The organism is Labedaea rhizosphaerae, from assembly GCF_004362825.1.
In the GTDB taxonomy this organism is placed as follows: Bacteria; Actinomycetota; Actinomycetes; order Mycobacteriales; family Pseudonocardiaceae; genus Labedaea; species Labedaea rhizosphaerae.
Genome location: NZ_SNXZ01000004.1, coordinates 334,972 through 392,233, shown reverse-complemented (window position 1 = coordinate 392,233; position 57,262 = coordinate 334,972). Strand labels below are relative to the sequence as shown.

Genomic DNA, 57,262 nt, shown 5'->3' with positions numbered 1-57,262 from the left:
GGGGATGGGAAAGATGGCTGTCAACGAGGTCACCACGACGATCGTCGGCCGGGTCGCGAGCGACATCACCGTGCGCACGAGCCCGCAGGGCAAGAACTGGGCGAGGTTCAGCGTCATCAGCCAGGAACGCCGCTTCGACAGCGAGAACAACGTCTGGGTCGACGGCGATCGCCTCTTCGTCTCGGTCAGTTGCTGGGGCTGGACCGCGGTCAACGCCCAGCGCTCCCTGAGCAAGGGCGATCCGGTGATGGTGATGGGCCGGATCGGCACCCACGAGTACGAGTCGGCGAGCGGGGAGAAACGGGTCTCGCTGGACCTGGCCGCCCGCGCGGTGGGTCCCGACCTGTCGGGCTGTTGGGCCGTCGTCACCCGCCCGAGCCGGGATCCAGTGGCGGAGCAACCGCTTCCGCTGTCCACTCCTGCGACGGAGCAGCCGCTTCCGCTGCCCGCTCCTGCGGCGGCGTGACCGCCCTGGCGGCAGCACACGTCCGCCGACGGCCGGCAGCGGCCCGAACAGCGACAACATTGACAACCGAGGGGAGGTGACACCCGCACGGGTGAGCCCGAAGGGTGGCGCGCCGCGCGCCCATGATCGTTCGATGGTCGCTCGTTCGGCGGTACCGTGCAGGCAGCGGACCGTCACAGCACCGGCGGGCGAGTAGCCGGCCGGTGGCTGTCGGCCGCGTTCGGTACCTCCGCGCTCAGTGCGTCTGGTCGGCTTCTCTACGATCGCAGCATGGCCGAGTTCATCTACACCATGAAGAAGGTGCGCAAGGCGCACGGGGACAAGGTCATCCTTGATGACGTCTACCTCAACTTCCTGCCGGGCGCGAAGATCGGTGTGGTCGGCCCCAACGGCGCTGGCAAGTCGAGCGTGCTCAAGATCATGGCGGGCCTCGACCAGCCGAGCAACGGTGAGGCGTTCCTCTCGCCCGGCTACACGGTGGGCATCCTGCAGCAGGAGCCGCCGCTGAACGAGGAGAAGACCGTCCTGGGCAACGTCCAGGAAGGTCTGGGCGAGATCAAGGAGAAGCTCGACCGGTTCAACGAGATCGCCGAGCAGCTGGCCACCGACTACTCCGACGAACTCATGGAGGAGATGGGCCGGCTGCAGGAGGACCTGGACCACGCCGACGCCTGGGACCTCGACGCCCAGCTCGAGCTGGCCATGGACGCGCTGCGCTGCCCGCCGCCGGACGCCGACGTGAAGCTGCTCTCCGGTGGTGAGCGTCGCCGCGTGGCCCTGTGCAAGCTGCTGCTGTCCAAGCCCGACCTGCTGCTGCTCGACGAGCCCACCAACCACCTGGACGCGGAGAGCGTGCTCTGGCTCGAGCAGCACCTGGCCAAGTACCAGGGCGCCGTCCTCGCCGTCACCCACGACCGGTACTTCCTGGACAACCTGGCCGACTGGATCCTCGAGCTCGACCGCGGCCGCGCGATCCCGTACGAGGGCAACTACTCCACCTACCTGGAGAAGAAGGCCGAGCGGCTCGCGGTCCAGGGCAAGAAGGACCAGAAGCTGCAGAAGCGGCTCAAGGACGAGCTCGAGTGGGTCCGGTCCGGCGCCAAGGCCCGTCAGGCCAAGGGCAAGGCGCGTCTGGCCCGCTACGAGGAGATGGCCGCCGAGGCGGAGAAGACCAGGAAGCTCGACTTCGAGGAGATCCAGATCCCGCCGGGCCCGCGCCTGGGCAACATCGTGGTCGACGTCTCGAACCTGCGTAAGGGCTTCGACGACCGCGTGCTGATCGACGGTCTGTCGTTCACGTTGCCGCGCAACGGCATCGTCGGCGTGATCGGACCGAACGGCGTCGGCAAGACGACGCTGTTCAAGACCATCGTCGGGCTCGAGAAGCCGGACGCGGGCGAGGTCAGGATCGGCGAAACCGTCAAGTTGTCCTATGTGGACCAGAACCGGTCCGGGATCGACCCGAGCAAGAACGTGTGGGAGGTGGTGTCGGAAGGCCTGGACTACATCCACGTCGGTCAGGTCGAGATGCCGTCCCGCGCGTACGTGAGCTCGTTCGGGTTCAAGGGCGCCGACCAGCAGAAGCCGGCGGGCGTGCTCTCCGGTGGTGAGCGCAACCGGCTGAACCTGGCGCTCACCCTCAAGATCGGTGGCAACCTGATCCTGCTGGACGAGCCGACCAACGACCTGGACGTCGAGACCCTCGGTTCGCTGGAGAACGCGCTCGAGCAGTTCCCCGGCTGTGCCGTCGTGATCTCCCACGACCGCTGGTTCCTCGACCGGGTGGCGACGCACATCCTGGCGTGGGAAGGCACCGAGGAGAACCCGGCCGCGTGGTTCTGGTTCGAGGGCAACTTCGAGGGCTACGAGAAGAACAAGGTCGAGCGCCTCGGCGACGAGGCCGCGCGGCCGCACCGCGTCACCTATCGCAAGCTGACTCGAGGCTAGGCGGCACACCGGTGCCGGTGAGCGGAGCCCACCCCGGACCCGGCGACCAGCGTCCGCTGGTCGCCGCGGCCGAGGCGATGCTCACCAAGGCACCGGAACTGGCCTTGGTCTTCGCCCGGCGAGCCCTCGCCATCGGCGACGCACCGCCGCCCCACGGCGACGCGGCCCACAGCTCGGCCGACGCAACCGCCTCGGGCCGTCGGCACGCTCCCGACCATGCCAGTGCGGCACGGCCGGGTGGCACCGATGCGTACGCGGCCGGGTCGGGTGGCCGTCGCCGGGCGCCCGAGCCACCGGTCGGCGTCGAGCAGAGCTATGGCGTTGCCGGGCTGCGTGGTTCGGAGCGTGGTTCGGAGCATGGTGCGGCGGACTCGCCGTACGGCGAGTCGCGGGTCGCCGGCTCGGGCGGTCGTCGCCGCGCGCCGGAACCCGACTCGGTTTACGGCTCGGTCGGGGTAAGTGACTCGGGGCCCGGCGTGGCCGGGTCTGGTGGTCGTCGTCGGGCGCCGGAGCCAGACTTCGGCGTTGCCGGTGGGGATGACCGGAGCCATGTCGGTGGCGAGCCGGGTTATGGCATTGCTGGATCGAGTGGCGCGGCCGACTCGCCGGAGCGCGACTTCGCCGGCGCCGACTCGGGTTACGGCTCGGTCGGGACAAGTGACTCGGGGCGCGGCGTGGCCGGGTCCGGTGGTCGTCGTCGGGCGCCGGAACCCGACTTCGGCGTTGCTGGCGGGGATGACCGGAGCCGTGTCGGTGGCGAGCCGGGTTATGGCGTTGCTGGATCGAGTGGCGCGGCCGACTCGCCGTATGGCGGATCGGGTGTGGCCGGGTCGGGTGGTCGTCGTCGGGCGGCGGAGCCGGACTTCGGCGTCGCTGAGTCCGCGGGTGCGGCCGGGTCCGGTGGTCGTCGTCGTGCTCCTGAGTCGGGCGGCGAGCCGGGCGGGCTCCAGCCCGTCCACGATCCGTTGCTGGCGGCCGCCCGGGCGGTGGAGGTCTCCGCTCTGATCAAACTCGGCCGCCACGCCGAGGCGGTGGCACCGGCGATCAGCGCGTTGACCGGCGGCGCGCTCACCGCGGGCGCCGCGGTCCGCGTGCGCACCGAACTGGCCGCGTGCGCGCGGCGAAGCGCCGCGCCACGGGTCGCGTTGGCGATCCTGCGACCGGTGCTGGATTCCGAGCAGGCGCCGAGCGTGCGTGCCGACGCGCTCGTCCAGTACGCGGGCTGCCTGGCCAGCCTCAACCGGCGCCGCGGCGTGGAAGGCATGCTGGCCGAGGCCGACCGGCTGCTGGCGGCCGACCAACGCCTGGACGCCGATGTCCGGCGCGTGCGGCGCGCTCTCGTCTGCGTCCGGACGGCCGCGCACCAGCGCTACTACGGCGACACCCGATCGGCCCTGGCCGCTGCCCGCGAGGGGCTGGCCCTGCTCGACCGCCTCAGCGACCCCAACGTCGACGGCGGTCTGGCCCGGCCGCGCCTGTTCGGCGAGATGATCTTCGCCCTGCTCGACACCGGCGACCGCAAGGCCGCCACCGATCTTGCGACCGCGCTGACCGCGGCCCCGGTCCGCGCCACCTCGGCGATGGCCGTCGGCATGGTCATGCTCGCCATCGCGACCCGCGTGCACCTGCCCGCCGGGCGCACCGCCGAAGGCCACGCCCTGCTCACCGAGGCCGTGCGGCTGGGCCGTCGCCACGAGGTGCACTCGCTGCTCGCCGAGGCCCTGACCACCCTCGCCGAAGTCGAGGAGCAGCAAGGCAAACTCGACGTGGCCCTGGAGTGCCTACGCGCCGCCCGCGCCGCCGAAACCACTCACCGCCAGGCGATCGAGCAGGCACGCACCCTGCTCGCCGACACCTTCGGCACCGGCGAAACCCTGCCCACCGAACCTCTCACCCCGAACCAGAAGGCCACCAAGCCCAGCTCACACCAACCCAGCCCGCACCAACCCAGCCCGGCCCCGGCGGCGCCGAACCCGCCAACGCCACAACGCGCACCGTCACGCGCCACCGCCCTACCCGCCCCGCGAGCGGCCGAGGACGAACAGCAGCACCCCACCTCCGGCACCGCCCCCTTCGGCTGGCGCGACTCCCATCTCGATCCACAACCAGCCCGCGCGCCCGAACCGAAGCCCGATCCCCACTCCGTCGCCCAGCCGGCACCACCGTCCGACCCGTTGCCCGGCTCGAGGTTCGAAGTGGACGCCGACCGGTCGTCAGGAGCGCCGTCGCGGCACGGCGGCTCGTCGCAGCCGTCGTCGCAGCCGCAGCACGGTCGATCGGCAGAGCCGGTGTCGGGGGAGCAGCGACCGCCAGGCCACTCCCCGGCAGAGGCACAGTTCGACCGGTGGCCAGGAGGCCGGTCGGAGTCGTTGTCCGGTGCGCAAGCCGAGCCGTTGTCGACCCAGCTGTCGGAGTCGGAGCACGGTCGATCGGCCGAGCCGGTGTCGGGGGAGCAGCGGCCGTCCGGCCACTCCACGGCGGAGCCACAGTTCGACCAGCGGCCAGAAGGCCGGTCGGAGTCGTTGTCCGGTGCCCAAACTGGGCCGTTGTCCACCCAGCCGGGGGAGCAGCGACCGTCCGGCCACTCCACGGCGGAGGCGCAGTTCGACCGGTGGCTCGGGGGGCGGTCTGAGTTGTTGTCCGGTGCACAAGCTGAGCCGTTGCCCGCCCCGCCGTCGGAGTCGCAGTACGGTCGATCGGCGGAGTCGCTGCCTGGGGAGCAGCAGGCGTCCGGCCGGCCGGTGGCGGAGGCGCAGCTCGACCAGTGGCTCGGAGCGCGGTCCGAGTTGTTGTCCGGTGCGCAAGTTGAGCCGTTGTCCACCCAGTCGTTGGAGTCGCAGCACGGTCGATCGGCCGAGTCGGTGCCGGGGGAGCAGCGGCCGTCCGGCCGCTCCACGGCAGAGGCGCAGTTCGACCAGTGGTCCGCAGGTCGGTCCGAGTCGTTGTCCGGTGCGCAAGCTGCGCCGTCGCCCACCCAGCCGTCCGAGGAGCAGCCGGACCGGTCTTCGCCGGAAGCGAAGACCTCCTACGCGGATCTGCGCAAATCGGCCATGGATCTCTTGCGGGCCTTGACCTCCGAGTCGCCGCGGCGGCCGTTCGCGGAGCAGGGCAGCGGCCCGGAGGCCACGATCCCCGTGCCGCCGGAACCGGACGACTACCCGACCGCACCCGAGCCCGACGACTACCCGACGCCGCCCGAGCCCAAGGAGCCGGAACGCACCGGCAAACGGCGGAAGCCGGACAACCCGGATGTTCCGCCCGTACCCGAGGGTCGTCGGCACCGAGCGGAGCCCGACACCGCGCCCCCACGGGGCGGACGCCGGCGCAAGCCCGAACCCGACGAGCTCGCCGGCCCGGGCAACCTCGACATGGGCACCCTCGGCAGCAGCGGCAGCGCGGTGTACGGGCCGCAACTACGCAGCGAGCCGATCGCGCCCCCGTCGCTGGCCTTGCCTGAGCCGCCGGAACCGCCACCCTCCCTGGAGCCCCGGGAGCCGTTGCCCTCGTTCGAGCGGGAATCGTCCGCTTCTTTCGAGCGCCGGGATCCGCTGCCCTCCTTCGAGCGGGAGCCATCGGCCTCTTTCGACCGTCGGGAGCCGTCAGCTACCTTCGAACAGCGGGAGTCGGCCTCCGCTGAACGGCGGGAGCCGTCGGCTTCCTTCGACCGAGCGGAACCAGCGCCGTCCTACGAGCGGCGGGAACCGCGGTCGGACGCGGGGCTGGCCGAACTGCTCGCCGAGGCGATGGTCGCCTACCAATCCGGCCAGGAGGCCGAGGAGCCCGCCAGCGGCCGCCACCGTCACTCGGGCGACCCCGTGGACGAGTCACCGGACGAGCCACTGGGCCGGTGGACCGCCGACGGCACACACGGGTGAACCCAGCCCCGGAACGATCACTGGACCGCCCCTCAACCGACTCGATTCAGACCTCGATTCAGAGCTGATTCAGGGCCCAAGCAGGGCGCATCCAGGGCGGATTCAGGGGTCGATCTGTGGCCAACCGGGCGCGGCGGCCGACGCGATGTGTGAAACCCTAGGCGCTTGTGGGAGCTCAGAGTCGAGTCCCACAAAGCGCCTAGCGTGGAGCCGCCTGACATGACCTCGACTGGAGTCCCGTCCCGCACCGACCGCGCCGACCAAGGCGATGGTCCGAACGGTCGGCCGGTCAGCCCCGAACAGATCCGAGATGACCTCGTCGACCGCGCCGCGCGGAACGCGCCCGATCTTGCCGACCTGATCCACCTCTACTACCGGTACATCCCGCCGGAGGAGGTCATCGGCGAGCAACCGGTCGACCTCGTCGGCGCCGTGCGCTCGCACCGCGCGCTCGCCGAGCGCCGCGTCCCCGGCCGCCCGGCCGTGCGGGTGCTCAACCCGACCGCGGCCGCCGACGGCTGGAGTACACAAGGGACAGTCGTCCAGATCGTCACCGACGACATGCCCTACCTGGTCGAGAGCGTCTCGGCGGAACTGGTGCGCAGCGGCGTCCAGGTCCAGCGCGTCGTGCACCCCATCGTCGTGGTGCGCCGGGACGTCACCGGCGGGCTGCGCGACGTGCTGCCCGGTGAGGACCCGGCCGACCCGCCCGCGGACGCCATCGCGGAGAGCTGGATGTCCATCGAGGTCGACCTGGTCACCGACCCGGACCGCGGCCGCGACATCGAGACCGGCCTGCACTCCGTGCTCACCGACGTCCGCGAGGTCGTCGAGGACACCGACAAGATGGCGACCCAGGCGCTGGGCCTGGCCGACTCGCTGGAGTCCGACCCGCCGCCGCTGCCCGAGGACCAGATCCAGGACGGCATCGCGCTGCTGCGCTGGCTGGCCAAGAACCACTTCACGTTCCTGGGCTACCGGTACTACGAACTCGTGGCCACGCCCGGCGACGAGGTGGAGGCCGACCACGCCCTGCGCGCCGCGCTGGCCAGCGGTCTCGGCGTGCTGCGCCAGGACAGCCTCGCCGCACGCAGCCTGACCGCGGGCCCCGATGCCACGAGCAGGGCGCTGTCGAAGAACCTGCTGGTGCTGACCGAGGCGAGCGCGCCGTCCACGGTGTACCGCTCGATCTACCCCTACTACGTCGGCATCAAGACCTTCGACAACGACGGCAACGTCACCGGTGAGCACCGCTTCCTCGGCGTCTTCACCACCAACGGCCTGCACGAGGACGTGCTGGACATCCCGGTCGTCGAGCGCCGGGTCCGCGAGGTCATCCACCGCGCCGGCTTCCCGCTGCAGTCCTACTCCGGGCAGCGGATGCTCGAGGTGATCCAGAACTGGCCGCGCACGGAGCTCTTCTCCACCGACACCGAAACCCTCTACGCCACGGTCACCGGCGTGCTCGCGCTGGCCGACCGGCGCCGGCTGCGCCTGTTCCTGCGCACCGACGCCTACGGCCGGTTCTTCTCGTGCCTGGTGTTCCTGCCGCGCGACCGCTACACCACGACGACCCGTCTGGCGATGCAGGAGGTGCTGCTCGACGAGCTCGGCGGCACCAGCCTCGAGTACTCGACGCGGGTCGGTGAGACGGCGCTCGCCCAGATCCACTTCACCGTCCACACCGACCCGAGCCGCCGGGTCGAGCCGGATGTGCCGCGCATCCAGGAGCGGCTCACCGAGGCCGTGCGTGGCTGGGACGACCGCATGGTCGAGGCCGTGCTCGCCGAGCGCAGCGACCCGGGCACCGCGATCGCGGCGACGGGCAGCGAGTCGGCGGTCGAGCTGGGCCAGCTCTTCGCCGCGGTGTTCCCGGAGTCCTACAAGGAGGACTTCACGGCGGCCGACGCGCTGCAGGACCTGCGCCGCATGCAGGACCTGCGCGCGGCCGGCGACATCGACATGAGCTTCTACGTGCCGCGGAACGCGGCGGCGGGGGAGCGGCGGTTCAAGATCTACCTCGCCGGTGAGGGCGTCTCGCTCTCGCACGTGCTGCCCGTCCTGCAGCACATGGGCGTCGAGGTGGTCGACGAGCGGCCCTACGAGCTGCGCCACGAGGGCGAGTCGCGCTGGTGGGTCTACGACTTCGGCCTGCGCCTGGACCCGGGCATCTTCGAGGGCCGCACGGCCGAGGAGATCGACACCCTGCGCATCCGGTTCCAGGAGGCGTTCGCCGCCACCTGGCGGGGTGAGGCCGAGTCCGACCGGTTCAACGCGCTCGTCGCGCGGGCCGGGCTGAGCTGGCGGCAGGCGATGGTGCTGCGGGCGTACGCGCGTTACCTGCGCCAGGCCGGCACGCCCTACAGCCAGGACTACATCGAGGACGCGGTGCTCGGCCACACCAAGGTCGCGGCCGCGCTGGTGCACCTGTTCGAGGTCGGCTTCGACCCGAGCGTGCCCGAGTCGAGCCGGCTGACCCAGACCCGGTCGCTGATCCAGGACATCACGGACATGATCGACGAGGTCACCAGCCTCGACGCCGACCGGATCCTGCGCAGCCTGCTCACGGTCATCCGGGCGACCTTGCGCACCAACTACTACGTGCGCGACGAGGACGGCACCGGCCGCAGCTACCTGGCGGTCAAGCTGGAGCCGCGGGAGATCCCGGACCTGCCCGAGCCGCGGCCGCGGTTCGAGATCTTCGTGTACTCGCCGCGGGTCGAGGGCGTGCACCTGCGGTTCGGCCCGGTCGCGCGCGGTGGGTTGCGCTGGTCCGACCGCCGCGAGGACTTCCGCACCGAGATCCTGGGTCTGGTCAAGGCGCAGGCGGTGAAGAACGCGGTGATCGTGCCGGTCGGCGCGAAGGGCGGGTTCGTCGTGAAGCGCCCGCCGGTGCCCACCGGCGACCCGAGCCTGGACCGCGAGGCGCAGCTGTCGGAGGGCATCGCCTGCTACCGGATGTTCATCTCCGGCCTGCTGGACCTCACCGACAACCTGTCGGCCGGCACCGTGGTCCCGGCGCCGGGTGTGGTCCGCTACGACGAGGACGACACCTACCTGGTGGTCGCCGCCGACAAGGGCACGGCGACGTTCTCCGACATCGCCAACGACGTGGCCAAGAGCTACGGCTTCTGGCTCGGCGACGCGTTCGCCTCCGGTGGTTCGGTGGGCTACGACCACAAGGCCATGGGCATCACCGCGCGCGGTGCGTGGGAGAGCGTGAAGCGCCACTTCCGCGAGCTCGGCGTGGACACCCAGGCGCAGGAGTTCACCGTCGTCGGGGTCGGCGACATGAGCGGTGACGTGTTCGGCAACGGGATGCTGCTGTCGGAACACATCCGGCTGGTCGCCGCGTTCGACCACCGGCACGTGTTCATCGACCCGGATCCGGTGGCGGCGCCGTCGTTCGCCGAGCGGCGCAGGCTCTTCGAGCTGCCGCGCTCCTCGTGGGACGACTACGACCGGTCGCTGATCAGCGAGGGCGGCGGGGTGTGGTCGCGTGCCGCGAAGTCCATCCCGGTCAGCGAGCAGGCGGCGCGCGCGCTGGGCATCGAGGGTGGCGCCTGCAAGCTGGCACCCGCCGACCTGATGAAGGCGATCCTGCTGGCACCGGTCGACCTGCTGTGGAACGGCGGCATCGGCACCTACGTCAAGGCCTCCACCGAGACGCACGCGGAGGTCGGCGACAAGGCCAACGACGCGCTGCGGGTCGACGGCAACGCGTTGCGGGTGAAGGTCGTCGGCGAGGGCGGCAACCTGGGCCTGACCCAGCTCGGCCGCATCGAGTTCGCGCGCATCGGCGGCAAGGTCAACACCGACGCGCTGGACAACTCGGCCGGGGTGGACTGCTCCGACCACGAGGTCAACATCAAGATCCTGCTCGACCACCTGGTCGTGGAGGGGCAGCTGGCCGAGGAGCAGCGCAACGAGCTGCTGGTGGAGATGACCGACGAGGTCGCCGACCTGGTGCTCGCGGACAACTACGACCAGAACGCCGTGCTCGGCGTCAGCCGGGCGCACGCGGGGCCCATGCTCTCGGTGCACGCCCGCCTGGTGGACTGGCTGGAGAAGAACGCGAAGCTCGACCGCAAGCTGGAGGGCTTGCCGTCGCGCAAGGCGTTCCGCGACATGGACAAGGCGGGCGACGGCCTGACCTCACCGGAGCTGTGCACGTTGCTCGCACACGTCAAGCTCTCGCTCAAGGAAGAGGTCCTGGCCAGCGAGCTGCCCGAGGCGGACGTCTTCGCCCGCAGGCTGCCGGAGTACTTCCCGACGCAGCTGCGTGAGCGTTTCGCCGACGCCATCCCGGCGCACCCGCTCAACCGGCAGATCATCGCCACGCTGCTGGTCAACGAGGTCGTCGACGGCGCGGGCATCTCGTACGCGTTCCGCCTCGCCGAGGAGATGAACGCGACCGCGACCGACGCGGTGCGCGCGTACATGGTGGCCACCAGGGTGTTCGACCTGACCGCGCTCTGGCAGGAGATCCGCGCGCTGGACAACGTGGTGCCCACCGAGGTCAGCGACGCGATGGTGCTGGAGACGCGGCGGTTGCTCGACCGGGCCGCCCGCTGGCTGCTGTCCAACCGCCCCCAGCCGCTGGCCGTGGGCGCGGACATCAACCGGTTCTCCAAGGTGGTCCGGGAGCTCGCGCCGGACGTGCCGTCGATGCTGCGCGGACAGGGCCGCGACGAGGCCGCGGAGGACACCGAGCGCTACGTCTCGGCGGGGGTGCCCGCCGCGCTGGCGGCGCGGGTGGCCACGCTGCTCGACGCCTACGGCCTGCTCGACGTCATCGAGGTGGCCGAGCTCGCCGAGCAGCAGGCGGGCGGGTACGCGGTGGAGCGCAGCGCGCGGGAGACCGCGGAGCTGTACTACGCGCTGTCCGACCACCTGAACGTCGACCAGATGCTCACCTCGGTCAGCGCGCTGGAGCGTGGGAACCGCTGGCACGCCCTGGCCCGGCTGGCCCTGCGCGACGACCTGTACTCGTCGTTGCGGGCGATCACGCTGGACGTGTTGCGCCAGACCGATCCCGACGAGAGCGCCGAGGACAAGATCACCATCTGGGAGAAGGCCAACGAGTTCCGGCTGAGCCGGGCCCGGGTCGCCCTGGACGAGCTCCGTTCGTCCGGTCGCCTCGACCTGGCCACGCTCTCGGTGGCCGCAAGGCAGATCAGGAGCATGGTCCGGTAGTTCGAGCGAACCGGGGTTTCGGGCAATGGGGTCGCACCACCTGGTGCGGCCCCCTTGCTTTGTCGAGGCCGGCACGGAGGGCATGTCGTTCGCCGCGATCTACCGCCGGTAACCTACTTTCGGTAGGCTACCTGGCGGTAGGTTCGCCGCACGTCTGGAGCGCCATGACCAGCCAGCTGTCCACCGATGTCGTCGCGACGCTCGCCGAGCCGGTGACCCTGCCGTGCGGGGCCGTGTTGCCCAACCGGCTGGCCAAGGCGGCGATGAGCGAGCAGCTCGGCGACCGGCGCAACCGGGTCAGCGGCGACCTCGTCCGGCTCTACGAGACGTGGGCCCAGGGTGGTAGCGGGCTGCTGGTCACCGGCAACGTGATGGTCGACCCGACCGCGCTGGGCGAGCCGCGCAACGTCGCCGGCGCGGACCCCGAGGGCTTCCGGCGTCTCGCTGGTTCCGTGCGGGGGACCGGGGTGCAGCTCTGGGTCCAGCTCAACCACCCGGGCCGGCAGAGCCCGCGGTTCCTGTCCCGCCGTCCGGTCGCGCCGTCCGCGGTGCCCTTCGCCGACCGGCGGCTGCGGTCGGTCTTCGCCCCGCCGCGGGCCTTGACCGGCGCGGAGATCGAAGCGGTCGTCGACAAGTTCGCCGAGACCGCGGCGACCGCGGTCGAAGCGGGTTGTCACGGCGTGCAGATCCACGGCGCGCACGGCTACCTGGTCTCGCAGTTCCTCTCGCCGCTGACCAACCAGCGCACGGACGACTGGGGCGGCGACGCGGTGCGCCGCCGCCGGTTCCTGCTCGACGTCGTCGACTCCACCCGGCTGCGCATCGGCGACCGGGTGCCGTTGTCGGTCAAGCTGAACAGCGCGGACTTCCAGCGTGGCGGCTTCGAGGAGGACGAGTCGCTGGCCGTCGTGCGCGCGCTCGGCGAAGCCGGCGTCGACCTGCTGGAGGTCTCCGGCGGCACCTACGAGCGCGCCGCGATGATGGGCGCGACGCGGCGCTCGACGGTCGAGCGCGAGGCGTACTTCCTGGACTACGCGGCCAAAGCGCGGCAAGTGAGCGATGTCCCGCTGATGGTCACCGGCGGGTTCCGGACGGCCGGGGCGATGGCCGAGGCCGTGCGCGACGGCGCCCTGGACGTGGTCGGGCTGGGCCGGCCGCTGGTCGTCGACCCGGACCTGAGCAACCAGCTGCTGGCCGGCACGGACGTCCCGGCCCGGCGGCTGTGCCCGAAGACCGGGGTCAAGCTGGCCGACAGCTGGCTGGAGATCCAGTGGCACACCCAGCAGATCCACCGCATCGGCGCGGGCAAGGCGGTGCAGCCCGAGCGCGGTGCGGTGCGGTCGCTGGCCACGGCGTTGCTGAGCGATCCCCTGAACGCCTTGCGCCGAGTTCGGGCCTGACCCCACCAGATAAGGTCGGTTCTTCGGCAAGTGCGTGTTCAGGAGGGCCAACCATTGGGCGTGTTTGTGGCGCAGGTGCGGCCGCGGTGGTCGGACATGGACTTGTACGGGCACGTCAACCACGCGCGTACGGTGACGTTGCTGGAGGAAGCCCGCATCCAGCTGCTCTTCGCCGAAGCCGCCCGGCACGGCGCCGAGGACATGGCGCGGGGCCTGGTCGTGGCGCGGCTGGTCGTGGACTACCACGCGCCGCTGCTCGCCGACGGCCGGGAGATCCGCGTCGAGATGGCCGTGCGGGAGATGCGCGCGGCGTCGTTCGTGCTGGACTACAACGTCCACTGTGGACCGTCGGAATCGGACAGCCTGGCCGCCACCGCGGAGACGATGCTGGTCACCTACGACACCACGGCCACGCGGCCGAGGCGGCTTTCCGAGGCGGAGCGGGACTTCTTGGCCGCGTGGCGGGCGGAGAGCGTGTGACATGCCGGAACTGACCCTGGTGGACAAGGTCGAACGCGACGACCTCGGCGCGTTCGTCGCCCGCGCGGTGCGCCTGGACGGCCAGTGCGTCGTACGGCTGCGCCGACGCGACGAGGGCCTGATCGACGCGTGGGTGAGCACCCCGTTCGACGTGCTGGCCACCCGCACGGTCCGTGGCACGGTCACGCCGTCCGACGTGACGGTCTCGGGCAACCAGCTGCTGGCCGGGCTCGCCGTCGCGCGCGGCGAGGTGATCGACCCCGGCACGGTGCTCGACATGCAGTGGCGCTCCGCGCTGCCGCCGACGCAGCACTGGCAGGCCGTCGACAAGCTGCCCGCCAGCGTGGTCGCCGAGGTCGCCGACCGCGGGATCGCCGTGGCCAAGGAGAACGCCGGCCCGCAGGGCACGCCGCCCGCGTCGCTGCTGGACCAGACCGTGCTGACCGTCAGCGGCGACGGGCTGGACGTGAAGATCCCCCTGCGCTGCCTGTTCGCCTTGTCCGGCATGGGTTTCCTGAGCCCGTCGGAGGACGTCGACGCCGACGAGCAGGTCAAGGTCACCGCGACCGACGCGTGGCTGCGCATCGACGCCCGGTACGGCGCCGTGGTGCGCCGCAGGCACGCGTTGCTGCCGCTGCTGGTCTGATTACGAAGTTCTTACCGGCCCGCCAAGCCGGGAGCACTGACGGTCATCGCGGCGTCTCAACTGGCATGAGCGACCACGACGACCCGGCCCGCAGCTTCCTCGACGAGACGCTGCCGCCCGCCGAGAGCTGGATCGACCCCAGCCGGCCGCGCCGCGTCGAGCAGGCGCCCGTGACCGAGCCCGGCACCTGGCGCAAGGCCATGCCGGTGGTGTCCGGCCTGCTGTTCGCGGCGTGGACCGTGGAGGCGTTCACCGACCTCGGTTGATTCGCTGCGCGCGCGTGCCCGCCCGTGTTGAATGGCGACACGAGCAGGGGGTGGATGCATGGGTGGCTACTCGATCTCCGTCGAAGAGGTGCGGGCCACGGGTCAGCGGCTCGTCGCCGACACGGCGGCCGTGACCGGTCAGGTGGACGCGGTCCTGGCGAGCCAGGTGGTCAAGGACGACTTCGGTGCGGCGAGCGCGAACGGCGTCGGCGCGCGGTACCTGGCCGTCACGCACGGCGCGCTGGCCGACTCGTTGCGCGGCTTCGGCGACGTCAGCTCACGGCTGGCCGAGACGCTGCTCGCGACGTTCGAGGGCTATGCGCAGGCCGACGAGGAAGCTCGCCGCGGGTTCTGAGGGGGCGCGACATGGATGCGTGGGACGTGCCCGGTGGCGTACCGGACGGCCTGCTCGACGGAACCGATCCCGGTGAGCGGCCCGCACCGCGAAGGCGGGCGGCACTGGGCGAACGACATCCCTACCAGTCCGATGTGGACTACCTGCGGGACGTGGGCGAGCGGCTGGAGCTCGAAGGCAGCACCGGCGAACCGACGTCCAAGCCGGTGCTGGACGCGGGCCGGTTCGGCCTCGAGTTCTTCCACCGGTTCGGGCGCGCCTACGCCGAGGTCACCGGCACCCGCGCCGACGTGACCGCGTTGGCCCGCCGCTACGACGCGCACCGCGAGCTTAACTACGCCCGGCTGCGCCAGGACGTCGAGCGCCACCGCCAGGTCGCGACGACGCTCGACGAGCGGATCCTCGACTTCCGCAACGGCGCCAGCCCGGTCTTCGAGGCGTGGCAGGGCGGCGCGGCCGAGCAGGCGAAGAGCCGGTTCGACGCGTTCCTGACCCGGTCGGAGGGGGTCCGCGACCAGTTCGCCGACCTGGCGGGCGTGCTGGCGGTGGCCGTCGACACCGCGGACCGCGCGGTCTACGAGCAGGCCGTCGGCGTCGCCGACCTGTGGACCGACCGCGTCGGCACCCTGACCGCGGCCGACGTGGAGTTCGCGATCGACTTCGCCCGCCGTTGCGCCGCACCGGAACCGGGCCCGCTCATCCTCGACGACGAGATCCGCCGGGTGGCCGGCTTCTGCGGCATCGAGGTCAACCCGATCCTCTGCCGGTTGAACCAGCAGACGTTCCGCGTCCTCGGCGAGGACGTGTGGAGCTGGCTGGAGACGGTGTTCGTGCCGTTCTACCGGGCGCGTGCCGACGCGGTGACGGCCGTGTGTGCGGCCACCGACACCGTGATCGGCGGGGCCTGGCAGGCGCTGACCGCGATGCTCGCCGAGGTCGACGGCGCTCCCTTCCACGGCCTGTTCACCGAGGAACCAGCGGCGCCGAGCACAGTACCGGTCACGGCGCCGATCCCGGTCGTGGCACCGGTTTCCGAGCCGCCGACCGACCGGTTCCCCGTGCAGCAGCTGGCTGTGCAGCAGCCGACCGAGGAGCCGGCCGAGGAGCCGGAGATCGTGATCGCCGACGACCGGCCGGTGCCGCAGACACGCGCCGACCAGCCGGGCGGCATCAGCTCGGCCTTGGGTTAGGAGTGGTGATGGCGGAAGACCGAGCCGGGCGTGTCCGGGCCGAGCTGGCGGAGCTGGCCACCCAGGCCCGCGCCGACGTCACGCGGGCCAAGCAACGCTGTGCGGAGGCGACCCGCGCCGCTGACGAGTCGACCGGGCGGCTGAGCCAGAGCTGGAAACAGCGCATCCAGGCGATGCGTGCGCGCCCGGGCGCCGCACGCGCCGACTGGCGCAACGACCAGATGACCGACGGCCAGCGCTGAAGCGGACCTGCTTCAGACCAGCCAGACGCTCGTGTCCGGGGGCAGCTTCGTCCCGTCCAGCGGCCCACTGGCGATCAGCACGTCCCCGGGCGGCAACGGCACCGCGGCGGCCGAGGTGTTCAGCGCGCAGATGAGACCGCCACCCTTGCGCCGGAAGGCGAAACACCCCGGCGGGGCGCCGTACCACTCCAGCTCGTCACCGGCGAACGCCCCGCTGGTGCGGCGCACCTCCAGCGCCTGCCGGTACAGCGAGAGCATCGAGCCCTCGTCCTCGAGCTGCGCCTCGACGGTCAGCGACTCCCAGTCGTCAGGCATGGGCAGCCACGGCTGGGCGCCGTTCTCCGAGAAGCCGAACGGGGGCTGGTTGCCCTCCCACGGCATCGGCACGCGCGCGCCGTCGCGACCGCGCTCGGCATGGCCCGAACGCTCCCAGATCGGGTCCTGCAGGGCCCAGTCCGGCAGCTCCAGGTTGGGCAGCCCGAGCTCTTCGCCGTTGTAGAGGTAGACGACGCCGGGCAGCGCCAGCTCGACCAAGGCCATGGCCCGGGCCCGCACCGTGCCGAGCGGCCCGCCGCCGTAGCGGGTGGGGTGGCGCATCACGTCGTGATTCGACAACGTCCACGTCGGCTGGGCGCCGACCTTGGCCACCGCACCCAGCGAGTGCTCGATGGCGCCGCGCACGGAATCGGCGTCGAAGCGGGCGTCGACCAGGCGGAAGTTGAAGCCCAGGTGCAGCTCGTCCGACCGGAGGTAGTCGGCGAAGCGGTCGTCGTCGCCGACCCAGATCTCGCCGATGGCCATGGTTCCGGGGTACTGGTCGAGCACCCCGCGGATCAGGCGGTGGACCTCGTGCACGCCGTCGTCGTCGAACCGCGGGTCGTGGATGTCCATCGCGAACGCGGTCAGACCGTCCACGTTGAGCAGGCGCGGGTCCATGTCCGGCAGGTCCTCGGGCTTGGCCATGCCGTGGGCCACGTCGATGCGGAACCCGTCCACCCCGCGCTCCAGCCAGAACCGCAGCGTGTGCTCCAGGTCGGCCTGCACCTGCGGGTTGCGCCAGTTCAGGTCCGGCTGCTCCGGCGCGAAGATGTGCAGGTACCACTGGCCGTCCGGCACTTGTTGCCACGCGGGCCCGCCGAAGACGCTCGTCCAGTTGTTCGGCGGCAGCTCGCCGTGCACGCCCCGGCCGTCGCGGAAGACGTACCGGTCGCGCTCGACGCTGCCCGGCGGGGCGGCCAACGCCTCCTGGAACCACAGGTGCTGGTCGCTCGTGTGGTTCGGCACCAGGTCCACGGTGATCTTCATGCCGTGGTCGTGCACCTCGGCGACCAGCGCGTCGAACGCGTCGAGGTCGCCGAAGAGCGGGTCCACGTCCCGCGGGTCGGCCACGTCGTAGCCGTGGTCGGCCATGGGGGAGCGGTAGAACGGGGTCAGCCAGATGGCGTCGACCCCGAGCAGTTCCAGGTAGCCCAGCCGCGACCGGATGCCCTCGAGGTCACCGACGCCGTCACCGTTGGAATCGGCGAACGAGCGCACGTAGACCTGGTAGAAGACCGCGTCGTGCCACCACGGCGTGTCGGCGTCCTGCTCCTCGCCGGAACTGTGCACGATCGATCATCCTGCCATTCGTGGTCGGCCGGTCAGGTCGAAATGGTCACACGAAGCTGTTGAGCATGCTGTTAGCCGCCATCTCCAGGTACTCCCAGAGCTGCGTTCGGTACGGCTCGGCGATGCCGGCCTCGTCCACGGCGATCCGCATGCACCGCAGCCACGCGTCGCGTTGCAGCGGGCCGATCACGAAGGGCGCGTGCCGCATCCGCAGCCGCGGGTGGCCGCGCTGTTCGGAGTAGGTGTGCGGACCGCCCCAGTACTGCATCAGGAACAGCCGCAGGCGGTCCTCGGCGGGACCGAGGTCCTCCTCCGGGTACAGCGCCCGCAGCATCTCGTCCTTCGCGACCTCTTCGTAGAACCGCCCGACGATCCGGCGGAAGGTCTCCTCGCCGCCGACCGCGTCGTAGAACGTCTCCGGTGTGCCCACCGGTCCATCCTCACCCATGGCTCAGCCCGGCCTTCCGGTGGAGTCGGTCTGCCGGTACAGCGCGCTGAGCGGCGGCTGCACCCCGGCCTGTTCCATGGCCGTCATCAGCCGCGCCCGCAGCGCGCGCTGCACCGCGTACTGCCTGCCTGGACGCACCTTCACGGTCATCCGCAGCGTGATGCTGTCCGGGGTGACCTTCTCGACCCCGAGCACCTCGGGATCGGCGAGGACGTCCTCGGACAGCGGTTCCTTGCTGGTGGCGTCCGTGGCCGTCGTGCGCAGCACGTCGGTGGCCTTCTCCACGTCGGCGCCGTAGCCGATCGGCAGGTCGATCACCGCGACCGCGTAACCCTGGGTGGAGTTGCCGACCCGCAGGATCTCGCCGTTGCGCACGTACCAGACGGTCCCGTTCAGGTCGCGCAACGTGGTCACGCGCAGCCCGACCGCCTCGATCGTGCCGCTGGCCTCCCCGACGTCGACGACGTCACCGACGCCGTACTGGTCCTCCAGCATCATGAAGACGCCGGACAGGAAGTCCTTGACCAGGTTCTGCGCGCCGAACGCCAGCGCGACGCCGACCACGCCGGCCGACGCGAGGATCGGCCCGAGGTTGATGCCCAGCTCGGCCAGGATGTAGAGGAACGCGAGCCCGAACACCAGGAACGACAGGATCGACTTCAGCACCGAGCCGACCGTGCGGGCGCGTTGGGCCCGCCGTTCCGGCAGCAGCGGGGCGACCACCTTCGGCGCCCGGGACTTCAGCGGTCGCAGGAATCGCGGGGTCTGACCGTTGGTCAGCTTGTCGATCACCCGCCGGCCCAGCGCTCGCACGACGAACGCGACCAGCAGGATCAGGATGATCTTCAGCGGTTTCGCCACCAGCCAGTCGGCGGAGCCGGCCAGCCATTCGTTGTGGGTGACCTTGTACACCTGGCTGCACCAGGTGCCGGTCTCCTTCACGCACTCAGGCGGATCGCGGAAGATCAAATCCAGCGCTTCGGACAACGGACCGCACAACTCCTTCCGGTTCGGTGCTCGGGGTTCGCTCGCGTCATCGTGCCAGCCGCCTCGATCGCGCAGCCTTCACCGGGTGTTCTCCCGTGTGACGCGTGACACCTGGAGAACATGCGTGCGCTCCGGGTGTGATCTGTGGTCGACTATGCCTGCACCGGTGGAGGTGGTCGAGTGCCCGACCGACAACCTGATCCGAACGGCGCCCCGACTGGGCTTGCGCCACGGGCGACGCTGTGCCCGGAACCGGCGACCCTGTGCCCGGACCCGGACCCACCGGTGCTCGTGGCTACCACGATCGGCTCCGCCGAAACCCGGCCGACGACCTGGGGAAAGCGCCGGGTCCTGCTGCTCAACGCCACCTTCGAACCGCTGACCGCGTTGCCGTTGCGCCGCGCCGTCGTGCTCGTGGTGTGCGGCAAGGCCGTGGTCGTGCACGGCGACGCGAGCGGGATGGTCGTGCACTCGGCGACGTCCAGCGTGCTCGCCCCGTCGGTGATCAGGCTCAGCAACTACGTGCGGGTGCCCTACCGCGGCCGGGTGCCGCTGACCAGGGCCGGGTTGATGCACCGCGACCGCTACCGGTGCGCGTACTGCGGGGGCCGGGCCGAGACGATCGACCACGTGGTGCCGCGCAGCCGCGGCGGCCCGCACACGTGGACCAACTGCGTCGCGTGCTGCGCGAAGTGCAACCACCGCAAGGCCGACCGGCTGCTCTCGGAGCTCGGCTGGCGCCTGCACGTGGTGCCGACCGCGCCGCGCGGCCCGCACTGGCGGCTGCTCGCCGGCGTCAACGACGCCGACCCGCTGTGGCTGCCCTACCTGGGCGAGGCTGCTTAGGTCCATCGAACACGCGAAACGGCGGCGCCGGGCAGGCGCCGCCGTTCGGCAGTTCTCGGGGATCAGCTCGTGACGCGGGTGCCCATCGTCACCCTGGTGCCGCGCGTCACCCGCGTGCCCATCGTCACTCGGGTGCCGCGGGTCACCCTGGTGCCCGCGGTGACCCTGGTTCCACGCGTGACGCGGGTGCCGCGTGTCACGCGGGTCCCGCGGTTGGTCGGTCGCACACTCTCGCCCGATCGGGTGATGGGCCTCGGCTGGGACGTGGAACCGTTCGTGTACATAACGTGGTCTCCCAGGGTCCGGGGGGGGCGGCTAGGCGGGACGAACCAGACTCCGCAAGGTCCGTACAGGTGAACGTAGAAGCAACCCAGGCCGTGGACAAGACGCTGAGTGGTCACGAACCCCCTTGTTCGTGACATTGACGCCGTTCACGACAAGCCGATGGGCCTTTCGGCCTACACCGATCGCAGGCACGCGGGCCACACGTGGTGCCAACCACCCGAGGTGGACTCGACGTTCGCGCCGGTGGGCGATCGGATACCGTACTGAGCCGTGAACCTGTTGCAGACCATCCTGGTGCTCGCGGTGATCCCGCTGGGGATCTACGCCTTCGTGGCGCTGCTCACGTTGCGCGGCAAGGCAGGCAAGCCGGCGCGCTACCGCCCCGGTCAGGAATGGGACTACGAGCCGGTGTGGTGGACCGCCAACCCGGCCGGCGTCGGTGCCGGGCACGCCCGCAGGCACACGCAGTCGGAACCCGCGGCGCGGGGTGGCAAGGGAGGTGCCAGTGGGAGCTGGTGAGCTGGTTCGCGTAGACCCGGAGGGCGACCTGCCGCGCGGCACGGTGGCGGTGCACGACCGCCTGTCCGTGGCCGTGGAGAAGAAGGTCGTCACGCCCAAGCTGCCGTTCACCACGGTCCAGCTGACCCGCCTCGACGAGGCGCTGACCCTGGCCTCCCGGTTCACCGGCCTCGGGTTCAGCGTCTACCTCGGTGACCTCGGCGCCGACACCCGCGCCCAGGCCGAGGCGCTGCACGACGGCCTCGACGACGAGACCGCGCCGCAGGCCGTGCTCATCGCCGTGTCGCCGGGCCAGCGCAAGATCGAGATCGTGACCGGGGCCCAGGCCGCGCGCCGGATCTCCGCGCGCATCTGCAACCTGTCGATCAACACCATGCGCTCGTCCTTCCAGGAGGGCGACCTCATCGGTGGCCTGGTCAACGGTGTGCGCATCCTGTGCGACCAGGCAGGACCTGCCGAGCGCCACTGATCACCCTCTAAGACACGAGAAGCCGCCCGGAGCCAAGCTCCGGGCGGCTTCCTCGTTCGTAGCGTGTCCCACGTTGGGAACGGGCGTGTCCCACACTCAGCGCGGGTGTGTCCCCCGTTCCGACCGGGTGTGTCCCACGTTGGCGCGGGGTGTGTCCCACGTTGGGGTTGCTTGTGGGTGGGCTCGTCTGCGGGGTGGGTTCGGTTTGACACGGGGAGCGTTCCACGCTGGGGTTGCTTGGGGTGGGCTCGTCTGCGGGGTGGGTTCGGTTTGACACGGGGACCCCCACGACGGCCCTCGCGGGCGCTGAAACGGGCAGAGGGTGAGGCGCCCGCACCGCGCGAGTTTAGGGCCGTCGTGCCCCGTGTAAAACCGAACCCACAGCCGCATGGCTGCGGCCTGGCCTCGGGGTTGGTTGTTCCAGCGGGTGTGTCCCACGTTGGCGCGGGGTGTGTCCCACGTTCAGGGCAGGCGTGTCCCACACTCGAGTGGGGACACGCCTGCCGGAGCGGGGGACACGCCCTGCCCGAGTGGGGGACACACCCGACGCGGGTGTGGAACACACCCCACGCGAGTGTGGGACACACCCTGCCGGAGCGGGGGACACACCCGGCGTGAGTGTGGGACACGCCCGTTGGTCAGGAGCCGTCGAATTCGCGGGCGGCCAGGGCGCGGACGATCCCGGCCCGGCCTTCGGACACCAGCCGCAGCAACGCGGGCGGGCGCTCCTCGGCCAGCCACGCGTCCGCCGCGGCCACGGTCTCGGGCTCGATCGCCCAGGACGGGAACAGGTACTGCACGACCGGCTGGGCCCGCTCGCTGGAGCGCCGCTGCCAGACCCCGGCCACGTCGGCGAAGTAGTTCGCCACGTACCCGCGGATCAGCTCCTTCTGGCTCGGGTGCGAGAACCCGCCGATGATCGCCTCGTTGACGGCGTTGGGCAGCTCGTCGTCGTGCACTGCCCGCCGCCACGCCTCAGCTTTGGCCTCGGCGGTCGGCCGCAACGCCATCGCGTGCTCGGCCTGCCGGTGCCCGGCGGCGGTGTGGTCGCGCCGGCGCTCGGCCTCGATCTCGTCCTCGCCTGCCGCGCCGTGGGCGACCAGCGCCATGAGCAGCCGCCACCGCAGGTCGGTGTCGACCACGAGCCCCTCCAGCGGCTTCGAGCCGTCGAACCAGCCGCGGATGGTGTCCACCTGCTCCGCGCTCAGCGACGAGCCCGCCAGCGCGTTCACGTAGGCCAGCTGGTGGTCCGAGCCGGGTTCGGCCTGCGTGGCCAGGTCGGTCATGGTGGTGGTGAACAACCGCCACCCGCGCTCGGTCCACGACGGGTCCGCGTACGACGAGATGGCCGTCTGCGCCTGCAGCAGCACCCGCTGCACGACGCCGATCTCGGTTTCCGCGCCGATGCCGCTGCACACCAGGGTCACGAAGTCGCGTGCCTTGAGCTCGGCCTCGCGGGTCATCTCCCACGCGGCCGACCAGCACAGCGTGCGGGGCAGCGACTCGCTGATGTCGCCGATGCGGTCCATCAACGTGGTCAGTGAACCCACGTCCAGGCGCAGCGCGCAGTAGGTGAGGTCGTCCTCGTTGACCAGCACGAGCTTCCCGGCCGGCACGCCGATCAGGTCGCTGACCGCGGTCTGCTCGCCGGACACGTCCAGCTCGACGCGGTGCTTGCGCACGAGCTTGCCGGTCGCCGGGTCGTCGTCGTAGACGCCGACGGCGACGCGGTGGGTGCGCAGTTCGCCCGCGCCCGGGCGGGCGCCGGTCTGCAGGATGGTGAACGACGAGAACTTGCCGTCGGCGTCGACCTCGAAGCGCGGGCGCAAGGTGTTGAGCCCCGTGGTCTCCAGCCACTGCGCGCTCCACCACGACAGGTCGCGGCCGGACGCCTCCTCCAGCGCGGAGAGCAGGTCGGCGAGGGTGGCGTTGCCCCACGCGTGCTTGGCGAAGTAGACCCGCAGGCCGGACATGAAGTTGGCCTGGCCGACGTAGGCCACCAGTTGCTTGAGGACGCTCGCGCCCTTGGCGTAGGTGATGCCGTCGAAGTTGACCTCGACCGCCTGCAGGTCGGCGATGTCGGCCGCGATCGGGTGCGTCGAGGGGAGCTGGTCCTGCCGGTAGGCCCAGGACTTCTCCACGTTCGCGAACGAAGTCCACGCCGAGTCGTACTCGGTGGCGGTCGCCTGGCAGAGCACGCTCGCGAAGGTGGCGAACGACTCGTTGAGCCACAGGTCGTCCCACCAGCGCATGGTGACCAGGTCGCCGAACCACATGTGCGCCATCTCGTGCAGCACGGTCTCGCAGCGCCGCTCGTAGGCGTAGCGGGTGACCCGGCTGCGGAAGACGTAGTCCTCCAGGAACGTCACGCAGCCCGCGTTCTCCATGGCACCCGCGTTGAACTCGGGCACGAAGCACTGGTCGTACTTGCCGAACGGGTACGGCACGCCGAAGTTGTCGTGGTAGAAGCCGAAACCCTGCTTGGTCTCGGTGAACAGGCGCTCGGCGTCCATGTGCTCGGCCAGCGACGCGCGGCAGTAGATGCCGAGCGGGATGCTCGTGTGCTCGTCGGCGTACTCGTCGCGCCACTCCGCGTAGGGGCCGGCGACCAGCGCGACCAGGTAGGTCGACATCCGCTCGCTGACCGCGAAGACGTGCCGCACAGCGCCGTGCTCGACGGTCTCGCTGGACTCGATGACGGCGTTGGAGATGACCTTCCAGTCCGCGGGCGCGGTCACCGCGATCCGGAACACGGCCTTGAGGTCGGGCTGGTCGAAGCAGGCGAACATGCGCTTGGCGTCGGCCGTCTCGAACTGGCTGTAGAGGTAGACGCTCTTGTCCACCGGGTCGACGAAGCGGTGCAGGCCCTCGCCGGTGTTCATGTACCGGCACTTGGCGCTGACCGTGACCTCGTTGGCCTCGGCGAGCGCGGGCAGGGCGATGCCGTCTTCCTCGCGGTAGGCCGACACGTCGAGCTCGGTGCCGTTGAGGGTGGCCGAGGTCACCGAGTCGGCGACGATGTCGAGCCAGCTGGCGGCACCCGGCGTGCGCGACGAGAACTTCACGGTGCTCGTCGAGGCGAAGGTGTCCGACCCCGGCTGGCCGATGCCGTCGGTGAGGTCGAGCTCCACGGTGTAGGAGTCGACCTCGAGCAGTGCGGCGCGCGCTTGCGCGTCGTCACGGGTCAGGTTGGGCGGGGCCACGGATCACCTCGGACGGGACGGAGCGGACTGTCCACCGCATCCAATCACGGGGAGCGCCGCGTGTGCGCCTCCGTACGTGGGAAGAACGGTGCGCGAGTGGGTGTTGCAGCGATCAAGGGGCACCGTCGCCGTGCCCGAAACCGCCCAAAGCTGGCCAAGAGCAGGAAAGAGTGCGCGCAATGACCGCTGTCGCCGAGCCCACCAAGGTCGACTTCTACTTCGACCCGATGTGCCCGTTCGCCTGGATCACCTCGCGGTGGATCCTCGAGGTCGAGCGGCAACGCGACATCGACCTGCGGTTCCGGGTGATGAGCCTGTCGGTGCTCAACGAGGGCCGTGACGAGCTGCCCGAGCAGTACCGGGAGATGCTCGACCGCGGCTGGGGCCCGGTGCGGGTCGCGATCGCCGCGGCGCAGAAGCACGGTGAGGAGGTCCTGCGCGACCTCTACACCGCGATGGGCACCCGGATCCACAACCAGGACAACAAGGACTACGACGTCGTCATCAAGGAGGCGCTGGCCGAGGTCGGCCTGCCCGCCGAGCTGGCCGAGGCCGCGCACAGCACCGAGTACGACGAGGCGCTGCGCAAGAGCCACCACGAGGGCATGGACCCGGTCGGCATGGACGTGGGCACGCCCACAATCCACGTCAACGGCGTCGCGTTCTTCGGTCCGGTGCTCACCAGCATCCCGCGGGGCGAGGATGCGCTGAAGCTGTTCGACGGCACGGTCGCGGTCGCCAGCTTCCCGAACTTCTTCGAGATCAAGCGCACAAGGACTGGCGAGCTCAACTTCGAGTGAGAAGCTAGAGCCCGAAAGCATTCACGCGAGCTGGAGGGTTCCATGGCGGCACCTGCGCTGACCGAGACCGGGCACGTCATCGACGGTGACCTCATCACCGGCGAAGGCGACCGGATCGACGTGGTCAACCCGGCGACCGACGAGGTGATCGGGTCGGTGCCGGCGGGCAGTCCCGCCGACGTGGACGCCGCCGTGGGTGCGGCCACGCGGGCGTTCGGCAGCTGGTCGACCACCAGCGTGGAACTGCGCGCGGAGATCGTGGGCCGGATCGCGGCCGGGCTCGTCGCACACCGCGACGAGCTGGCCGCGACCATCACCGCGGAGATGGGCTCGCCGCTCTCCTTCGCGACCAAGGTCCAGGCGAGCCTGCCCGCCGCGACCAGCAAGGGCATCGCCGACCTGCTCGCGGGCGGCTACTCGTTCAGCGAGGAGATCGGCAACTCGCTGGTGCTGCGCGAGCCGGTGGGCGTGGTCGGTGCGATCACGCCGTGGAACTACCCGCTGCACCAGATCGTGGCCAAGATCGCCCCGGCCATCGCGGCGGGCAACACCGTGGTGCTCAAGCCGAGCGAGGTCGCGCCGCTGAACGCGAACCTGTTCCTGCGCATCCTCGCCGAGGCCGGCGTGCCGAACGGCGTGGTGAACCTGGTGCACGGCACCGGTCCCGTCGTGGGCGAGGCGATCGCCGCGCACCCCGGCATCGACATGGTGTCGTTCACCGGGTCGACCGCCGCGGGCAAGAAGGTCAGCGTCGCCGCGGCGGCGACGGTGAAGAAGGTGGCGCTCGAGCTGGGCGGCAAGTCCGCCAACGTGATCCTCGAGGACGCCGACCTCGGCAAGGCGGTGAAGATCGGCCTGGCCAACGCGTTCATCAACGGCGGCCAGACCTGCACGGCGTGGACTCGGATGCTGGTGCCCGCGTCCCGCCACGACGAAGCGGCCGAGCTGGCCGCCGCGGCGGCCACCAAGTACACCGTCGGCGACCCGACCGCCGAGACCACCCGGATCGGCCCGATGTCGTCGGCGGCGCAACGGGAACGCGTGCTCGGCTACATCGCGACGGGGCTGCGTGAGGGCGCCCGCGCGGTGTTCGGCGGCGACCCGAGCGGACTGCCGGACGTGGGTGCCTACGTGCCGCCCACGGTGTTCGCCGACGTGACCCCGGAGATGACCATCGCGCAGGAGGAGATCTTCGGCCCGGTGCTCTCGATCCTCCCGTACCGCGACGAGGACGAGGCGGTGGCGATCGCCAACTCGACCATCTACGGCCTCGCCGGTGCGGTGTTCTCGGGCGACCAGGACCGGGCGCTCGCGGTCGCCAAGCGTTTGCGCACCGGCCAGGTCGACGTCAACGGTGGTGCGTTCAACCCGGTCGCGCCCTTCGGCGGGTACCGGCAGTCGGGCAACGGGCGCGAGCTCGGCCGCTACGGTCTCGAGGAGTTCACCGAGACCAAGTCGATCCAGCGATGAACCTCGACGTGAAGTGGCACGCGGGCAGCCCGTCCCCGCGTGCCGACACGGCGCCGCCGATCCAGGTGCACGCCTACGCCGATGACACGTGGATCCTGCGGCAGAACAAGGCGATCCACTACGAGGCGCCGTTCATGTTCCTGCTGGCCGGGGAATCGCGGTGCCTGTTGCTGGACACCGGCGCCACCGCGTCAGCTGAGTACTTTCCCTTGCGTGCCACGGTGGATTCGCTGATCGGCGATCGCCCACTGGTCGTCGCCCACACCCACGGGCACGGCGACCACGTGGCCGCCGACGCGCAGTTCGCCGACCGTCCGGACACCGTCGTGGTGGGCCGTGGCCGGGACGAGGTGGCGTCGTTCTTCGGACTTGACTGGCCGGCTTCGGGAATCTTCGACCTCGGTGACCGGGTGCTGGACCTGATCCCGGGTCCCGGGCACCACGAGGCGGCCGTCGTGTTCTACGACCGGCGCACCGAGTTGCTGTTCACCGGCGACACGATCCTGCCCGGACGCCTGATCATCGACGTCTGGGACGACTACGTGGCGACGATCGACCGGGTGCTGGCGTTCTGCGAGACGCACCCGGTCAGCCACGTGCTGGGGTGCCACGTCGAGATGAGCCGCGAACGCGGCGACATGTACCCGATCGGCTCGGCCTACCAGCCGGACGAACGACCGCTGCAGATGGCGGTCGACGACATCAGGGCGATCCGTGCGGCGCTGGACGTGGTCGACGGAGCGCACGGCGTGCACGTGGTGGACGATGTGATCATCTTCCACTTGAGCGTGCACGTGCACTGAGCTCGTCGCGCTGGGCCCGGACGAAGTCGGCGTCCACAGGGTTTCCGTGCCCCGGCACGAAAACCTGCGCGCCGGTGGCCAGTACAGCGTCCAATGTGGACGGCCACTCGCCGAGGTGGGCGTCCGGGCCGACCGAGGGCGGCGCGCCCTGCTCGACCAGGTCGCCGGTGAACACCACGCCGGCGTCCGGGACGTGCACGACGACGTCGTGGTCGGTGTGCCCGCGACCGGGGTGCAGCAGCTCGACCGTGCGGTCGCCGAGCTCCAGCTCCACCCGATCCGGCAGCACCTCGGTCGGCGCCACGATCCGCACCGCGGCGATCCGGTCGGCCAGCGCCGTCCTGCCCTCCGCGCGATAACGGGCGGCCCACTCGTCGCGCTCGGCGGTCGAGGCCATCGCCTTGGCGCACAACGGGTGCGCGAGCACCGGGCAGGGCTGGAAGGCCATGAATGCCCTTGTGCCGTAGTGGTGGTCCCAGTGCCCGTGCGTGATCACGACCGTCCACGGCAGTGGTGTCAGCTCGCGGATGGCGGCCGCGTGCTCCGCGCCGTGCACCTCGTCGGTCCCGGTATCGATCACCAGGCACCGCCGCGACCCGATGACGATGCCCAGCGTCTGGTCCAGCTCGGCGTACCGGCGGGCGAGGACACCCTCGGCCAACTCGATCCACGTCATCGCACGATCCTCATCGCCAGGCCACGGGCATCCTGTTCGCCACCGAACACCAACGCCGCCCGCGCCGCCCAGCGCCGTGCGGTCCAGGCGACCGCGAGCGCGTCGAGCGCGTCGTCGAACCGGGCCGCGGCGGGCAGGTCGGCGAAGGCCGCGCCCGCGTCCAGCCACGTGTCGAGCAACGCCAGCCGCTGCCCGATCCCGCGGCCGGTCTTCTTGGTCGAGTCCACGGCGCCGATCGTGCGGAACGAGCACTCCGGGTGCGCCTCGACGACCCGCTCCTGCAACCGCGGGGACAGCACGCCGTCCCAGTCGCGGATCCGGTCGAGGATGTGCCAGAGCTGCTTGCTCACCGCCTTGCCGTGCGTGCGCCGCGCGAGCTCGCACGCCTCGGGATACGTCCGGGCGACCAGCACCGGGCGCGGGGGAGCGAGGAACACCGACGACCGCGCGGGCCCGAGGAACTCCCGCGCAGCCAGCTCGCACGCCCGCCAACCGGTCTCCGGCAAGCCCATCGGGATGTCCACGGCGACCGCGTCGCAGTCGGCCGTCAGGGAAACGACCTCCGCCGCGGATGCCGCGAACGCCCACCGGACGTCGGTGCCGGAGACCAGCGCCACCAGCCAGCCGCCCGGCATCCCGTCGACGCCGGCGATCACCCGAGGACGCCGTCGGTCAGTTTGGGCGTCGCCGCGCTCACGTCGTGCATGGCGGCGAGGTCCACGTCGGCGCGGTGACCCGACGCCCTCAGCTCCTGGCCGGAGGCGCAGCCGTGCAACAACCCGGCGAGCCGACCGCGCGAGGCCGCGAACGCCGCCGCCGCGAGTTCGGCCTCCGGTGATCGCGAACCGGGCAGCGCCTCGACGATCGCGCCCGCGCCGAGCATGTCCTCCACGCACGGCCGCAGGGCGGTTCCGTCGCCGTGTTCGTGGCGGATGTCGATGCCCCAGCGCTCGCCGGCCGCGATCACGCCGACCGGTCGTGACCCGGCCAGGGCCACCGCCAGCGCGGCCACCGCGGACGCGTTGCGCAGACAGCCCACCAACACCGTCGTGTCCGGGAAGGTCGACGCGTGCGCGCAGAGCGTCGCGCCGTTGGGGGAGGGCAGGCCGAGCAACGTCCCGGCGGGCAGCTCGACCAGCGACGCCGGACGCAGCGTCCAGCCGTTGGTGCCCGCGAGCACCGCGCCCGCCGCGTCGGCCTGCTGGGCGGCGCGCTCGTCACGCCAGCGCAGTGGCAGCACCCGGGCGCCGTTGCCGACCGCGATCGTGGTGGCGGTGCTGAACGACAGCACGTCCACGATCACCAGCACGGCGCACGCCGGGGCCAGCGCCGTGACCCCGTGCTCACCCCAGTCCAACCGGACGTCGAACCCATCCTGCTGAAACACGGCGTCGACCACCCGCCCCACCTTGCCACGGCGACCGGCTGGCAGACTCGCCCGCATGCCTGAGGGCCACACGCTGCACCGGCTCGCGCGCTCGCACCAGCGCAAGTTCGCCGGGCACCCGGTCACGGTGTCGAGCCCGCAGGGCCGGTTCGCCGCCGAAGCGTCCGCAGTGGACGGCCGGGTGCTGGTGAAGGCGCACGCGCACGGCAAGCACCTGTTCCACGTCTACGCGCCGGACGCGATCGTGCACGTGCACCTCGGCCTGATCGGCACGTTCACCGAGCAGTTGCTGCCCGAGTCGGTGCCGGTCGGTCAGGTGCGAATGCGCATGATCGGCGCGACGCACGTCACCGACCTGCGCGGGCCGAACATCTGCGAGCTGATCACCGAGGACCGGATGGACGCCATCCGCGCGCGCCTGGGCCCCGACCCGTTGCGCCGCGACGCCAAGCCCGAGCGGGCGTGGGCGCGGATCCACAAGTCGAAGCTGCCGATCGCGCGGCTGCTGATGGAACAGGACGTGATCGCCGGCGTCGGCAACGTCTACCGGGCGGAACTGTTGTTCCGCCACCGGATCCCGCCGATGTTGCCGGGCAACCAGCTCGACCGTGCCGTGTGGACGGACATGTGGACCGACCTGGTGGCGTTGATGCGCGACGGCGTGCGCAAGGGCCGCATCGACACCGTCGCGCCCGAGCACACGCCGAAGGCCATGGGCCGTGCGCCGCGGGTCGACCGGCATGGTGGCGAGGTGTACGTCTACCGGCGCGCCGGGATGCCGTGTTTCCTTTGCGGCACACCGGTTGCGATGGCCGACCTGGCCGGGCGCAACCTCTACTGGTGCCCGGTCGATCAAGCGGGATAGGGCTCGTGGTTACGCCCTGAATGGCCCATTCAGGGCCTGCAGTGTCTTCAATGGGACATTCACGGCGGGGCCGATCAGGCGGGGTAGTCGGGCAGCTTCACGTTGGTGGCCAGGGCGTTGCTCGCCTTGATCATCAGGGTGCGCATGATCTTGCGGCGCATCGTCCAGTTGCGCGCGTTCAGCCGGAAGTTGGTCGAGGGCGCCATGAACTCGCCCGGGTTGCTGCCGCGCTGCCACTTGTCGGTGTAGCCGCGCAGCAACTTCTCGTACGCGGCGAACGCGACCTTGTGGTCGCCGCCGGAGAGCACCAGTTCGCCCGCGAGGATGTGTGCGCCGACGACGCTCGTGCCGACGCCCATGCCGCCCAGCGTCACGCCGTAGGCCGCGTCGCCGATCAGCACGACCCGCCCCTTCGACCAGTGCGGCAGGTAGACCCGGCTGATCGAGTCGAAGTAGAGCTCGTCGGCGTCGGCCAGGGCACCCAGCAGCTTGTCGGTGTGCCAGCCGGCCCCCGACATGCCCTCGGTGACGAGCTTCTTGTGCTCGTCGACGTCGTGCCAGTCGTACTCCAGGCGTGGTGAGGCGAAGATGACCAGGGCGATCCGCCGGTCCGGCCGGCGCTGGTCGGCCATGACGTTGGTCATCCGGCCCGGCTCGTTGTAGATCACCTGGGTCTTGTCCACGCCGAGCCCGGGCTCGTTGGGCATGTCCCAGCCGGCGATGTAGTAGTTGAGGTGCTTGACGAACTGGGCCTCGTCGCCCATGGCGAGCCTGCGCACCACCGAATGCAGGCCGTCCGCGCCGACCACGAGGTCGAACTCGCGGCTGCCGTTGAGGGCGAAGTCGACGAGCACGGCGTCGGGGGTCTCGGTCAGCTCGCTGATCGTGTCGCCGAAGACGTACTCGACCGCATCGCGCGTGTGCTCGTAGAAGACGCGGGAAAGGTCGCGGCGCATCACTTCGAGCTCGCCGCCGGCGAACTCGGGCGGCAGCAGGAAGATCTCCTTGTCCTGCTCGTCGACGAACAGCATCGCGCCGGCCCCGGTCTGCACGGCCCTGAGGTCGTCGAGCACGCCCATCTTCTCGAGCACGCCGAAGTGTGTCTCGCCGCGGAAGTCGACCGCGAAACCCGTGGTGCGCAAGGCAGGCGCGACTTCGACGACGGTGACGGCGGCACCGTGGTGCGCCAGCCACCAAGCGGTCGCGGGACCGGCGATCCCGGCGCCGCTGATCAGAACGCGAAGGCCATCGAGCGGACGATCCGCCATGGCGCCCCCCTGGAACTGCTGCCCGGCATTACTGTTTCCGTCAGATACAGTATACCCTAGACGCAGTTAGTCCAGCCGATCAAGGAGGTATTCATGGCGACGCCCACCGATACGGTGGACGGATTCGACGACCAGTCGCACGCCATGCGTCTCCTCTGGGGCAAGCAACCGGACGACGGTCCTCGCCGCGGGCCGAAACCGGCCTTCACCCTCGAGCAGATCACCCGCACGGGCATCGAGATCGCCGACGCGGACGGGATCGCGGCGCTCACCATGCAGCGGGTGGCCGACGAACTCGGCTTCACCAAGATGGCGCTGTACCGGTACGTGCCGGGCAAGGACGAACTCGTCGCGTTGATGACCGACGCGGCGCTCGGCGACCCGCCGCCGCTGACCGGGCACGGCTGGCGGGAACGCCTCGACGAGTGGGGCCGGCTGACCTACGAGCAGTTCCTGATGCACCCGTGGGTGCTGCAGACCACGGTCGGCGCCCGCGTGCTGGGGCCCAACGAGCTGAGCTGGCTGGAGGTCGCCGTCGCCGCGCTGGACGAGACCGGCCTGTCCGGCGAGGACAAGGTCGACATCGTGGTGGCCGTGATCGGCCACGTGCGGGCGATCGCCGAGCAGTGGTCGGCCATGGGCGACCGGTCCGAGGCCGACCTGGGCCGGGCCATGGTCGGCTTCCTGGCCGATCAGCCCGACCGCTTTCCGGCCCTGCTCAAGGCATTCGGGTCGGCGACCCGGATGCCCACCAGCCGCAACCGGCCGATGGAGTTCGGCCTGGCCCGCATCCTCGACGGCGTGGAGTTGCTGATCTCCAGCCGCGCCTAGAAGTCGAACCCGCCCATGTCGCCGCCGAAGTCGCCGCCGTCGCCACCCCAGTCGCCGCCGCCCCAGTCGCCACCGGCATCGCCGCCGTCACCACCGAAGTCGCCCGCGTCCTGGGCGTCGCCGCCATCACCACCATCGCCGCCCGGGTCGCCGTCCTGCATGGCGTCGAGCTGGCCCTGGTCGTAGCCGGACTCCCACGCCTGCGCGTCGGGGATGCCGTACATGCCGGAGAACATCGCGTCGAACAGCAAGAACGAGCCGATGCCCCAGGCGCCGCCGATCAACGCGGGCTTCCACCACGGTTCGCTGTACCAGCCCTGCGGCACCGGCCGGCCCGCGACGCGACCGCCGGGGTAGTAGTACGGCGTGTTCGCGCCGGGGTCGGCGGAGGCCTCGTAGTCGCGGCCCTCCACGCTCACCCTGCGGTCCTCGGTGACCTTGCCCGCGGCGCGCTGCTCCTCGTCCTCGGGCAGGTCCGGGCCGGGGTCGAGCCCCATGGCCAGCCGGGCCGCCCGCACGTAGTAGAGGCCCTCCATGGCGGTCTTGGTGACCAGCCGGCACTGCTCGACCGTGGTGGCCTGCTCCATCTGCGAACCCGCGGCGGTGTAGCGCTCGGACGCGTCGGCCATGGCCTGCTTGGAAGCCTGGTCGGTGCCGGTCAGGTGGATGACCTGGCCGCCGAGGCGCTCGACCCAGCGGCGCGCGTCGGCCTTCGCGTTCTCGAGCTCGTTGCGGCGCGCCGTGGCCCGCGTGCTCGCGTACCAGAGCCCGCCGCCGACCACGAGGGCCAGCAGCACGATCCACAACACGGCCGTGCCCATGACCGCCTCCTACCGCGTCGTCCGCTTTGGTCAGGTCAACGTCAGACAGTAGTGCGGTAGTTCCCCGCGGGCCGAACCAGCGCGCGGTCAGAACACCTCGAGGCAGACCGGCACGGTGCCGGTCTGGAAGGCGCGGGTGAGCGTGTGGACCGCCCCGGGCGTGTGCTCGCGGACCCGGCCCGCCGCGGCGAGCGTGCTGGGCAGCGTGCCGCCGAGCAGGATCGCGCCCAGCTCCTCGGCGGTCAGGGCGAGGTCGGCCGCACTGTCCGTTGTGGACACCTCGGCCACGCCGGCGTCGTCGACGTGGAACCGCCAGCGGCCCTCGTTCCACGGGCAGAACGGATCCGTGACGTCGAGCACCAGGTCGGCCGGCGCGCTGTACCGGCGGGCCCGCAGGCCCCGGTCGAGGTCCACCACCCGCACCCACAGGCTGTCGGTCACGGTCCGGCGCACGACGCGCGGGTCGCGCACCATGTGCAGCAACGGTTCCTGCGTCGCGGACCGCAGCTGGACGGTCGCGACGAGATCCATGTCCAGCACATGGCGGTGCAGCGCGGCGTAGGCGGCCGGGGTGGCGGCCATGAGCTCCGCCACGCGCAGCCGGCTCTTCGGCCCGTCCGGGGTCCAGTCGGTGCTGGTGCGGAAGATCGCGTAGCCGTCCGGGTGCAGCGCGAACCGGTACGCGGTGGCGCCGCGGCGTGCCCCCGGGGCGTCGTAGAGGAAGTAGTTCCACTGCCCGTCGGAGCGGCTCAGCGCGCCGACCCGGTCGAGGACGATCCGGTCGTAGAGCTTGCGCACCAAGGGAAGCGCGGTCTCCCGCGGCTGCTCGACCACCCGGTCGGGGCCGAGGTCGACGCCCGGGCGGAAGGGGGTGCGGGCGGGCAGTTCCAGGGCGCAGTTCTCGGTGGCGATGCCGTAGCCGAAGCGGCCGTAGATCGTCGCTTCGGTCGCCCACAACGCGGCGATGGGCTCGCCGCCGCTCCGGTGCAGAGCGTCGAGCTGGGCGCGCATCAGCGTCGTGAGCACGCCACGGCGCCGGTGGTCCGGCGCGACGGCCACCCACGTGACGGCCGCGAACGGCGTCGGCCCGGTGCCCGGCAGGGTCACCCGGCGGCTGAGGGCGTCGGCGACCCCGACCAGGCGCTCGCCGTCGAAGACGCCGAGCCCGCGCCCTTCCTCGAGCACGTACGACCGGCGCTCGGCGAGCATGCCGACGTCGTCGGTGAGGAAGGCGGTGGCCGCCAGTTCGGCGGCGCCGGGCAGGTCCGAGCCACGCAGCACCCGCAGGCGGAGGTCTGTCACCCACTGGTGATACCGCCTCGCCCCGGCGCGCCGCCAGCCGATTCCCACATGGCTTTTCGTGCATGTGTGGATTCCGGTGTTCCCACGTCGTATGGTGTGCGCGCTGCCAAGTGGTCCCCACCGAGGAAGCTGGGGCGTTCATGCGGGTCGATTCGCTGGTGCTGGTGCGCGACGCGACGGTCGACGACCTCGCCGCGATCGCGGACGTCCACGCAGCGGCTTGGCAGGTCGCGTACCGGGATCTGTTCGAACCGGATTTCCTGGCCGGCCTGCTCAGCCGCACCCGCGGCAAGTGGACCCGCGTCTTCGCGGATCCCGCGTTCGCCGAGCAGAGTCTGCTGGTCGCCGAGCGCGGGACGCGGATCGCGGCGTTCGCGCACCTGGTGCCGACCGCTTCGGATCGCGAGCGGGAGATCAGCGCGTTCTACGCGCACCCGTCGGCGTGGGGCAGCGGGGTCGCGAACGCGTTGATCGACGGCGTCTGGGACGCGTTGAACGGGATCGCCGATCGCGCGTCGTTCTGGACGTTGTCGGGCTTCAACCGGGCTCGCCGGTTCTACCTGCGCTGCGGCTTCGCCGAGACCGGAAGGACCCGCGAGATCGACTACGGCGACGGGCGCCCGGTGCTCGAACTGGAGTACGCCCGTTCGGCGCCCTGAGGTGCGGTCGCGGCCAGGATGTGCACGGTTACCTGTTCGGTCTTCGGGCCGAGGGCGTCCAGTTCGGACCGCAGCGCTTGCTCGAACCCGTTGTGGTTGACCAGTTCCGGGTCGAGCGCGGAGTAGAGCCCGCCGACGATCTCGTCCGTGGTGATCGGGTGCTCGCGGCTGACCGCGCTCGTCGTGATGTCGGTGTAGCCGTGCTCGGCGAGTTTTCGCTGATAGGCGGCGCGGTCCGCTTCGGAGGTACCGCAACCGCCGCCGCCCGCGGTTGGTCCGAGCTGGGCCCGGACGTGGCGCAACAGGACTCGTGACCACTCGGTGTCCTGCTGCCACAAGGGAATCCCGTTGGCGATGATCGCGAGCCGCCCCCGCTGGAGGAGCTCGGCGGCGCCGGTGAGCACGGCATCGACGTCCATCAGGTGCAGAGCCTGGGCGATCGTGACGGCGTCGGGCCGGAAGAGCTTGGCGAGCTTCGGCAGGTCCTGGTCGTCGGCCACCAGCCACGCGGTGTTCGGTGTGCGCGGGGCGTGGCGGAGCATGTCGGGCTCCGGGTCGGCGCCGACGGCGAGCCGGACCCGGTCGCCGAGCGGGACGGTCAGCAGGCCGGTGCCGCAGCCGAGGTCGAGCACGGTGGCGTCCGGACCGATCCGGAGATCATCGACCAGCCGGTCGAGGACCGGCGGCGGGTAGCCGCGGCGGTAGCGGGCGTAGTGGTCGGCGGTGGTGCCGGCGAAGCTCATGCCGTCGAGCCTGGCCCGCATTCGGCGGCCGTGGGCCGGATTTCACCCCTGGCTGACGACGAGCATCTCGTTGCAGCCGCGCTGGAACTCGTAGTCCACCGCTTTCACCTCGGCGTCGATCCCCGCCGCGGCCAGCCGCTCGAGGAACTTCGGCAGGCCGTCGTAGCTCTGGCTGCCCATCGGGGCGAGCGGGAAGATCCGCGCCTGCCGCGCGACGCGGGTCAGCTCCACGATGGCCGCGAGGTGGAAGTCCTCGTCGAGCCGGTCGAGGTAGCTGAAGAGCAGGTGGGAGGTGAGCGCGAGGTCGAATTCGCGGTCCTGGAACGGGAGGTCCGGCAGCAGGGCCGTGACGTAGCGCTCCGGGTGCGCGGCCCGGTCGGCGGCGAACCGCTCCAGCGCCTGGGTGCGCTCGGCCTGGTACTGCTCGACGTCGGTGAAGTAGGTCCAGACGTACTCGTCGGGGTGCTCGAGGTGGTAGGCCATGCCGCGCTGCAGCGTGCGGAGGCCCTGCTCGCGCATGGTGGCCGTGTCGGTCGCGTACTCCGGGTCGACGGCGACGACCCGGGCACCGAACTCGGTCGCCTCGGCCGCGAAGCCGGCGCACCCGCCCGGGCAGTCGAGGATCGTGCCACTGAGATCCGCGTCGGTGAGCCCGAACATCCGCCGGTACTCACCGAGGGAGCGGGAGCTGACCAGCATGGACCCGATCACGTTGGCCGGTCGCGCAGTCACAAGACCAACTTAGCGCCGGCCAGGCGAGCGATCGGTGTGGTGCGTGCCACGCCTGCGGCTTGACGCCGAAACGGGTGCCTGCCGACGTCCGGCACCCGTCCTGGCGTGCGGAGACGAGCTGAGAGCGGGTGACGGGAATCGAACCCGCGTAGCTAGTTTGGAAGACTAGGGCTCTACCATTGAGCTACACCCGCTTGCGACCCGCTTGGACGGGCACGCGCCGAAAAGCCTAGCGCGTCGCGATAGTCTGGTCGCGCACCACCTCCGGGCTGTAGCGCAGCTTGGTAGCGCATCCGCTTTGGGAGCGGAGGGTCGCAGGTTCAAATCCTGTCAGCCCGACCAGATATGTCTGTTTCACACCACGTCCGGTGAGAGAAGCTCTCTCACCGGACGTGTTTGTGTGCGTACGTTCCGTGATGATGATCTGTTCGCCGAAGGTCGCTAGAACGGCGTCTGACGTGCACATACGGATGGCTGGGGTGTCGGTGGCGTCGATCGCGCTGGTCACACCAGGGACGATCTGGGACACCGGACTGGTGGTCTCGGTGGGCGCGACGCGGTGGAGAGCGGGTTCGACGTCTAGCAGTGTCGCGAACGGCTCTTGGAGCTCGACTCGCTCGATGGTGCCGTCTTCGGCGATGTAGAGCTTCTTGAAGAAACCCTGGTTGATCTGCCTGCGGATGGCGTTCGGGGCCGTGATGTAAGCCATCTCACAGCGTTCGGCTGCTCTGAGGGCTCCGTCGAGGGTGGCTTCGACATCGGTGGTGGTGGCTTGGGCGACCTTGATCTCACTGTCGGCTGCAGCCAGGTCATGGGTAAGTCGCTTCATCTCGGAGGCAAGCAAGTCTTGAGGGACAGCACCGGCGTAGTGAGCTTGGAGGAGCTTCTGGCGCTCGCCCTCGACTCGCTGCTTGACTCGGCGAGCACGTTCTAGCCCACGGCTTGCTTCGGCTTGCTGACCGGCCAGCTCCTGCCGTACGGCGGTTTGGATCTGCACCGCGTGCTCAGGGCGAACGCGGAAGGTGCGGTAGAAGTTCGCGATGCCTTCCTCGATCCGTTCTACTCGGATGGCTGAGCGCTGGCAGTTGTTGGTTTTGGTCTTGCGCTTGACGCAGAAGAAGTAGTTGTAGGTACCGCCGTTGCCTTTATTTTCTGAGTACACTTTTCGCCCACCGCAGGCCGAGCAGTAGATGGTGGAGCGGAGATAATGATTGTGAGTGCGATCCTTCTCGCCGGTGTGGTTGTGAGCAGCCAAGATGTGCTGCACGGTAAGCCAGACGTCCGGTTCGACCAAAGTTGCGTGCTTGCCCTCATAATGAATTCCTCGATAGTTGACTATGCCCATATAGTAGGGATTTTGGAGAACGTGATACATTCCGGTGAGTCCAAGGGGCATGGCCGGACGGTTGCGGTTGGGGCGACTGGTAAGTCCCTTGGCTCGGGCGGCAAGGGTGAGATCAATAGCGCTCCACTCACCTGTGGCGTACTGCTCGAAGCACCATCGGATGATGTCGGCACGTTCTGAGTCGAGTTCAACCCAAGAGCGCTCGATGCCGTCCCTTGTCTCACGACGGTTGAGGTAGCCCAAGGGCGCGCGAAACGGGGTACCACCCTCTTTGGCCTTGCGCAGTAAGCCCTTCATCACTTCTTCGGCCAAGTTGGCCGAGTAGAACTGAGCAATCTCGGCCATGAGGCCGTAAAGAAGCTTGCCGCTCGGTGTTTCATCGACGTTCTCAGTGCACGAGATCAGCTTGACTCCGTGTTTGCGCAACAACAGGTTGATGGCGATATCATCTTCCCGGTTGCGGGCCAGCCGGTCGATCTTGTGCACCAAGACATAGTCCGGTCGAATTTCCTTGATGTCGCGTAACATGCGCTGGAGGTCGTCACGCTCAGCCGAGCGGGCCGATTCCCCGGCGTCTACGTATTCTCCCTGAATGGCGATGCCCATCTGGGCGGCTCGCGCAGAACAGGCTTCACGCTGGGCGGGGATGGAGTAGCCCTCAACGCCACCACCGCTACGGGCTTGCTCCCTGGTACTGACGCGTAGGTATATAAAGGCGACCTCGCCAGACCGGCTCTGTAACGAGACTTTCTTGTTCCGTGCGCTGTCGGGAAGACCGAGGATAGCATCGAGCGCTAATCGCTTCTTGTTGCGTTCGTGGATCGTTTCATTTTCAGTCATGATTGATGCCCTCTCGGTCGCTTGTTTGATGGTTACTCATTCGCTCCTGGTAGTTGATAAAACGCCCTGCCGCTTCAACGCCCGTCATCGTGACGACATGCGCTCCTGCGGCACGGATACTGTCGGTGACCTCCTCAAGCTGCAGCATGTCCGCAGCGAGACGCGCATAGTCCCAGACCACGACGTAGGTGATGTCCTGTAGTCGTCGTGCCAGGTCATCGAGGAGGCGTCGTAGTTCGTGCTGGTGTTCGCGGCGGGCTGGACGTCCGAAGTCGAGATATTCGCGGACGACCTGTAGGCCGTAGCCTTCGGCGATGCGCTGGCAGTCATCACGTTGTTGTTCGACTGCCGTCCAAGCTGATTGCCGCGCTGAGCCATCCCGGAGATAGAGCGCAGCTTGAGGTAGATGGATAGATTCATTTGGCATAACGTTTGCCTTCGTAGAGCTGTTATATGATTCCACTCTGTCATTTTCTCAGTGATTTTGTGCAGTGCCAAGAAAGGACATCCTGTCCTATTTCGTCAATAATTGCAGCTGAGGGTTTATCTGATAGGTGGCGACGCGAGCCGCCACCTATCAGTGATGCCGTTACTCGGTGGCCCCGGCCTTCCGGCTGCGGCTTGCGGACGGCTTGGCCTCCTCAGCGGGCTCTTGCGAGCCGATGCCGAACAGACCTTCAATCGCACCCTTGCGGGCCGCAGCTTCGCGCTCAATTTCCTCGAGCGCAGCGGTCGCGCGCTGGGCGAAGTCGGGCTCCTGGCGCTTGGTGGCGACGTACAGCTCAACGGCTCGCACGGCGGCGTCGCCGAGTGAGATTCCGTCGAGCTGTGCAACCAGGGTGAACTGAGCGTGCAGGCCGTCCGGCACCTTGATGCCGAGCGTCTTCACATTGCCCGTGCGTGGATCGGACATGCTTCCTCCTCGGTGTTGGTGTGGCCGCCCATGCCTGCGCTCGGTGCGCAGATCTGGGAGTGAGCGGCCACAGGCCACCGACGAGGAGCCGCAGGCAGTGCGGCTACGAAGCCGCACTGCCTTGCTTTGCCCGCCACGCCGCGAGCCGGTCTTTAGCGAGCTGGGCGTAGGTAGGGTTGATCTCCACACCGACCCAGTCCCGGCCGTAAGTCTCAGCTGCGAGCGCCACCGTGCCCGCCCCCATGAACGGATCGAGCACGACGCCCAGCCTCCAGTCGGTGTGCGCGCAAGCCGGTCGCAGTGGGCCGAGGGCCAACATTCGGCCGTCGCGCTCTTGCGGTGCGCGTCGCCACGGTCGCTGACAACTCGTACAGACCCGTTCGGGGCAAGTCGAAAGCAGCGGGCGCCGGACGAGTTCCAGCGGGAACGTGGCGAAGTGGGCCGCGCGCAGGCTGGCGGTTGCGGTCGTCCACACATCGCCGGGGTTCTTGCCGAGCGGGTGGCTCGACAGTCCGGCGGTCTTCAGCCGCGCCAGGCCCTGGTTGAGATCGACGCGCGGGCTCGTACCGCCGCCGAGCGATGGCACGGCTTCGCGAGGGAGTGAGGTCCGAGCCGGGACGCGGCGCGCGCCGGCCGCCGCGGTCTTGGCGGGTTCACGGACTGCATCCAGGTCGAAGTGGTAGTCACGCTGGCGCGTGAAGAAGTAGAGGAACTCGTGGGTATTCGTGAAGCGATCACGCACGCTCGATGGCGTCGGGTTCGACTTGGCCCAGACGATCTGGTTGCGCAACAGCCATCCCGAGCGCGTGAGCCGGAGAGCCACGCGCGGTGGCCCGAGGAGCAAGCTCTTCTTGGCGGCGCCTTCTTTGGGGTGGCGGCTGTAGCCGTCGGCGAGGTTCAGAAACAGCGAACCGGTGGCCGTGAGGACGCGTGCCAACTGGTCGCAGACCGAGGCGATCTCGGTGGCCCAGTCCTCGACGGTGGCTTCGGCCCCGATCTGGTCGTCGTGGCCGTAGTCGCGCAAGGCCCAGTACGGCGGACTCGTGATCACGCAATCGACGGAAGCGTCGGGGAGGTCGGCCAGGCGCTCGCGCACATCGCCGATCAGAATCTGTCTGGTGGGGAGTGGGGTTTCGGCGCTCACGAGGCACCTCCTTCGCTGGGGGCTTGGGTAAGGAGATCCGCAGCCTTGGGAAGGAGGCCGACGGTGAACAGGGCCTGCTCTTCTTGCGGCAGGCGGCCAATGACGCGGGCGATGCTCTGGAGGCGCGCGGTATCAGGTACGAGCCACCAGGTTTTCGGCACGACGCCGCGGCGACGTTGCTCGGTGCCGCTGCGCCAGTACGCGACATAGACGACCAGCTTGCGGGCGATGGTGGGCGCACTCTCGGAGTCGAGGTCGACTTCGAGGAAGGCGCTGATCTCGTAGCCGCCAACCCCGATCCGCACGAAGGCGTCAGGCTTGAGGGTGATCATCTGCCCGGCTATGCCGGAGAAACGACGCCAGCACTGGGGCTCGTTGGTGAAGCCGAGCAGCTCGGCGCGGCCGGCGCGGGCGCGGTCGACGAGCTGCACCAGTACGTCTGAGACAGCCAAGGTGTGGTTTTGGAAGGCGGGTTTGGTCTCGTTGACGCGGCGATGGCGTCGGCGGGTATCGCGACCGAGGTCGAGCACCGCCTGTCCCAACCCCGACAAGCCGTAGATCACTCCATCGCTGCCTGCGCGTACCCCGCCGACGCGTCGCCGAAGCCGAATCACCAGACCGAGCGTGGTCAACCGCTGCAGCATCGCGCGCGTCTTTCGAGCTTGAGTCGTGGGCTGGCCGCCCTCGACATGGAGTCGGCCCAGCTGCTGACCGGTCATGAGGCGCATCGCTTCGAGGGTTCGCAGAACGGCGAAGTCGCGCGGACTGAGCTGTTTGGCCAGACGGCTGGCCCGTCCCCGGCCGCTCATTCGAGGCCTCCTTGAGGGCGGGAATGTCGGCGGCAGCTATCGAGTGTTTGCGCACGTCGGGGCCAGACCAGCTCGACGCGAACGGCAGGGCGAGCGGCGGTCTGGTTCGTGCTCGTCGGCCGCCTCATACGCCAGTCCTTCGCACACCGACAGGCGTAGCGGGTGGATCACCGCCTTGCCAGCGCTTGAGGATGGCGGCGTCGAGTTCGGCGGGATCGGTGCCGAACCTGGCTGCGCTAGCGCGACGCACCTCATCCGGATCGTGCAGGGCGGCAGGCAGCGGTGGCAGCGCGATTTCGAAGGCCCGGCTGGGCGCCCCATCCACGAGGACGCGAGCCACCGCGTGATAGGCCGGGAGCCGTTCGAGATCCTCCGGCTTGACGGCGCCCAGGACACGGGCGAGCACCCGGCCGTCACCTTCTGCGGGCCGGAAGACCACGCGCGCACCGACATTGGCAAGGACGGCGGCTTGCAAGTCGGTGCTCAGCTGGCCGAGGTGCTGATTTGCCAAAGTGAACGAAACGCCAGCGCCCCGGCTGCGGGCGAGCACATCGGCAAAGTCGACGCCGCCCGTGAAGGCCTGCCACTCATCCACGAACACCGAGACAGGACGCCGCTGAACCGCTGGCTTCGTGGTTTGCCGCTGAACCGCTTCCCACAGCTGCGACAAGATCAAGCTGCCAAGAAGCCGGGCGGTCTCCGGGCCGACCGCGCCTGCATTCAGGTTGACGAGCACGATCGTTGGCCGCGTGAACACCGAGGCAAGATCGAACTTCGGGTCGGCCTGGCTCAGGAGTCGGCGCACCGTGGACCGCGACGACCACGGGCGGATCTTGTTCGCGACCGGCATCACGACCTGCGCTCGTTCCCCATCCGACAGTCCCTCCAGCCAAGCCAGCCACGGACGGGTAATCAGGGGGTCGCCGACCTTGCTCGCCACCCAGCGCCGAAAGTGGGGGTTGGTGAGGATGGGAAGAATGTCGGTGACGGCGCCGTCTTCGAGGCGCGCCGCCAGGATCAGCGCATGCAGCAGGACGTCGGCCGAGCGTGGGCCGATAGCTGAACCGAACTGCACGCGCAGGAGTCCGAGCAGGCTGTCGGCTCGGCGCTCAGCGTCGCCCCGCGGGCCGCGCAACGGGTTGAAGCCGGTTACCGGCCCGTTCGCGCCAGGGTCGATGACGACGACATCGCGGTGTCGGTGCCGAGGCAGGCGGGCCAGTACATCGGTCACCAGGTCGCCCTTGGGCTCGATGGCTACGAGGCTGCCGCCGGCGTCCGCTTCAGCCAAGATCCAAGCCGCAAGAAGCGTCGACTTGCCTGCGCCGGACGGCGCCATAACGTGGCTGTGGGTGGCAAAGCTTGAACGCGGCAACCAGACCGCCGCGCCCTTCGCGGCTGGGTGCGTGCTGACGCCCAAGGGTCGCGCCACCGCTCGCGGTGCGCCCGCCGAAGCGGCCCGGAGCAGGCTGGCCGGTGGCAACGCGAACGCGCCGGGGCTGCCTGGCACCTCCAAGCCGTCCAAGCTCCAGCCCATGAGGATCGCGAGTTCACTAGCGTTGGCGATGCCGGAGAAGGTGCGGACTCGCCCCATGACATCCGCCAGCTGCTGCGCCGTGCGGCTCGATTGGGGCGAGGCGTAGACCCGCGCGTGCGAGCCACTGGCGAGGCCAAGCGCTGCGACAGTCGGGCGCAGGAGTTCAGCCGCCCGCCGCGGCTCGGTGGCCACAGCACCAACCCGTGCCCGCACACCGAAGATCGGCTCGCCGAGCTTGGACTTCCAGCCGCGCGCGTCCTCGCCGTCGGGTTGGCGTGCCTTCGTGAAGCCGAGGACATCGAACGGCGTTTCCGGGATCGGGATGCGGGTGGAGGTGTGACTCGGACCCATCACCCACTGCACGACAACCGCCTCGCCGGATCGCAACGTGGTTTGCAAGTTTGCGAGTCCCGCCATGACGCTCGCCGCCGTATCTAACCGCAACGGATGGATCATGCTGGTTAAGCGCACCTCGCGAGCGGTCACGGGCGCAGGCCGCGCCGGGACATCAGCTGGCAGCAGCACTAGCCCCGCAAGTTGAGCTTGCAGGTCGCCTGGCAGCGTGCGGGCGATCCGCGGTTCAACACCGAGCAACCACCGCACCCGCGTCGCGTCCATCCACAGCTCGAACACCACCAGCGGCTGCAACCTCCGCAAACCGTAATGAGGGCGTCCGGCCAGTACCCGCAACATGTTGGTGAGGTCGGCTGCGCTGGTGTCGCGGGGTGGGAAGGCTTCGAACCAGGACAACTCAATCATGGGCCGCCTCCGATCCTGCGGCTCGCGGCTTGCCATATGACGGCGCTGACTGGTTGAGCTGGTGGCGCGCGAGCGCAATCATGGCGCGGGCCAGTTTGCGCAGCGCCGGGTGCGTTCGTTCCTCGGCGGTAACGACGACACGCTGATCTGATAAGGCTTCAGACATATAACCTCCCTTCGATGAATCTCGAAACGAGGGCTGATGCACATTCTGTACGCTAGCGTGCTTGACAGCACACACGACAAAGCGTAGTAGTAGAAATACACAGCTGCCTTGTTCCGAGGTTGCTGATGTGTGAATTCCTGAGCGACGTCGCCAGGTCGATAACCGCCAGAGAAGAACTTCCTAGGGACTCTCTGACGGAACGCAACCGGCGGCGCGTTCAGGATCTTTATATTCCCAGGCTCCGCATGTAACCATCAAGGCACTTATCCACAGCGGCGAAGGCGAGCGGCAGGGCGGTGTCGGGTGGACGCGCCACACGAAAGTCGCGATCTTCCTGGCCATGCTGGCAGCCCGGTCGAACCTCGTGTGACGTAAAGGACAAGCTCGCGAGCGGTTGCCAACACCGGTAGTCCGCAAACGCTGCGAATCACTTGTCCTGCTAATAGTTATAGCGACCGGACGATATCGGATCTTGAGGCATTGCCCCGAATAAATACCGAACACACATGATGCGCTCCTGGAATCTGTCACAGCCCGGCGGGACAAGGGCCTTCGGGAAGCTGCATTTGGGTAGTCCGACGCAGATGGAGCTCTCGTTCTAGCTCCTGGCAGGCACGCTGACGCTCCCGGCATTCATAATTCTCGGCTGCTTTCCCGACGATTCGTTTCCGTGTTCTTCTCGGCAAGTGCATTACGCCTCCTAATATAGGTCGACATGGAGAGTGTGGAAGTGGCTCGACCGGTCAGCCCGCTAGCGACGCCACCAACGCGTGATTGCGAGGCGCAGGAGCCAGAGGGCCGACACGAAACCAGCGGCCCAGACCACCGGAACGATGAGCTGCTGCGTAAGGCCGAGTAGGAACGCCGTGAGGAACAACCCTCCGACCACTCGTTTGATCTTCTCCCGCGCCTCGTCGAGCGGAGACGAGCCCATCAGTACGGCTTTGGCTGCCGCGTGGAGTGCACGGTCAGCGTCTCGTGCGTCGTGCCTGAGCCACGACGCAGGTACTGACGGGTGCGGTTGTTGATCTCTTCCTCGACCACTGCGGCCCATCCCATGAGGCGAGCCTGAGTCAAGGGCGTGACGGCCTCTTCGATGTCACGATCAATGCCGTTGTAGAGCGCCACAACCTGACGGTGCCGCAGCTCCAGAGCCAGCATGATGGTGTCCTCTCGAGCCTGAGCATCGAGTTCCTCGATGTAGGCGGGACTAGTACCGAACCGCGGAATCGGCTTAGCGGCCGTCGGCTCGATCGCAGTCGGCTCCGCTCGAACCGCCGGCTGAGTTGTGGTGGTCTCTGGTTGACTAGCTTGAGGCGGCAACTGTTTCAGGTGGTCTTTGCCGTTTGCCGCGTTACGAAACTCATGCCAATCGTCAACGGTAGCCATACGCTTTTCTCTCCTTGCCTCTGTCATTGGCTCGGCTCCTTTCGGTCACTTTCGAGCGTTGAGTCGGCGGCTCTGATCGGCCGGACACGAGCGGCCTTGCTGATCACGCTTGCCCCCAGGAGACTCTCCCGATCGACTCGCCGCGCTGAGCGCTGACAGGTGTCGTGGGGGCTGTCCGGTCGTCGGTGCTGGCACTGCGGGTCTCCGAGCTTGAACGAGATCGACGTTAGGCAGCGCCGTGCACGTCCGACAAGCCCCTGACCTGCACTGTCGAAGTTCTGTCGGCGGCAACCAGGTACTTCGACAAGACTTCGACACACCTTCGACAGGGCCTCGACCGGCCCTGAACGCGTCAAGCCCGCCCCCGTGATGGGGGCGGGCTGTGGGGGGCTGGCGCTCACGAGCGAGGCCAACCAAGCGGTGGACTGGATGGACGTCAGCACCTCGGGGCTGTCAGCCGTAGTTGTAGGCGAGGTACGCCCATTCGTCTGGATCGAGGATCGCAGGCAGGGTGCCGTTGTCCAGTACCAAGTAGCCCGGCCTGCGATCTGGGCCGCCGAACCAGTCGGGATTATTGGCGTAGCGCACCATGATGCACATGACGACGCGCAGGCAGAAGGTGTAGTCGCCCAAACAGGCTTTGATACCGCCCTGCTGGAGCCATTCGTCGATGTAGAACAGCACGTTTTCGTCGAGCGGACTTTTTTGCTTCCGCATATAGTCGTAGAAGCTGTCCTCGGCCTCCATGAGCAGGGCACCACTTCTGCGCATTTCTTCACACCACCTCAAATTCGGAAACGATCTTGGACGGCCTGCATTATGAACCAATTGCAGAAAATGTCAAGCATAAGTATTATGGATATGTTATCTGCGACCGGTATACTGCTCCGCTTATGAGCGAGCAGATCGAAGCCGTAGGGGATGACTCCGAGGTCAAAATGACCTCGGAGCTAGCGGCTCTGATTGATGTGCTGAAAAGCAAAGAAGAAGCCCCTGCTGCTGAGTTCGTCCACTACCAGGCTTTGTTAGCGCTCGTGCCTCAGGCGGCGCATCGGACGCTCACCGACGCCGAGCGGGCCACGGCCCTCCGGCGTATTGGTCGCGCAGTACTGATGCAGACGCGAGAAGCGTTGCCCCGCTATCCTGATCGACCACGCAAATTGGTCAAACCAAAGGATCTTGCCGAGAGAGCTCATACGCAGGTCATGGCAATGGGTGAGCTCTTGGGGTTGACTGACGACGCGGACCGAGCGGTGTTTGAGTTGCGTTGCAGCGAGGATGATCTGGCCCGCTTAGCGCAGGAAGCAGCTAAACCTGGCTTTGGCCGCAAACTGCAGCGGCAAATGCGGGCCGCCTACTGGCTCGGCCTAACAAGGCCCGAATCAGGGAAGCGAGCCGAAAGGTCGGCGGGCGTGGTATTTCTGCTGACGATTGAACGCTTCATAGCAAGTGATGCCGGACGGACGTTTCTAGCAGATCTTTATCAACCAGTGGCGCTCAACACAGGCAAAAGTCCCACCGGTCGAGTGGTCAAGGGCTTTAGTCAGAAGGTCGCCGCTGCCGTCCGTGCTCACTGGATTCAAATCGCTATCGGCTGCCTTTACACTCTCGCTACGTTGAGTGCGATTTTGGCACCCACCACCGTTCGAGAGCCTTGGGCATCCATTGATGCCTTGTTGCTCTACCGGGCACCTATGATCGCGGCCGTAACGGTGTGGTGCCTGCTTTGGGCGATGGGACTTATCGCGCTATCGCAGTGTAAGTCGTCTAGACCTTTTCGGCTGATCGTAGCGCTGCTGTTGGTCGTCGCCTGTACGCAAAGTGCTGGTCACTTGGCGGTGTACTACTTAGATACGAAGGATGCCCGAGCCTATCAAGATAGGGTTCGGGAAGGCGTTAGCATTATTTCGGAGGATTTCGAAGGTAGTCAGACATGTCCGAAGTCTGTGCCAATTTTGGAACTCGCAGCGCCCACGTTGACGTCATGCGAGTTTGATGATGGAGTACTGCATGCGCGACAGATTAACCCTTACGCTCCAAACATCGGCGTGTATTCGCCGAGTGATGTAGAACTTAACATATCAAGGTTCGACTTCTATGCGGAGACCCGTTTTAGAGCGATAGGCACGACTCAAATTGCAGCGTGTGGAATTGCCATCCAGACGTATCCATGGGCGTATCTAATGTTACATCTTAGGCTGGCGCCCATGCCCGGCGCTTCGGGCGGATACATAGCTGAGGCACAACTTATCCTGCCTGCCGTTAGTGACAAACCTAATAGTGTAATTATGCCAATTTCCGTCGATGTGATTAATACAGGGCCTCCACGGCATTTGCCGTTCGTATTAAGGGCTGCAATGCCGGGTTCGGGCTATAGCTCGTGGACGAAGCTAGCGGTAGCGGTACACGGGCTGCGTACGTATTTCTTTGTGAACGATCGACTTACTCTATCGGTTGCCCAATTCCCGATCTTTTCGAATATTGGGCCAGCGGTCAACACGCAGGACATCGGAAACAGCTCAGGCGCCGCTGCATGCGACTTCGACTATTTCTTCGTTCAACAGCTGCCCAGGTAGTCTAGCTGTAGACCGCTGGGCAGACGATCTACTACCCGGCAGCCTTGAGCGAAGTGGTCACAATTTCGGTTATGGCCATGACCGTGCTAAGGACAGCTGGGCAGCCATATTACAGATACAGCGATGCGTTGCCATCTCGTAGGTCTGATCGCTCAGCTTCACCGCTTGAGTCTGCGGATCGCTCCAGTAATGCGCAAGAGAGCGGCAGTTTTGACAGACCGACTGAAGGTCATTGGAGGTGGCGTTGTCGGCAGCTGACGCTCTGGTGTGATCCGCCTCTGGGAGGAGACTGGTCATAGCATCTCCGTTCCTTCGTTCTGGCTTGCGATGGAAAAGCAGCGGGTGTGTGGCTCACGCCTCCTCGTCAACCGCCTGGCCGCCGGCCGCAGTGGCTCCCGGTAGCTCGCCTCCGCGCTGCTCGGCCCGTCGTTGAATGTCCACGCCGAGTTCAACCACGGCCCTGCCTAGCTGCAGTTCTTCGGCTGGCGGCAGCTGCTCGCCTCGCCCAGCGTCGACGTCGACCAGGTGCAGGGCGTAACGGCCGAGGTGCGGGTTGACAAGTGAGATGGCTGAGATCAGCAGCTTGTCGTAGTCCCAGCTCCCGGCCTTCGGCTCCTCGGTCACCGCGGCGTTACCTCGTGAAGAACGCCGCTCCCAATAACTCCTATGTCGTCGTCCGCGAGGATCTCCTTCACCGCGACCCCCAGCTCGCGCGCGATGCGATGCAGCTTGATCTCCGAGGTCGCGTCGCTGCGGCCCTCGATGTTGCGCATCGAGCCTTCGTTGGTGAAACCAACCCGAGCCGCCAACTGCGCGGTAGTGAGGCCGCGTTCTATGCGTCGCTTGCGAATCTGCGCTCCGTTCGGCTTCGGCATGTCACGTGTCTCCGGCCAACCGGTCCAGCTCGACGAACGCGCAGCCCACGAGTTCGCGTGTGAGTTGGTCGGCTTGCAGCCAGCGGAGACGAGCATCGCCGAACTGCACCGTGATGGTGTCCGCCAGCAATGGCCGTAGGTCTGGCCAACCGGTGCGGTACACCCCGCCCCATGCGCCGCTGACGAACGACTGCGCCCGGACGGCGACGAAGCCGTGCTTCAGCCAGGGACACGACTTCACCGCAATACGGGCGCAGCGCAAACAGAGCGGCGGGTGCGTGTTCTGCGCGCGTTCTGGCCAGCCGGGCCATAGCCCGCGCTGGTCTTGGATCAGCCACAGCGTGCCGTGGTCGTTGTGGTCGGCAGGCCCGGCGCACACCTGACACAGCAGCCGCCGCATGGCCCGACGCTGCCGCAGTGGGTGCATTTGTCGGTACAGGGCTTTGCCGAGTCCCGGACGGGACGAAACCCGCGTCCACAGCACCCCGTTGCGATCCCGGTCGACCGACGATTCGTCGGCGTAGGCAATGCCGCCCGCAGTTTCGACGAGGGACGCTGCTTGGACTGCTTCAGCGCTCCACATAGCAACATATGGCACCGGGCCGTGCGGGCCGCGGAACACGGACGCGCCAGCATTCGCCAGGTCAAGCCGGGCAGCCGTTGCTAGTGGGTGTTCACTCGAGGCCAACTGACAGGGCGCGACCAACGCGGAAGACGTGCTCATGCTGATAGCTCCGCCTGCCTCGCCTGCCCGCCGTTTCGTGGAGTTGCCATCAGGCGACACCCGTCCGGGGCTGCCCGTCCTGACCGGCGCGCTCCAGCTCGGCGTGTTGCTGTTCGCAGACGGTGGCGAGAGCCACCAGTCGCCTGCCCAGCTCGCGTGCCTGTGCCGGGGTCAGCAGGGCAGCTTCGGCGGGTGGTGCGACGAGCACCAACTGGCTTGACGTGGGAGCCGTCCACAGGCCCACCGACCGTGCGCGCCGGAAGCCGTCCGTGCACGGGATGGTCGACTTATGAGGGTCATGATCAGATGCCGGGTGCGTCATGGCGGACGGTCCTTCATGGGGTCGTCGGGCGTGGACAGCACGTGAGCGCCACCAGTTCGCAGTGCCCATCGGGGCGGGAGGCGTCGGAAAGATGGGCGGGCCGGTGACGCTCACGTGCCAGGTCTTGACCCTGCCCACCCAGTACCGGTTGTCACCACGGCAGACGAACCGCAAACCAGCCGCATTCTGGCCGCATCCGTATTGCCACCTGCGCAAACACCGCCACGATATGATCTGGTGGTCACGTGATCACAGACCGTGCAACCCCGGCCGTCTGAGCGGTACGGGCTGATCTTGAGGGGGCGCGATGGGAGCCAAGCGGCCGCACCTAGCGGCCCGACGTCAGCAGGTGGGGCTAAGCCAAGAGGCCTTGGCCGAACGCCTGTCGGTCGAGCGTTCCACCATCCAGCGCTGGGAGTCGGGTGCGACTTCGCCACAGCCGTGGCACCGGCCACGTCTGGCGCAGGCGCTCAGCGTTTCCCTTGATCACCTGACCGAACTCTTGGAGCCCGCGCCACCTCTTCAGACAACGGACACGGTCGCGCCTGCTGAGGTCGAGGGAGATGGCGAGATGCCGGAGCCCACGCTTGTGTTCTCCGCGCTCTCCAGCAATGAGCGGGAGCAGATCAACGTTGCGCTGGCGCATCCCTGGCGGAACCTCAATGCCGCTGTTGTCGAGCTGCTGGCCCGGCAGTTAGGGGCCTGCATGGCAGGTGATGGCGCCGTCGGCCCGGCGAAGACACTGCCCACCGTGCTCGGACTGCTCGCCGCTATTGAGCGCGGGGCCCGCGACGTTCGTCCGGCTCTCCGCCGTGACCTGTTGTCGCTCGGAGCCCGTGGCGCTGAATTCGCCGGCTGGTTGTACCGCGATGTGCGGCAACTGCCGCAGGCTGGCTTCTGGTACAGCCGAGCGACCGAGTGGGCACAGGAGGCGGGCGACCTCCAAGCTCAGGGCTACATCCTGCTGAAGCGCTCGCAGATGGCCTACGACAACCGCGACGCCGTGCGGGTGCTGCTCCTCGCGCAAGCCGCTCGGCAGCGGCACTGGCAGCTGCCGCCCCGTGTGCACGCCGAGGTGACGCAGCAGGAGGCGCGAGGCCTGGCGATGACTGGTGAATCCTTAGGTTTGGTCGAACGCAAGCTCGATGAAGCGCGATCCATACTTGCCCGATCTACTGATCCGGACGACTCGCCGGATCAGCTGGGTGTCTACTTCAACGAGGGGACGCTGACGCTTCGCACCGCCAGCTGCTACGTCGAGGCGGGCAAACCCAAGCACGCTGCCGACCTGTTCGGGGACGTCCTTGCGACAGGCGTCTTGTCCCGCCGCGATCAGGGGTACTTCCTCGCGCGCCGGGCCTCGTCGTTGGCTCTGGCTGGTGAACCCGACGACGCCGCCGCGGTGGGACTCGAGTCCGCTGCCGTCGCGTCCGTCACCGGCTCGGCCCGAACCAAGCGTGAGCTGGGTCGGGCGCTCGCGACGCTGGAACCGTGGAGTGCGCGTCCTGGGCCGCGTGCCTTGCGCGAGGCGCTCGCAACCTAAGCCGTCAGCCAATCGGCCACCGTCTGGATGACGAAAGCCTGCCACTCCTGCGATTGCGGGTCGGCGTAGGTCGGATCGTCGTGGACGGCGAAGCCGTGCTGCGCGCCGTCGATCTCGACGAGCCGGTGCTCGACCTGCAGCTCCTGCGCCGCCCGCCGCGACGACTCGATCGACACGAAGGTGTCGCGGGTGCCATGCACGATGAGCGTCGGCACGGCGATCTCACTTACAACCTCGTCGGGGCGAATCCAGAACACCTCGTTGAGGAAGGCCCGGCCGTGCTTGACCGTCGGGGAGTGATCGAGGTAGCCCTGCTCGCGCAAGCGTGCGGCCGCCTCGTCGTCCAGTCGGTCGCCATGCCAATGGGGCTTCTGGTCGATGTAGCGATCCTTGTAGCCCAGCTGGGGGTTGAGTAGCACGAGGCGCGCGAGCTCATCCGAACGTTTGGCGGCGTAGTAGGCCACGAGGCCCCCGCCGAAGCTCGCCCCCAGCAGGCTGACGCGAGTCGCGCCGGTCTCCGCTCGTACCCATTCGATGGCCACGCGGATGTCGTTGAGGTGAGCGGTCAGCGTTCGATCCTCCTGGCGGCCTTCGCTCTCGCCGTGTCCGCGGAGGTCGAACCGCAGGCTGGCTACGCCCGCGTCTCCCAGGCCGGCGGCGAGGCGGGTGAAGAAGCCGCCCTCTTCACGGGTGACGCCACCACCATGAACCATGACGGCAGCGTGATCTGGTGAAGAGCCCGGCGTGACGAGCGTGCCGGCGAACTGCAGGCCGTCGAGCGTGCGGAAGCGGACGTCTGTGCCGGTGTGCGCCACTGCAAGCCTCCCGACCGAGTTACCTGGCCACTATCTCTGATGCTAGTGGCGAGCCAACTCGCTAGCCTGCCCAAGCGACTCGATGCCGGAGCGCAGTCGTGGGCCGTGCTTTTGTCGGACACATGTTTAAAGTTTGAGGGCGAGATGTACACCTGGCGCGAGATTGATGAGAACTGGTTGCTCGGTGCTCAGCTCGCGCTGTCGCCCGACGAGGTCACGCGAGCTTTCAATACGGTTGCCGAGCGGTTCGGTCGGGAGTGGGTAGAGGCCCGCCACCTTCATCGCGGTCTGCCTCATCACGGCATCCTTCCGACTATTCGCGTAGTTCGTCTCGGTCAACAACTCGCCACCCTGGACAATGCTCCTGGTTCTGCGCACCTCTTGGCTAAGGTTCGAGAAGGTATCCCCGACGCTCTGGCTGAGCTGAGCTCGATTCATCTGGTCTGCGCCGGTGACTCAACCCATAGTCTAGAAGTCGAGCCCGATATCGTTGTTGGCGCCCGCAACCGGAAGCCTGATTTTCGCGTACGTCAAACGAACGAGGACTGGACGTATGTCGAGGTCGCGCAGCCCTGCACATCAGATGCGCAGGCAACAATACGCAGGCACATCGAGCGACTATGCAAGCTGGCTGACACTCATGTGGGTAACTACGCTCTTGAGATATTTCTCAGGCGCGCGCCGGGCGATGACGAGGTTGAACCGCTCGTACGAGAAGTCGCCACGTACCTCCACAATGCGAACCATGTTCGAACGGAGCTGAGCAACGGACTCGGTACCCTCTATTGGGGCGAATATGGCGGCGCAGGCGTAACGCTGGAGGATCACAGCGAGCCATACACGCCGCGACTCGGAGCCATGCGAGCCGTAGTGCAGGACAATGTTCAGCGGTCGGTGTCGGTCCGATGGCCGTTCGCGGATTCCCGCGCTAAGAATTTCCTCGATCGCGAGAGCAAGCAGCTGCCCACTAATGCGCCAGGTCTCGTCATGATTGATACGACAGAAGCATCTGGAGCCATGAAGAGCTGGCGTCATGTGGTCGAGCGGCGGTTCCAGCCCCACATGTATACCCGTGTCTCGGCCGTCTGTCTCTATTCGTCCGGGCTGTGGTCGACGCCGGATGGTGAGGAGCTGCGATGGGAAACTCAGCTGATCTCTAACCCGTACGCGCGTCACGCCTTGCCTGGCTGGATTGTTGATCAGTTGCAGCGGTTCAGCAACGGACATGGTGCCTAACAGTTATTTGTTCTTTTCAACGGTGTGGCTGAGCTCTTCGCTGACGGCCCTACCTTGTTGTTTCAATGCGATTCGGTCGACTTGCGTGGTCGGGTCGAGAGCGCCGCCCTTTCGTGCAAGATAGGCAAAGCCTATGAGTGCGAGCCCGAACCAATACGAGGGCAGGGACGGTGGATAATGTCGCCATTTGTTGAACGCCCACACTGTGCTGAACACAAGGACAGCACCTAAATGATCCCATGCCAGGTTTCGCTGAAATGATCGTTGCTCGCCGCGAGCCTGCGTTGGTGGCAGACTCCGGTCTCGTTCGCCAACTTGCGCCGACAATACTGCAATCAATGTTCCAACAAGGAGAGAGATGGCCAGTTCGCGAGGAATATTGCTGGCGCGCCCCCACTGGCCAACAACTAGCGTCCAGCTTAAGGACACGGCAATCAGTCGTAACTTTGCCCCGCGAGTCGACCTGAATTTGGATAAGACGCGCTTCATCGTCGTATTTTACAACGTGCAGGCGTGTTCCCATAGCGAATAGCTATTCATGTCCTGCAGCGCCACCCATACGCCGTATTTTCTACGACCACGGCAGTACTTCCAGGGTGAATAACGTTGCACCAATATTGGACACTTACTGGGCCTAGGTGACCGCCTGATGCGTCGGTGCAGACCCACGACTTGGGATCGTTCCAATCTAGATACGTCGCGCCGGCGCCATTGCCGGGGTATTCCTTTTGGCATGCTTCTATCATGACGATGTCGCCATAATCGACATGGGCAGGTTTTGTTGGCTGCTGTGGAACTTGTTGCGGTTGGGGGGGTGTTGTTTGTGCTTGTGTAGGACGAGATGAAGTGGTCTGAGAACTAGTATTAGGGCTGTTCGCAGCAGGTGTCTGTGAGGTGGCAGGAGCACTCCTCGGCTTCGGAGTAGAACTGCATGGTTCAAGCCAGATGCGAGTATCGATGCTCGTGAAAGGCAGTGCAAGGAATGGGTTGCCCATGACGGTTGCTGCCCGAGCTAAAAACTCTCCGAGTTGGGAGTGCTGGATCGTAATCCCGATACACTGGTTTTGTAATGCGTTGTTTGCAACTATGGAGTCAATATCCGTATTTGCGTCAGCGATGGCCTTAAGGCCGGCTAGAGCTGTTGCGACCTTAGGAGGAATCCGTTTCAGTAGCTGTCTAATCCAAGAGATTCTGCTTGCTAAAGCGCCGCCCAAGATGGCGCTTAGATCTTCGGGAAGGCCGACCAGTGCAACAATCGTTCCGGTTCCAATCGCAACAGTCTCAACTGCTTTGACGCTACCTAGGGAAGTGAGGCGGATCTCTAGCCCGTTCGGGCCCGTATATATACGACCGTAGCCGAGCGGAAGACTAGTTGACGGCCCATCTTTGCCGAGGGCAGCAACGCGCCCTTCCAATAGCTGCGTTAGAGGATCATCAAAGTTGGGATCGGCGACTACCGGGTATTGCGCACCGGTAAGATCGATAGTTTGAGTGACACTATTACCATCTAGAGAAAAGCTCGTCCTATGGTTAACGTGGTCGCTGGCGCCGATGGCCCAGGGCTGCTTCAATGCCGAGGCGGTTGCGCCGCTGTTTTCGTTGAGAAGGCTGATTGAGCCGTCATTCAATTTTTGCAGCTTGGTATCGGCTGGTATATGAAACCCGAAGCGGTACTCGGTAGGTGCTTTTGGCCCTGTTATATACATGAACGTCTGCATTCCGTGACTTGAGGGGCGAACTGCCAAGGAAACGTCTGGAGCGATGTTCATGTATACGCGATAGCTACGTATGGTGATCGGCTGAGCGTCGACCGGCACGGGGAGGTCGTATGGCAGCCAGTCGAGGCTAGCTCCGCTCGCGGCGTCCGACGCACCTACGGTGTGTTCGATAGCTTGGATGATCTCTTCAGGAGAGGCGCTTTGAGGGGCAGCCGAGCAGCTGCTTACGCTGGCAGCAACGCAACAACAAGCGGCAAGCAGCGATAGCGGCTTCGATCTGCCTCGTGTCATGACGACTCCTACGGGTGGTCAGCTCAGCTCGCCTGATCCTGAACAGCTTAACCGCGTGCGCCCATAGCGCATGGCTATGTCACCTATTTGGCTTGTCTTAGTTCGGAGCGCTTTAGGCACCAACTGTATAAACGCTCAGCAATTGACCGACCGTCTCGGTAGTTTGTAGATCCGTGCAACAGTAGGTGACGCGAATGATGGCAAGCCCCAATCGGGCTGCTATGAGGTCTGGTCGTCTGTCGGACTGCATCGCGGCAGATGACGGCCCGATCGTCCGTGCGCAGCTGCCTTCGGGATGCCCGCTCGGTGGAGTTGATCGCGAACAGCGGTCTGACTTGTGTTGAACTTGCTAGCGATTTGTGCGTATGTCCGTCCGGCTCGATAGAGCCTCAGGGCAGCTGGAACGTCACCTGGCTGGAGTCCGGGTGGGGAGGTGTCGATGCCGCGTGACCGGAGATGCTTGCCGATAGTGCTTCGATGGAGCCCAAGCCGCGTCGCCAGCTTATCTATGTTGGCACCAGCCCTGTATGCGACCACTAGTTCATCGACCTCATCGGGGCGGAGCTGACGAGCCGTCCGGTGTTGTAACGTGTGAGGTGGGTCACTTTGTTGCTGGTCTGGCCATGAGGTGGCCAGTTCGAGGAGTCGACGTACCTGATGGGGCGGGCTTGAAAGGGCCTCACGCACCCCGACCGGAGATCTACACGCTGACCTGTGGGATGTCGCAGTGGCCGCCCGGCCACTGCGACATCATCGGGTCGGTACGGCGATCGAGACGTCGTGGAGGAGTTCTTCGACGTGGTCGCCCCAATGTGACGCGATGACGAGGTCGCGGGCCGGGTCGATCCAGAGCAGGTGCTGGTCGGCGTTGCCGCGGGCGCACCGACCGGTCGGTGGGGCGGTCGGGAACAGCACCTGCCGGTGGTTCAGCCACCAGAGGTAGCCGTAGTCGGCGTTGTGCGGGCACGGCTGCCACGTGCGCTCGATCCAGGTGGTGCTGAGCAGTTGCCGGGCCTGATGCTGTCCGTTGCCGAGGTAGAGCCCGCCGAGCAGGGCGAGGTCGACGGCCGAGATCCAGAGGCCGCCGCCCCAGTGCGCACCGCCGCTCACGACGGGGACGGCTTCACCGTCGACGCTGGTGACGGAGTTGTGATAGCCGTGCCACGACCAGGTGCCGGCGGCACCAAGGGGCTCGAGGATGTGGTCGCGCAGCACCGCGGGCAGCGACTGCCCGAAGAGGTGGGTGAGCGCGAGGCAGAGCAGGTTGACCCGGACATCGTTGTAGGCCCACCCGGAGCCCGGTACGGCGCCCGCCGGCGCGCTTCCCGTTCGGTTGCTCGCGGCGTCCGCCCAGGCCGGCTTGCCCCAGAGTTCGCCGTCCCACTGGCTGGTCTGCTGCAGCAGGTGGTGCCAGGTGATCGTGCTCGCGCGAGCGCCGGCCAGTTCCGGGAGGTCGAGCGTGTCGGCCACTGGTTGGT

The 57,262-nt window shown here is 67.9% G+C and carries 51 protein-coding genes, 2 tRNA genes and 1 pseudogene (1 of these 54 cut by a window edge); 26 read left to right on the top strand and 28 right to left on the bottom strand.

Annotated elements, in window-relative coordinates; all coding sequences use genetic code 11:
* The first annotated feature begins 13 nt into the window (after window positions 1-13).
* The 11 genes from EV186_RS24705 (at window position 14) to EV186_RS24655 (ending at window position 16,063) form a co-directional block, all read left to right on the top strand.
* Entirely contained in the window at window positions 14-466 is a 453-nt protein-coding gene (locus EV186_RS24705; RefSeq protein WP_166659308.1) for a single-stranded DNA-binding protein, read from the top strand.
* A gap of 270 nt (window positions 467-736) precedes the next feature.
* A complete protein-coding gene (gene ettA, locus EV186_RS24700; protein ID WP_133851772.1) occupies window positions 737-2,413 on the top strand; it encodes an energy-dependent translational throttle protein EttA in 1,677 nt (558 codons plus the stop codon).
* Window positions 2,414-2,430: 17 nt separating this feature from the next.
* Entirely contained in the window at window positions 2,431-6,288 is a 3,858-nt protein-coding gene (locus EV186_RS24695) for a hypothetical protein (protein WP_133851771.1), read from the top strand.
* A 219-nt stretch (window positions 6,289-6,507) separates the two neighbouring features.
* Complete coding sequence (locus EV186_RS24690) at window positions 6,508-11,484, top strand: NAD-glutamate dehydrogenase (RefSeq protein WP_133851770.1); 4,977 nt, start codon at window positions 6,508-6,510, stop codon at window positions 11,482-11,484.
* Window positions 11,485-11,648: 164 nt separating this feature from the next.
* Window positions 11,649-12,884, top strand: coding sequence for an NADH:flavin oxidoreductase/NADH oxidase family protein (locus EV186_RS24685; protein WP_133851769.1), 1,236 nt, complete (start codon window positions 11,649-11,651; stop codon window positions 12,882-12,884).
* A gap of 96 nt (window positions 12,885-12,980) precedes the next feature.
* Window positions 12,981-13,364, top strand: coding sequence for an acyl-CoA thioesterase (locus tag EV186_RS24680; RefSeq protein ID WP_243754249.1), 384 nt, complete (start codon window positions 12,981-12,983; stop codon window positions 13,362-13,364).
* 1 nt (window position 13,365) lies between these two features.
* Window positions 13,366-14,010, top strand: a complete 645-nt coding sequence (locus EV186_RS24675; protein ID WP_133851767.1) for a DUF8010 domain-containing protein — start codon at window positions 13,366-13,368, stop codon at window positions 14,008-14,010.
* 65 nt (window positions 14,011-14,075) lie between these two features.
* A complete protein-coding gene (locus EV186_RS24670; RefSeq protein WP_133851766.1) occupies window positions 14,076-14,276 on the top strand; it encodes a hypothetical protein in 201 nt (66 codons plus the stop codon).
* Window positions 14,277-14,334: 58 nt separating this feature from the next.
* Window positions 14,335-14,631 carry a hypothetical protein gene (locus EV186_RS24665; RefSeq protein WP_133851765.1) on the top strand — a complete coding sequence of 99 codons (297 nt, stop codon included), beginning with the start codon at window positions 14,335-14,337 and terminating at the stop codon, window positions 14,629-14,631.
* Between the two features lie 11 nt (window positions 14,632-14,642).
* Entirely contained in the window at window positions 14,643-15,821 is a 1,179-nt protein-coding gene (locus EV186_RS24660; protein ID WP_133851764.1) for a WXG100 family type VII secretion target, read from the top strand.
* Between the two features lie 8 nt (window positions 15,822-15,829).
* Window positions 15,830-16,063: a hypothetical protein gene (locus tag EV186_RS24655; RefSeq protein WP_133851763.1), complete on the top strand. Its 234-nt coding sequence runs from the start codon at window positions 15,830-15,832 to the stop codon at window positions 16,061-16,063.
* 12 nt (window positions 16,064-16,075) lie between these two features.
* Here EV186_RS24655 and EV186_RS24650 read toward each other — a convergent pair whose 3' ends face one another.
* The 3 genes from EV186_RS24650 to EV186_RS24640 are packed head-to-tail and all read right to left on the bottom strand — an operon-like array spanning window position 16,076 to window position 19,094.
* Complete coding sequence (locus EV186_RS24650; RefSeq protein WP_133851762.1) at window positions 16,076-17,674, bottom strand: glycoside hydrolase family 13 protein; 1,599 nt, start codon at window positions 17,672-17,674, stop codon at window positions 16,076-16,078.
* A 43-nt stretch (window positions 17,675-17,717) separates the two neighbouring features.
* A complete protein-coding gene (locus tag EV186_RS24645) occupies window positions 17,718-18,119 on the bottom strand; it encodes a globin (RefSeq protein ID WP_133851761.1) in 402 nt (133 codons plus the stop codon).
* Window positions 18,120-18,122: 3 nt separating this feature from the next.
* On the bottom strand, window positions 18,123-19,094 hold the full coding sequence (locus EV186_RS24640; RefSeq protein WP_133852154.1) for a mechanosensitive ion channel family protein: 972 nt from the start codon (window positions 19,092-19,094) through the stop codon (window positions 18,123-18,125).
* 303 nt (window positions 19,095-19,397) lie between these two features.
* Here EV186_RS24640 and EV186_RS24635 point away from each other — a divergent pair, with 303 nt between their 5' ends.
* The 3 genes from EV186_RS24635 (at window position 19,398) to EV186_RS24625 (ending at window position 21,225) form a co-directional block, all read left to right on the top strand.
* The gene (locus EV186_RS24635; protein ID WP_341815381.1) at window positions 19,398-19,952 is read left to right on the top strand and encodes an HNH endonuclease; all 555 of its coding nucleotides are present in this window, start codon (window positions 19,398-19,400) and stop codon (window positions 19,950-19,952) included.
* 555 nt (window positions 19,953-20,507) lie between these two features.
* Entirely contained in the window at window positions 20,508-20,756 is a 249-nt protein-coding gene (gene ctaJ / locus EV186_RS24630; protein WP_133851760.1) for an aa3-type cytochrome oxidase subunit CtaJ, read from the top strand.
* On the top strand, window positions 20,743-21,225 hold the full coding sequence (locus EV186_RS24625) for a DUF5130 family protein (RefSeq protein WP_279538321.1): 483 nt from the start codon (window positions 20,743-20,745) through the stop codon (window positions 21,223-21,225). Before ctaJ ends, EV186_RS24625 begins: the two co-directional genes overlap by 14 nt.
* Window positions 21,226-21,863: 638 nt before the next feature.
* Here EV186_RS24625 and pepN read toward each other — a convergent pair.
* Complete coding sequence (pepN, locus tag EV186_RS24620) at window positions 21,864-24,428, bottom strand: aminopeptidase N (protein WP_133851758.1); 2,565 nt, start codon at window positions 24,426-24,428, stop codon at window positions 21,864-21,866.
* A 179-nt stretch (window positions 24,429-24,607) separates the two neighbouring features.
* On the opposite strand from pepN, the gene EV186_RS24615 reads away from it, so the two are divergent.
* The 3 genes from EV186_RS24615 to EV186_RS24605 are packed head-to-tail and all read left to right on the top strand — an operon-like array spanning window position 24,608 to window position 27,501.
* Entirely contained in the window at window positions 24,608-25,228 is a 621-nt protein-coding gene (locus tag EV186_RS24615; protein ID WP_133851757.1) for a DsbA family oxidoreductase, read from the top strand.
* Between the two features lie 42 nt (window positions 25,229-25,270).
* A complete protein-coding gene (locus tag EV186_RS24610) occupies window positions 25,271-26,698 on the top strand; it encodes an aldehyde dehydrogenase family protein (RefSeq protein ID WP_133851756.1) in 1,428 nt (475 codons plus the stop codon).
* The gene (locus tag EV186_RS24605; RefSeq protein ID WP_133851755.1) at window positions 26,695-27,501 is read left to right on the top strand and encodes an MBL fold metallo-hydrolase; all 807 of its coding nucleotides are present in this window, start codon (window positions 26,695-26,697) and stop codon (window positions 27,499-27,501) included. The genes EV186_RS24610 and EV186_RS24605 overlap by 4 nt, the downstream gene beginning before the upstream one ends.
* Here EV186_RS24605 and EV186_RS24600 read toward each other — a convergent pair.
* From EV186_RS24600 to EV186_RS24590, 3 genes are read right to left on the bottom strand one after another with little or no spacing between them, the layout of a single operon-like run.
* Window positions 27,470-28,177, bottom strand: coding sequence for an MBL fold metallo-hydrolase (locus EV186_RS24600; RefSeq protein ID WP_133851754.1), 708 nt, complete (start codon window positions 28,175-28,177; stop codon window positions 27,470-27,472). The two genes, EV186_RS24605 and EV186_RS24600, sit on opposite strands and share 32 nt — an antisense overlap.
* Complete coding sequence (locus EV186_RS24595) at window positions 28,174-28,833, bottom strand: DUF429 domain-containing protein (protein WP_243754247.1); 660 nt, start codon at window positions 28,831-28,833, stop codon at window positions 28,174-28,176. The genes EV186_RS24600 and EV186_RS24595 overlap by 4 nt, the downstream gene beginning before the upstream one ends.
* The gene (locus EV186_RS24590) at window positions 28,830-29,576 is read right to left on the bottom strand and encodes a 2-phosphosulfolactate phosphatase (protein WP_243754246.1); all 747 of its coding nucleotides are present in this window, start codon (window positions 29,574-29,576) and stop codon (window positions 28,830-28,832) included. The genes EV186_RS24595 and EV186_RS24590 overlap by 4 nt, the downstream gene beginning before the upstream one ends.
* A gap of 43 nt (window positions 29,577-29,619) precedes the next feature.
* Here EV186_RS24590 and EV186_RS24585 point away from each other — a divergent pair, with 43 nt between their 5' ends.
* Entirely contained in the window at window positions 29,620-30,429 is an 810-nt protein-coding gene (locus EV186_RS24585) for an Fpg/Nei family DNA glycosylase (RefSeq protein ID WP_133851752.1), read from the top strand.
* 74 nt (window positions 30,430-30,503) lie between these two features.
* On the opposite strand, the gene EV186_RS24580 is transcribed toward EV186_RS24585, so the two are convergent.
* On the bottom strand, window positions 30,504-31,697 hold the full coding sequence (locus tag EV186_RS24580; RefSeq protein WP_133851751.1) for an FAD-dependent monooxygenase: 1,194 nt from the start codon (window positions 31,695-31,697) through the stop codon (window positions 30,504-30,506).
* 93 nt (window positions 31,698-31,790) lie between these two features.
* Between EV186_RS24580 and EV186_RS24575 the strand changes: the two genes are divergently transcribed.
* Window positions 31,791-32,528 (top strand): TetR/AcrR family transcriptional regulator, encoded by a 738-nt coding sequence (locus EV186_RS24575; protein ID WP_208115776.1) that lies wholly within the window; start codon window positions 31,791-31,793, stop codon window positions 32,526-32,528.
* Here the strand turns inward: EV186_RS24575 and EV186_RS24570 are convergent.
* Complete coding sequence (locus EV186_RS24570) at window positions 32,525-33,349, bottom strand: hypothetical protein (protein WP_133851750.1); 825 nt, start codon at window positions 33,347-33,349, stop codon at window positions 32,525-32,527. The genes EV186_RS24575 and EV186_RS24570 overlap by 4 nt on opposite strands.
* 87 nt (window positions 33,350-33,436) lie before the next feature.
* Window positions 33,437-34,651 (bottom strand): GNAT family N-acetyltransferase, encoded by a 1,215-nt coding sequence (locus EV186_RS24565; protein WP_133851749.1) that lies wholly within the window; start codon window positions 34,649-34,651, stop codon window positions 33,437-33,439.
* 140 nt (window positions 34,652-34,791) lie between these two features.
* On the opposite strand from EV186_RS24565, the gene EV186_RS24560 reads away from it, so the two are divergent.
* A complete protein-coding gene (locus EV186_RS24560) occupies window positions 34,792-35,310 on the top strand; it encodes a GNAT family N-acetyltransferase (protein WP_133851748.1) in 519 nt (172 codons plus the stop codon).
* Here the strand turns inward: EV186_RS24560 and EV186_RS24555 are convergent.
* The 3 genes from EV186_RS24555 to EV186_RS24545 form a co-directional block, all read right to left on the bottom strand.
* The gene (locus EV186_RS24555) at window positions 35,256-36,053 is read right to left on the bottom strand and encodes a class I SAM-dependent methyltransferase (RefSeq protein WP_166659306.1); all 798 of its coding nucleotides are present in this window, start codon (window positions 36,051-36,053) and stop codon (window positions 35,256-35,258) included. The genes EV186_RS24560 and EV186_RS24555 overlap by 55 nt on opposite strands.
* Before the next feature lie 42 nt (window positions 36,054-36,095).
* A complete protein-coding gene (locus EV186_RS24550; protein ID WP_208115775.1) occupies window positions 36,096-36,785 on the bottom strand; it encodes a hypothetical protein in 690 nt (229 codons plus the stop codon).
* 123 nt (window positions 36,786-36,908) lie between these two features.
* Window positions 36,909-36,979 (bottom strand) — tRNA-Gly (locus tag EV186_RS24545).
* Window positions 36,980-37,050: 71 nt separating this feature from the next.
* On the opposite strand from EV186_RS24545, the gene EV186_RS24540 reads away from it, so the two are divergent.
* A tRNA-Pro gene (locus EV186_RS24540) sits at window positions 37,051-37,127 on the top strand.
* 259 nt (window positions 37,128-37,386) lie between these two features.
* The gene (locus EV186_RS24535; RefSeq protein ID WP_133851746.1) at window positions 37,387-37,719 is read left to right on the top strand and encodes a hypothetical protein; all 333 of its coding nucleotides are present in this window, start codon (window positions 37,387-37,389) and stop codon (window positions 37,717-37,719) included.
* Window positions 37,720-38,046: 327 nt separating this feature from the next.
* Here EV186_RS24535 and EV186_RS40840 read toward each other — a convergent pair.
* The 8 genes and pseudogenes from EV186_RS40840 to EV186_RS24495 all read right to left on the bottom strand — a co-directional run.
* A pseudogene (locus tag EV186_RS40840) lies at window positions 38,047-38,970 on the bottom strand (recombinase family protein); the annotation flags it as partial.
* Window positions 38,963-39,397 carry a recombinase family protein gene (locus EV186_RS24525; protein ID WP_133851745.1) on the bottom strand — a complete coding sequence of 145 codons (435 nt, stop codon included), beginning with the start codon at window positions 39,395-39,397 and terminating at the stop codon, window positions 38,963-38,965. The gene EV186_RS24525 and the pseudogene EV186_RS40840, both read right to left, overlap by 8 nt.
* Window positions 39,398-39,559: 162 nt before the next feature.
* A complete protein-coding gene (locus EV186_RS24520; RefSeq protein WP_243754245.1) occupies window positions 39,560-39,883 on the bottom strand; it encodes a hypothetical protein in 324 nt (107 codons plus the stop codon).
* 103 nt (window positions 39,884-39,986) lie between these two features.
* Window positions 39,987-41,027: a DNA-methyltransferase gene (locus tag EV186_RS24515; protein WP_133851744.1), complete on the bottom strand. Its 1,041-nt coding sequence runs from the start codon at window positions 41,025-41,027 to the stop codon at window positions 39,987-39,989.
* Window positions 41,024-41,836 (bottom strand): replication-relaxation family protein, encoded by an 813-nt coding sequence (locus EV186_RS24510; RefSeq protein WP_133851743.1) that lies wholly within the window; start codon window positions 41,834-41,836, stop codon window positions 41,024-41,026. Before EV186_RS24510 ends, EV186_RS24515 begins: the two co-directional genes overlap by 4 nt.
* Before the next feature lie 124 nt (window positions 41,837-41,960).
* Window positions 41,961-44,129: a type IV secretory system conjugative DNA transfer family protein gene (locus EV186_RS24505; RefSeq protein WP_133851742.1), complete on the bottom strand. Its 2,169-nt coding sequence runs from the start codon at window positions 44,127-44,129 to the stop codon at window positions 41,961-41,963.
* Window positions 44,130-45,228: 1,099 nt separating this feature from the next.
* A complete protein-coding gene (locus tag EV186_RS24500; RefSeq protein WP_133851741.1) occupies window positions 45,229-45,684 on the bottom strand; it encodes a hypothetical protein in 456 nt (151 codons plus the stop codon).
* Between the two features lie 453 nt (window positions 45,685-46,137).
* Window positions 46,138-46,431 carry a hypothetical protein gene (locus tag EV186_RS24495; protein WP_133851740.1) on the bottom strand — a complete coding sequence of 98 codons (294 nt, stop codon included), beginning with the start codon at window positions 46,429-46,431 and terminating at the stop codon, window positions 46,138-46,140.
* Window positions 46,432-46,487: 56 nt separating this feature from the next.
* On the opposite strand from EV186_RS24495, the gene EV186_RS24490 reads away from it, so the two are divergent.
* On the top strand, window positions 46,488-48,260 hold the full coding sequence (locus EV186_RS24490; RefSeq protein ID WP_133851739.1) for a hypothetical protein: 1,773 nt from the start codon (window positions 46,488-46,490) through the stop codon (window positions 48,258-48,260).
* Window positions 48,261-48,611: 351 nt separating this feature from the next.
* Here the strand turns inward: EV186_RS24490 and EV186_RS24485 are convergent, their stop codons facing one another.
* Genes EV186_RS24485 through EV186_RS24475 form a run of 3 tightly spaced genes read right to left on the bottom strand, consistent with a single transcriptional unit; the run spans window position 48,612 to window position 49,535 of the window.
* Complete coding sequence (locus EV186_RS24485; RefSeq protein WP_133851738.1) at window positions 48,612-48,884, bottom strand: hypothetical protein; 273 nt, start codon at window positions 48,882-48,884, stop codon at window positions 48,612-48,614.
* Complete coding sequence (locus tag EV186_RS24480) at window positions 48,881-49,135, bottom strand: helix-turn-helix transcriptional regulator (protein ID WP_133851737.1); 255 nt, start codon at window positions 49,133-49,135, stop codon at window positions 48,881-48,883. Before EV186_RS24480 ends, EV186_RS24485 begins: the two co-directional genes overlap by 4 nt.
* Before the next feature lies 1 nt (window position 49,136).
* Complete coding sequence (locus tag EV186_RS24475) at window positions 49,137-49,535, bottom strand: hypothetical protein (protein WP_133851736.1); 399 nt, start codon at window positions 49,533-49,535, stop codon at window positions 49,137-49,139.
* A 361-nt stretch (window positions 49,536-49,896) separates the two neighbouring features.
* Between EV186_RS24475 and EV186_RS24470 the strand changes: the two genes are divergently transcribed.
* Window positions 49,897-50,079 (top strand): hypothetical protein, encoded by a 183-nt coding sequence (locus EV186_RS24470; protein WP_133851735.1) that lies wholly within the window; start codon window positions 49,897-49,899, stop codon window positions 50,077-50,079.
* Between the two features lie 409 nt (window positions 50,080-50,488).
* A complete protein-coding gene (locus EV186_RS24465) occupies window positions 50,489-51,724 on the top strand; it encodes a helix-turn-helix domain-containing protein (protein WP_133851734.1) in 1,236 nt (411 codons plus the stop codon).
* Here the strand turns inward: EV186_RS24465 and EV186_RS24460 are convergent.
* A complete protein-coding gene (locus EV186_RS24460; protein WP_243754243.1) occupies window positions 51,721-52,539 on the bottom strand; it encodes an alpha/beta hydrolase in 819 nt (272 codons plus the stop codon). The two genes, EV186_RS24465 and EV186_RS24460, sit on opposite strands and share 4 nt — an antisense overlap.
* Before the next feature lie 144 nt (window positions 52,540-52,683).
* Here EV186_RS24460 and EV186_RS24455 point away from each other — a divergent pair, with 144 nt between their 5' ends.
* Window positions 52,684-53,775 carry a hypothetical protein gene (locus EV186_RS24455; protein WP_133851733.1) on the top strand — a complete coding sequence of 364 codons (1,092 nt, stop codon included), beginning with the start codon at window positions 52,684-52,686 and terminating at the stop codon, window positions 53,773-53,775.
* A 3-nt stretch (window positions 53,776-53,778) separates the two neighbouring features.
* Here EV186_RS24455 and EV186_RS24450 read toward each other — a convergent pair whose 3' ends face one another.
* The 3 genes from EV186_RS24450 to EV186_RS24440 all read right to left on the bottom strand — a co-directional run.
* On the bottom strand, window positions 53,779-54,264 hold the full coding sequence (locus EV186_RS24450; protein WP_133851732.1) for a hypothetical protein: 486 nt from the start codon (window positions 54,262-54,264) through the stop codon (window positions 53,779-53,781).
* Between the two features lie 47 nt (window positions 54,265-54,311).
* Complete coding sequence (locus EV186_RS24445; protein WP_133851731.1) at window positions 54,312-55,592, bottom strand: hypothetical protein; 1,281 nt, start codon at window positions 55,590-55,592, stop codon at window positions 54,312-54,314.
* 942 nt (window positions 55,593-56,534) lie between these two features.
* Window positions 56,535-57,262, bottom strand: partial view of a serine hydrolase domain-containing protein gene (locus EV186_RS24440; RefSeq protein ID WP_243754242.1) — the 3' portion only. It continues 298 nt past the right edge of the window; the window shows 728 of its 1,026 coding nt (coding positions 299-1,026); its start codon lies beyond the right edge, outside the window; it ends in the stop codon at window positions 56,535-56,537.

What these genes read in the sequence shown, in the direction of transcription:
- EV186_RS24510 (WP_133851743.1), bottom strand. Translation starts at nt 41,836, where the DNA reads ATGAGCGGCCGGGGACGGGCCAGCCGTCTGGCCAAACAGCTCAGTCCG.
- EV186_RS24610 (WP_133851756.1), top strand. Translation starts at nt 25,271, where the DNA reads ATGGCGGCACCTGCGCTGACCGAGACCGGGCACGTCATCGACGGTGAC.
- EV186_RS24520 (WP_243754245.1), bottom strand. Translation starts at nt 39,883, where the DNA reads ATGTCCGATCCACGCACGGGCAATGTGAAGACGCTCGGCATCAAGGTG.
- EV186_RS24655 (WP_133851763.1), top strand. Translation starts at nt 15,830, where the DNA reads ATGGCGGAAGACCGAGCCGGGCGTGTCCGGGCCGAGCTGGCGGAGCTG.
- EV186_RS24580 (WP_133851751.1), bottom strand. Translation starts at nt 31,697, where the DNA reads ATGGCGGATCGTCCGCTCGATGGCCTTCGCGTTCTGATCAGCGGCGCC.
- EV186_RS24495 (WP_133851740.1), bottom strand. Translation starts at nt 46,431, where the DNA reads ATGGAGGCCGAGGACAGCTTCTACGACTATATGCGGAAGCAAAAAAGT.
- EV186_RS24685 (WP_133851769.1), top strand. Translation starts at nt 11,649, where the DNA reads ATGACCAGCCAGCTGTCCACCGATGTCGTCGCGACGCTCGCCGAGCCG.
- EV186_RS24500 (WP_133851741.1), bottom strand. Translation starts at nt 45,684, where the DNA reads ATGGCTACCGTTGACGATTGGCATGAGTTTCGTAACGCGGCAAACGGC.
- EV186_RS24705 (WP_166659308.1), top strand. Translation starts at nt 14, where the DNA reads ATGGCTGTCAACGAGGTCACCACGACGATCGTCGGCCGGGTCGCGAGC.
- EV186_RS24560 (WP_133851748.1), top strand. Translation starts at nt 34,792, where the DNA reads ATGCGGGTCGATTCGCTGGTGCTGGTGCGCGACGCGACGGTCGACGAC.
- EV186_RS24660 (WP_133851764.1), top strand. Translation starts at nt 14,643, where the DNA reads ATGGATGCGTGGGACGTGCCCGGTGGCGTACCGGACGGCCTGCTCGAC.
- EV186_RS24680 (WP_243754249.1), top strand. Translation starts at nt 12,981, where the DNA reads ATGGACTTGTACGGGCACGTCAACCACGCGCGTACGGTGACGTTGCTG.
- EV186_RS24645 (WP_133851761.1), bottom strand. Translation starts at nt 18,119, where the DNA reads ATGGGTGAGGATGGACCGGTGGGCACACCGGAGACGTTCTACGACGCG.
- EV186_RS24450 (WP_133851732.1), bottom strand. Translation starts at nt 54,264, where the DNA reads ATGAAGCGCGTCTTATCCAAATTCAGGTCGACTCGCGGGGCAAAGTTA.
- EV186_RS24505 (WP_133851742.1), bottom strand. Translation starts at nt 44,129, where the DNA reads ATGATTGAGTTGTCCTGGTTCGAAGCCTTCCCACCCCGCGACACCAGC.
- ettA (WP_133851772.1), top strand. Translation starts at nt 737, where the DNA reads ATGGCCGAGTTCATCTACACCATGAAGAAGGTGCGCAAGGCGCACGGG.
- EV186_RS24475 (WP_133851736.1), bottom strand. Translation starts at nt 49,535, where the DNA reads ATGCGGCGGCTGCTGTGTCAGGTGTGCGCCGGGCCTGCCGACCACAAC.
- EV186_RS24600 (WP_133851754.1), bottom strand. Translation starts at nt 28,177, where the DNA reads ATGACGTGGATCGAGTTGGCCGAGGGTGTCCTCGCCCGCCGGTACGCC.
- EV186_RS24455 (WP_133851733.1), top strand. Translation starts at nt 52,684, where the DNA reads ATGTACACCTGGCGCGAGATTGATGAGAACTGGTTGCTCGGTGCTCAG.
- EV186_RS24525 (WP_133851745.1), bottom strand. Translation starts at nt 39,397, where the DNA reads ATGCCAAATGAATCTATCCATCTACCTCAAGCTGCGCTCTATCTCCGG.
- EV186_RS24665 (WP_133851765.1), top strand. Translation starts at nt 14,335, where the DNA reads ATGGGTGGCTACTCGATCTCCGTCGAAGAGGTGCGGGCCACGGGTCAG.
- EV186_RS24465 (WP_133851734.1), top strand. Translation starts at nt 50,489, where the DNA reads ATGGGAGCCAAGCGGCCGCACCTAGCGGCCCGACGTCAGCAGGTGGGG.
- EV186_RS24480 (WP_133851737.1), bottom strand. Translation starts at nt 49,135, where the DNA reads ATGCCGAAGCCGAACGGAGCGCAGATTCGCAAGCGACGCATAGAACGC.
- EV186_RS24570 (WP_133851750.1), bottom strand. Translation starts at nt 33,349, where the DNA reads ATGGGCACGGCCGTGTTGTGGATCGTGCTGCTGGCCCTCGTGGTCGGC.
- EV186_RS24555 (WP_166659306.1), bottom strand. Translation starts at nt 36,053, where the DNA reads ATGAGCTTCGCCGGCACCACCGCCGACCACTACGCCCGCTACCGCCGC.
- EV186_RS24615 (WP_133851757.1), top strand. Translation starts at nt 24,608, where the DNA reads ATGACCGCTGTCGCCGAGCCCACCAAGGTCGACTTCTACTTCGACCCG.
- EV186_RS24605 (WP_133851755.1), top strand. Translation starts at nt 26,695, where the DNA reads ATGAACCTCGACGTGAAGTGGCACGCGGGCAGCCCGTCCCCGCGTGCC.
- EV186_RS24690 (WP_133851770.1), top strand. Translation starts at nt 6,508, where the DNA reads ATGACCTCGACTGGAGTCCCGTCCCGCACCGACCGCGCCGACCAAGGC.
- EV186_RS24675 (WP_133851767.1), top strand. Translation starts at nt 13,366, where the DNA reads ATGCCGGAACTGACCCTGGTGGACAAGGTCGAACGCGACGACCTCGGC.
- EV186_RS24670 (WP_133851766.1), top strand. Translation starts at nt 14,076, where the DNA reads ATGAGCGACCACGACGACCCGGCCCGCAGCTTCCTCGACGAGACGCTG.
- EV186_RS24585 (WP_133851752.1), top strand. Translation starts at nt 29,620, where the DNA reads ATGCCTGAGGGCCACACGCTGCACCGGCTCGCGCGCTCGCACCAGCGC.
- EV186_RS24575 (WP_208115776.1), top strand. Translation starts at nt 31,791, where the DNA reads ATGGCGACGCCCACCGATACGGTGGACGGATTCGACGACCAGTCGCAC.